Consider the following 56,203-nt stretch of genomic DNA (forward strand, 5'->3'; position numbering starts at 1 on the left):
CGGAATTTAAGGGTCGAAATTTTGCTGCACTTATAGTAGCGGTTAGCAGGCTGCATAACAGTAAGTTACGCCCATTCTCTTGACTTCTGCTTCCTAAGCCCCTTAATTTATTAAGGCATTGAAACAGAGGTGCCGAACTTGCCTCTGCTCCGTCCGGTCTGCTGTCAACCACGGATGTGGTAAGGGGACAACCAGCGTAACCAGGGCTGCTGACTTGGTAAAACACTAAAGCTGAGCCAGGGCTGCCAGGGCACAAAAAAAGCGGCCAGCTATGGAGCTGGCCGCTTTCTGTAGTGTTGACCCGAAGGTCGGTGCGTTACTTTCTGCGCACCGGAGCTTTTCTGGCCGGAGCCTTTTTCATCGGGGCTTTCTTTACCGGAGCAGCTTTCACTGGGGCGGCAGGAACTTCCGGGGCTACACCGTATTTCGTCTCCGCAGGGTTCGGGTCACCGGGCAGGTACACATCGAACTCTACGCGGCGGTTGATGGCGCGGCCGGCGTCGGTGGCGTTGTCAGCAATCGGCTTGGTTTCGCCGTAGCCATGCGACACGATGCGGTCGGCCGGGATGCCTTTGCTGAGCATGTAGGTGCGGGCCGAGGCGGCGCGGGCATCCGACAGACGCAGGTTGTAAGCATCATCCCCTTTGTTATCGGCGTGGGCCGAGATGCCGAGGAAGTAGTCCGGATAAGCGTTGAGGATATCCACCAGACCGTTCAGCGTTGGGAACGAAATCGGCTTCAGGGTAGCCTTATCGAACTCGAACTGGATGAACTTGGTAGCTTCCTGGAGTTTTTTCTTCTCCTCTACCTTCATCTCTGGGCAGCCTTTGTTCGAAGCTGGACCCGGACGGGCAGGGCAACGGTCCTGGTAATCCGGAACACCATCACCATCACGGTCGAGTGGGCAGCCGCTGGCATCAACCGGAACACCGGCCGGGGTACCTGGGCACTTATCGCTCGAGTCGATTACACCGTCGCCATCAGCATCCGGGCAACCTTTGAGCTCTGCTTTGCCAGGCGTGTCGGGGCAGGCGTCGTCGCCGTCGCGCATACCATCACCGTCGCGGTCGGGGCAGCCTTCCAGCGCCGCCAGGCCTTTCTCGGTGGGGCACTTATCCTGGTAATCCGGAACGCCGTCGCCGTCGCCGTCGAGTGGGCAGCCGGTGGCATCAACTGCAACGCCGGTTGGCGTGCCGGGGCACTTGTCTTTTTTGTCGCCTACGCCGTCGCCGTCCGTGTCGAGGGTTTTACCCAGGTTGAAGGTCAGACCGGCAGAGTGCTGCAGGTAGCGGTCGTTGATGTTGCCTTTCAGAGCCACGCCGTCGATCTGGTCGGTAGTAGCGTAGTGCTGGCTGGTTTCAACGAATGCCGAAATACCGGGCGAAAACTGGAACGTGATACCGGCGGCCCCTTTCAGGTCCCAGGCATAAATGTCGCTCAGGGCGTTGACTTGGCCATTGAGCGCAAACCGGTCGGAGCTGGCGAAAAATACGCCGGGAGCCAGGCTCAGGTAGGGAGCAAAGAAGCCGTCCTCTTTCAGGGCCCAGCCGTTGTTCAGCTTAAGCTTGATCGGAACGCCGATGTTGACCACGTTGGCGCGGAAGCCGCTGAACGGAAAAGCAGTGTTCTTGGGCGGCGTGCCCGAGAAAGCCATTTCGCCATAGCTCATGTCCAGGCCCAGGTCGATGCCGGGCGTGACGTAGCGGCTGAGTTTGAGGCCAGCCCCGAACTCAATCTTGTTTTTGTTGAACCATTCGGAACCCAGGTCGCCGTGGTACTGCCAGGTCGTGCCGTACAGGCTGATGCCCGTCTTTCGTTCGGAGCTTTGGGCGTGCCCCGTGTGGGGCAGGGCAGCCACCAACGCCAGACCCAGCCCAAGGGCCTTTGCAGCGGATGTAAGAGGTAGTTTCATAGTAGAACGGGTTGAAAAGTCAGACTCATTTAGTATTGAGTCGAGCCTATATACCGGCGGCCGGACGATAAGGTTGTTTCAAAATGGTTCCTGGCGGTAGCAGGCAAGGCCTCTGTTCGGGCTTTGGGCTACGGTAGCGCTTCAGAATGACAGGTAATCCGGGATATCGTGAAACCAGCCCTGAACGATACCGTAAGGGGGGGCTGGCTAGTATATTAAGACTCTGTTATTCAGGGACTAATAAGGATAGTCGGACGCCCAGAACTTCGCCGGCTGGAGCCGGTCCGGACGGCAGATAATGCTGAAAAATCAAAATAGTTATAGCCCAAAAAAATATTCATCCCGATCATCCAGAAACCACTAAAACCGTGAAATAGTAGCTGTAGGTAGGCAGCCGAACCCACTGGCCAGGCTGGCGGCCCGCAAAAAAAACCTCTTCCGGGGAAGAGGCTTTCGGTTCGTTAGCAGGCAAACAGCAGCTTAGTGGTTGATGGGAACTTCAACGAGGAGGAAGTGGCTTTCCGCGGTGCATTTCACCGTCACCGCGTCGGTGTTCCACAGACCGATACTGTCGCGGGGCTCCAGCGGCTGCCCATTTACCACGATGCTGCCCGACATCAGGAACACAAAGATGCACTTGTTGGGCGGCGGCAGCGCGTAGCTGGCGGTCTGGCCTGCCTCGAAGTAGCCGAGCGAGAGGCGGGCATTCTGGTTGATCCAGCAGTGGGCCGTGCCCTCCTCGTTGCTGACGATGGTGGTCAGCTGGTTTCGGCGCTTCTCGGCCGGAAAGCTGCGCTTCTGGTAGCGTGGCGTCACGTTCTGCAGCTTGGGCTCAATCCAGATCTGCAGGAAGTTCACCGCGTCGTCGCCGATGTTGTGCTCCTCGTGGCGCAGGCCGCTGCCGGCACTCATGATCTGCACCGAGTCGGTGCTGACTTCCTCAGCGTAGCCCAGGCTGTCCTTGTGGTTCATGCGGCCAGCCAGCAGCACCGAAATGATTTCCATGTTGGCGTGGGCGTGCAGGCCAAAGCCGCCGCCGGGCTGCACGAAGTCGTCGTTGAACACGCGCAGCAGGCCGAAGCCGGTGCGTTCGGGGTTCTGGTAGCTGCTGAAGCTGAGCGAGAAGTTGCTTTGCAGCCAGCCGATGTCCTTCAGGCCCCGGTCGGCGGCCCGGATGATACGGTGATGCATGGCGTTAGCTGGGCAGTTGGGCGTGGAAAGCAATTTCGGCGACCGGCTTGCGCTGGCGGGCGGCATTTTCCCGACCCAGGAAAGGCTCTTCCAAGTGCTCGGCCGCGCCCTGGTAGCCCAGGGCAATCATGACGGCGGGCTGCAGGCCGGCGGGCAGCTGGAAGGCTTCCTGCGCTTTGGCCCGGTCGAAGCCGCCCATAAAGTGCCCGTGCAGCCCAAGGGCCGTGGCTTCCAGAATCAGGTTGCCGTTGGCCAGGCCCAGATCGTGGAGGGCGCCGCCGTTGGGCGTGCCGTTGTCGTAGTGCGTCTTGGTGAGGGCCAGCACCAGCACGGCGGCGTTTTTGGCCCAGGGTTGGTTGCCCGCCATCAGGCAGTCGACCATTTTCCGGAAGGCCTCGGTATCGGCGCGGTGGGCGTAGATGTAGCGCCAGGGCTGCTCATTCATCGCGCTGGCGGCCCAGGAGGCGGCTTCAAACACCTGACCCAGCGTTTCGGGCGCAATGCACTGATCGGTAAAAGAACGGGGGCTCCAGCGGTTGCGGATCAGCTCAAGCACGGGGTAGGCAGTGGGGGCAGTTTTCATGGGCGAAAAATAAGCTAGTTGGCAGAAGAGGTAACACGAGTGGCGGGCGGCGGCCCCACGCCCCTCGTTACAAGGTATTTACAGCGTCATCGGCACGTCCATCAGCAGCACCTGGGCGTTGCTGTCGGCCTGCAGGCTGAACGAAGCGGTGTCCCAGACGCCAAACCCGTCGCGGCGGTGCAGCGGCTGGCCGTTGATGGTCACGTCGCCTTCGAGCACGAAGACATACACGCCGTTGCCGGGCTTTTTGATGGCGTACTCCGCCGCGGCGCCCGGCTCGAAGTCGCCGAGGCTGAACCAGGCATCCTGGTGAATCCAGACGCCGGCATCGTCGGGCGAGGGCGAAATCACCTGCTGGAACCGGTTGTGCCGGTCTTCGGCCCGGAAAGTCTGCTGGTCGTAGCGGGGCGGGACGCCGCGCTTGTTGGGGAACACCCAGATCTGCAAAAACTTCACTTCCTGGTCGCGGCGGTGGTTTTTCTCACTGTGCGCGATGCCCGTGCCGGCGCTCATCACCTGCACGTCGCCGCGGCGGATAATGGCCTGGGTGCCGGTGTTATCCTTGTGCTCCAGGTCGCCCGAGAGCGGGATGCTGATGATTTCCATGTTGTCGTGCGGGTGAGTACCGAAGCCCATGCCGGCGGCCACGGTATCATCGTTGAGCACGCGCAGCACGCCGAAATTCATCCGCTCCCGGCTGCTGTAGCCGGCAAAGCTGAACGTGTGGTAGGAGTTGAGCCAGCCGTGGCTGGCGTGGCCGCGCGAATCGGCGGTGTGAAGAACGGTTTGCATGGCAAAAGCGGAAAAGCAAGCGGCAGAGTACCGGCTGCGGGCCTTATATATGTACATACATAGATTAGGCCGAAAGGTTCAAGCTATATTTTCCGGGGCTTCGCACGGGCCAGTTTGGCCGGATCAAGCAACGTTGACCGACAACGGCCGTCAGTTGTCGGCTGCCGGTTCGGTCAGGCGGCGTTTTTGGCGCCGGCCGGCGGCCGGCCGAACTAGGCAGCATTGTGTAATTTGCCCGCCCATTCTCACTCTCTATTCCTCAAGCAGCACTTTATGCTCAGAAATTTCACCCGGAAGGTGGCCGCCGCGGCCGCGCTGCTCCAGCTGATTCTGTGGGTTCCGGCCCACGCCCAGTTCGGACCCGGTACTCAGTGGACCAAAGACGGTTACGGCTACATGCAGGCCGACAAGGACGAAATCGTGCAGCTCGACGCCCGCGACGGGTCCAAGCGTACGGTACTCGTCAGCAAGGCCCAGCTCACGCCCCAGGGCCAGAGCGCGCCGCTGGCCGTGCGCCGCTTCGCGCTGTCGGACGACGGGCAGAAGGTGCTGATCCACACCAACACCAGGAAAGTATGGCGCTACGACACCCGCGGCGACTACTGGGTGTATGACTCGGGCACCAAAACCCTCCAGCAGCTCGGCAAGGGCCGCCCGGAGGCGTCGCTGATGTTTGCCAAGTTCTCGCCCGACGGCAAGCACGTGGCCTACGTGAGTGAGCACAACCTGTACGTGGAAGACCTGGCCGGCAGCACCGTCAGGCCCCTGACCACCGACGGCACCAAGACGCTCATCAACGGTACCTTCGACTGGGTGTACGAGGAAGAGCTGGACGCCCGCGACGGTTTCCGCTGGGCGCCCAACAGCCAGAGCCTGGCTTACTGGCAGCTCGACGCGGGCAAGACCAAAAACTACCTGATGCTCAACACCACCGACCAGCTCTACCCGTTTACGGTGCCGGTAGAGTACCCGGTGGTGGGCGAAGACCCCAGCATGGCCCGCATCGGCGTAGTAAGCGTGCAGGGCGGCGCCACCACCTGGATGAAGATTCCCGGCGACGCCGTACAGCACTACCTGCCGCGCATGGAGTGGGCCAACAACTCCACCGAGCTCATCATTCAGCAGCTTAACCGCCGCCAGAACGAGAGTAAGATTATGCTGGCGACGGCCGCTTCTGGTGAAGTGAAGCCGCTGTACAGCGAAACTGACAAGGCCTGGGTGGACGCCAAGAACGGCGCCATCGGCTGGGACTGGATTGAGGGCGGCAAGCGCTTCGTGTGGCTGAGCGAGAAGGACGGCTGGCGCCACATCTACGCCATCGACCGCAAGGGCCAGGAAAAGCTGCTCACCAAGGGCGACTACGACGTCATTGAGCTGAGCCTTATCGACGAGAAGAACGGTACCATCTACTTCATGGCTTCGCCGACCAATGCCACCCAGACCTACCTGTACAAAGTAGCGCTGAAGGGCGGCAAGGCCGAGCGGGTGTCGCCGCAGGCGCTGGCCGGCTCGCACAGCTACGACATCTCGCCCAACGGCAAGCTGGCCCTGCACAACTTCTCCAACAGCGCCACTTTCCCGGTGGCCGACGTGGTGTCGTTGCCCGAGCACAAGCGGCTGAGCGGGGGCGAGGTTTCGGAGCGCGCCAAGAGCGTCAAAGCGCCCAAGACCGAGTTCTTCCAGGTGAAAACCGAGGACGGCGTGACCATGGACGGCTGGATGGTGAAGCCCGCCGACTTTGACCCCAGCAAGAAGTACCCCATCGTATTCTACGTGTACGGGGAGCCCGCCAGCCAGACCGTGACGGACCGCTTCGGCACCGGCTTCAACCGCCTCTACGCCGGCAACATGGCCGACGACGGCTACATCTACGCCTCAGTAGAAGGCCGCGGGGCCCCGGCGCCCAAGGGCCGGGAGTGGCGCAAGTCGATTTACCACAACATCGGCAAAATCAACATCCGCGACCAGGCCATGGCTGCCAAGGAGCTGATGAAGCGCTCCGCCTTCATCGACACCAGCCGCGTGGCGGTGTGGGGCTGGAGCGGCGGGGGCTCGTCCACGCTCAACCTGCTGTTTCAGTATCCGCAGATCTATAAGACCGGCATCTCCATTGCCGCCGTCGATAACCAGCTCAACTACGACAACATCTACCAGGAGCGCTACATGGGCCTGCTGCCCGACGACCGGAAGTACTTCGTGGAAAACTCCCCGCTGAACTACGCCAAGAACCTGCGCGGCAACCTGCTGCTCATCCACGGCACCGGCGACGACAACGTGCACTACAACAACGCCGAGCAGATGATCAACGAGCTGATCAAAAACAACAAGCCGTTTCAGATGATGGCCTACCCGAACCGCACCCACAGCATCTCGGAAGGCGAAGGCACCAGCCGCCACCTGGCCACCACCTTCACCCAGTACCTGAAGGAGCACTGCCCGCCCGGCGCCCGCTAAGCGGAACGTGAGTCAAGTAAGAAGCCCTCCGAAGCAATTCGGAGGGCTTTTTTGCGTCAGAACGATTGTAGGGACGCGTATTCGCGTCTCAGCGCGTGCTGATGTTGCGATAAACACCTGGTTCCGGTCGTTCAATGTAGAGACGGGAAGTGTCGCGTCTCTACATCATCTGTGCTGGTGTAACAAAGTCGTTCAACGCCGAGACGCGACTATGCGTCTCTACATCACCTTTCCCAGCCGCCGCACGGCCAGCACCCGGCCTTCCGCCGTCAGCCACTGCGTCAGGTACAGCCCAGCGGGCAGCCCGGCCACGGAAACCGAAGTTTCGCCGGCCCCGGCAGCTACCTCCCGCACCACCCGGCCGGTGGCATCCAGCAGCCGCAGCCGCGCGGCCCCGGGCACGGCCGTGGCCGTAACGGTAGTCAGGGCCGGGTTCGGATAAAGCTTAGCCGCGGCCTGATTTGCGGCGCTTGGCACCGCCAGCGGCCGGCACTGCATGGCGGCCATCAGGTAGCGCCACAGCTCGGTATCGAACGACGACACGGCCAGCCTAGGGCCGTCGGCCGAGTTGCCCTGGCGCACCACGACCAGCCCCAGGCTGGGCACCACGTAGATTTTCTGGTCGTTTTTGCCCAGGGCCGCAATCAGGTCCGGCGGGGCCGTGGGCATCAGCGGGCCGGGGAAGCTGACCTGGGAGCCCGGCAGCCGGTAGGAGCTTTGCCCATTGAGCCACCACAGGTAGCCGTAGCTGCGGTTCAACGTCTGCGAGGATGTGGTCATGCGGCGGAAGTAGGCCGTGTCGCCCAGCACGGCGGTGCCGTTCCAGGTGCCGCGGGCCAGCGTCAGCAGGCCGAAGCGGGCCATGTCGCGGGCCCGGCTGTAGTACACATCATTCACCCACAGGCCCGCCATGCCGATACGGGAGGCCAGGCGCTGGTTGGTGTACTGGTTTATCGTCAGGCCGCTGGCTGAGGTCAGGACATCCTGGAGCAGGCGGTAGGGGCCGGTGTGGTAAGCCCAGCGGGTGCCGGCATCGGCCCGGTAGAGCAGGCAGCCGGCGGTAGTGCTTTCGTTGTCGCAGGGCGGCGGCGGCACGTCGTCGAGGCCCGTGGTCATGGTGAGCTGGTGGCGCAGGGTGATGAGGCCTTCCTGGCGGGGCGGGGCCGAGGTCCAGCCCCGGCCCAGGGTGTGGGAGGTGCTGTTGGTGAGGCGCAGCAGGCCTTCGCGCTGGGCAATGCCGACCACCGTCGCCGTGAGCGACTTGCCCGCCGAGGCCCAGTACCAGCTGGAGTCCTGGGTGAAGGTGCCGTAGTAGCGCTCCAGGACTATCCGGCCGTCCTTGAGCACGATAAACGACTTGGTATGCTTGCGGCCCAGAAAATTGTAGAGTGAGTCGAGCTGGGGCTGGCACCAGCCCAGGCTCTGGGGCGAAGTGGCGGCCCAGGTACCGGAGGCCGCCAGCGGCGGGAAATACAGCGTGGACTGGGCCCGGGCAGCCGGGAAAGAAAGCAGCAGACCAGCCAGCAACAGTACGAGTAAGGCGTGTTTCATACGACAGCAAAGTAAGGGGGAGCTGTCGGCTTGGATAATGTCCGGGCCCAGAAGTTTAACGGGCATCCGGCAGGATTACCGGGCTATTTACTCAGCACCGTGACCCCCGGCACACCATCGGCGCTGGTGTATTGCCCGTTGAGGCGGAAGCGGCGGCGGGCGTTGCGGTAGCAGGCGCAGCAGCCCTTGCCCGTTTCGCCGGTCAGCTCAATTTCCCGCACGTCGTAGCGGTGGCTGGTAGTGGGCAACACGACGCGGTAGGAGGCTTTTTCCGGCCGGAAAACGGTGGCTCCCACGGCGTTCAGGGCCGGTGCGGGTAAGCGTAATAGCTCTATTCCGGCGGGGTAGAAACGATACGAGCCCGACCCTGAGCGGATGGGTTGACGGACGGTATCCGCTGGCCCGGTAAAATCGGGAGTAGCGTAGCGCACTATATAGGCGGCATCAATTTCGGCTTTGCGGAAGCCAGTGGTGCGGGCTGAATCCAGGTCGAAAACCAGCCGCAGCTGATATTCTTCCACGGCGCACGCGTCGCAGTTTTTCGCGCCGCAGCCGCAGCTGAGCAGCATCAGGAGGCCCGAGCAGGTTATCAGCCAGCGCAGCAGGAGAGCAGGTTTAACAGGAGACACGGGAATCGGGATAAAACGTGGAGAAAGATAGCCAAATGGCGACAACGCGGGGAAAGAGAGCGAAGCGGCGGGCGCGTCGTACTTTTCCGTTCTCAAACGTATGGCCCCTGCTCCTTATTTCCCCGTCGTTTCGCGCCTCGCGCCCACGCCCAGCGGCTTTCTGCACCTGGGCAACGCCGTCAACTTCGTGCTGACCTGGCTGCTGGTGCGCCGCGCCGAGGGCACCCTGCACCTGCGCATCGACGATCTGGACCGCGCCCGGCTGCGCCCCGCCTACCTGGCCAACATCTTCCGCACCATCGACTGGCTGGGTATCGACTACGACCACGGCCCCACCGGCCCCGACGATTTCGAGCGCCACTATTCCCAGCGGCAGCATCTGGCCGAATATGAAGCCGTGCTGCGCCGGCTGGCGCAGGTGCCGGGGCTGGTGCAGGCCAGCACCCGCTCCCGCACCGGCGCCGCCGATGCCGTGGTGCCGCTCGACACGCCCGGCGCGGCCTGGCGCGCGCGGGTGCCGGATGAAACCGAAATCTGCTTTCCCGATGCCTGGCAGGGTGAAACCGTCGTGCCGCTGGCTCAGCTCATGCCCGACTTCGTGGTGCGCAAGAAGGATGGCGGGGCAGCTTACCAGGTAGCTTCGGTCGTGGACGATTTGCGGCTGGGTATTGACCTCATCGTGCGCGGCCTCGATTTGCAGACCAGCACCGCGGCCCAGCTCTGGCTGGCCCGGCAGCTGCCCGAAACTGCGGCGTTCAATGCCTCCCGCATCCGGTTCTACCACCACGGTCTGCTCACCGATGCCGCCGGCCGGAAGCTGTCGAAGTCGCAGCAGCAGCCTCTGGCTACCGGTATCGTAGGCGAAATGGCGACGCCCCGGCCGGTATATGCGGCCGTGGCCCGGCTGCTGGGGCTGCCTGTCGAAGCCGGGGAGTCGTTGGCAGCGCTGCGGGCGGCGTATGCCGGGCTTGCCTTACCGTAGCTCCTTCTTGAATTCCTCGGCCCAGTGGTCGGCCAGGCGGGTGGGCTCGGGCAGCTTGTAGCCGCGCAGGCAGGCCAGCGTCAGGCGCGTGGCCGTGGCCTGGTCGCAGCGGTGGCCGGGGCTCACAAACAGCGGCAGCACCTTGTCCTTGGAGCGGATAACTTCGCCCAGCAGCTCCCCGCTTTTCTCGGTCAGCGGGCTGATGCTGCCTTTGGTAATAGCCGGCTCCTGGTACACGCCGGTCAGCTTCTGCTTGGCTACCCCGAAGGTGGGCACATCGAGCAGTAGCCCCAGGTGGGCGGCAATACCCATGCGGCGCGGGTGGGCAATGCCGTGCCCGTCGACCATAATAACATCGGGCTTCTGCCGAAGCTTTTCGTAGGCTTTCAGCACGTTCGGCGCTTCCCGAAACGACAGCAGCCCGGGAATGTAGGGCACCTCCACCGGTCCCACGTGGTACACTTTCTCCACTACTTCCAGCGAGGGAAACCGCAGTAGCACGAACACCGATAGAATCGTTTCGGGCGTCGGAAACGACGAGTCGCAGCCGGCAATGAGGGTAGGTTCGTGGCCCAGCGGGAGCAGCCGGACGTGGGCGCGCATCTCCTGCTGCATCTGGGTCAGCTCCCGTACGATGCGCGGGTCGGCGGGCGGGTGGTAGGGGCGGTACATCGGGGAGTGGTGAGTGGGACGTCGTTACGCAGCAAAAAGCCCCGCCACCTGCTATACGGGCAGGGGCGGGGCGGGTGGGGGCGGACTAGCGGTTTAGGCCAGCACTGCCTGCTCCGGTTCGGCAGCGGACGCCTCAGCTGCGGCCCGCAGTCGGGCGCGCCAGCGCGGGTACAGCAGCAGCTGGCTCTGAATAAATACCCAGGCCAGAATCATGGGCACGGCTTTGAGCTTGTACACGTCGAAGTAGGCGTGGCGGACGGCCGGCGGGTTCAGGTCGGTAGCCGACAGGGTAGTAAAGATGAAGGCCAGGGCAAACAGCGCCCAGCCCAGGGGCGTGCTGCGGCGGTAGAGGATAAACCAGAACATAAAGCCCGCCACGGCAATAATGAAGGTCGGCGACTCGGCCATCTGGTTGAAGATAACCACAAAAATCAGGATGGAGGCCACGTAGAGGCGGCGGTAGTCGGCCTCGCGCCAGGCGCGGAAGTAGGCCAGCGGCGCCAGCAGCAGCAGCATCCCGATTCCCTGGACGATGCCCTTAGCCGTGGGCGCCACGCCAAACCAGGTTTCCAGCACGCCCATCAACGAAAGCTGAATGCCCGTCGCCGACTCGCGCACGATGTCGAACCAGCCCTGGTAGATCATCCGAAAGTCAACCCACGACACCACCAGCAGGGGCGAAAAGGCCAGCAGCGCCATCCAGGCAAAAGCAATAATGCCGTTGCGGATGGGCAGCGGGTAGAACAGAAAAATCAGGCCGATACCGATGCCGTACACTTTGATCAGGGCGGCCAGCGCCACGCACAGCGCAGCCCAGCCGTACTTTTGGTTTTCCAGGTTGATAAACGTCCACAGCATCAGCCCCACCAGCAGGCAGTTGGCCTGGCTGTTGTGCAGGGCCGTCATCATGTCAATCAGGCAGAGCAGCAGAAACAGCAGCTGCCGGCGCACATCCGGGAACAGGCGGCGGCCGGCGGTGTAGAACACGGCGTTGTTCAGCGCGTTCCAGGCCAGCAGCCCCAGCCAGTTGGGCATAAGGGCGAACGGGGCCATGAACAGCGCGAAAACCGGGCTGTACTTGTAGGTGTCGTCGTAGTACTCGGGGTAGGGCAGGTAGAGGTTTTTGCCTTCGAGCAGGTTGAAATAGGGCTTGACGAAAATCAGGTAGTTGTTGTACGAGGTCGGTCCTTTGAAATAGTGCTGGAACGTCACGATTATCGTGAGCAGCACGTACAGGCCCAGCACCAGGCGCGGGTTGAGCAGAATTCGTTCGATTCGGGTAGAAAGCATAAGCAGGGCACGGGTAGAAATCGGAGCCGAAAGTACGCGGAAAATCGACCGCCCCGCATTTTTCAGCCCGACGGTGCTAACCCGGCATCCGGCGGCTGCGTTAGGATCAGCACGCCGGCCCGCTGCTTCTGGCTGGGCTATTCCCCCTCATGAAAAAACCTGAACAACCCGCCACTACCGGCTCGGGCCCGCTCTTCGAGCGGATCTACTGCATCGATATTGCCGACTCCCGCCTGAGTGCCCACCAGCTGATGAAAAACATTCAATGCAACGTGGAGCACTACTCGCCCGATCTGCTGGCTGACTTCGAGAAGACCAAGGGCCAGCCTCACGGCTTGGCGCCGGACGACGAGTTCCGTATCAAAATCCTGGGGCCCTGGAACGGCACGGTGCGCGTCACGGCAGTAAGCGACGACCATTTTGAGCTCATCACGCTCGAAAACCACCCCGAGGCCGGCCGCATCCGGTTTTCCGTGCGGGCGCAGCCGGCCGGCGAAAAAGGCCGGCTGCGGTTTGAGATTCACTCCCGGGCCCGTTCCCGCGACGGCCTCGTTTCCTTCACCTACGATACGCTGGGCATTGGCAAAAACGTGCAGCAGCAAACCTGGGAGCTGTTCTGCACCACCGTGGCCGAGGAAAGCGGCGGCCGGGCGCTGGGGCCGGTGAGCGTGGAAACCATCCGGCACGACGAAGAAAATCCTAACCCCGAGCAGCATGGCTAACTCCCCCGCGCCCCCGCTCTGGGAGGTGCAGAAAGCCCGGCTCGAAGCCTACCGGGATGCTCAGGTCAACTTCGACCTGGACCGCGTGAGCGAGTACACCGCCGAAACCGGCTGGCGCATCGACGACTACGAAACCGAGCTGCCCGCCGAGCCCGCCGGCCCGCCCACGGCCAACGGGGCCTGGCAGGCGGCGCAGCAGATTCTGCGGGCCTACACCTTCCCGCCCTCCGACCTGATTACCGGCATCTTCGTGCCCGATACCCCGCTCGAAGAGCGGATCATGGTGCTGCGGGCGCAATTTCTGTTCTTCACCTTCTGGTTCGGCGTGCGCATCGGCGGCGTGACGGACGAAACCCGCACCCTGCCCGACGGTGGGCAGGAGCAGGTGTGGGGCTACAACTACCGCACCCTGGAAGGCCACTTTGAGCGGGGCCAGATTGAGTTCACGGTGCACAAGCACCTGGGCACCGGGCAGGTCATGTTCCGGATTCACGCCTTTTCGCAGGTGGGCCGCATCAGCAACCCCATCTACTGGCTGGGCTTCAAGCTGTTTGGCCGCACACTACAGCGCCGCTTCGCCCACCAGTCGCTGGAGCGGATGCGGGAGCAGGTGGAAACGGCCCTGCACAACGGGCCGCAAAGCTGATTTCCGCCCCAAACCTTCGCTCGGCTGCGGGGTTATAGACCTTCGCACTCTTCCTTGCTACAAGACCAAAACCATAAGACCAAAACCATGATTTCAGCAAAAGGCTACGCGGCTCCGGTCGTGAATGCACCCCTCGAACCGTTTTCCTTCGAGCGCCGCGACGTCGGTGCCCACGATGTGCAGATCGAGATTCTGTTCTGCGGCGTCTGCCACTCCGACCTGCATCAGGTGCGCGACGAGTGGGGCGGCTCGATGTTCCCGATGGTGCCCGGTCACGAAATCGTGGGCCGCGTGGTGAAAGTGGGCGACCACGTGAAGAACTTCAAGGCCGGTGATCTGGCCGGCGTGGGCTGCATGGTCGACTCCTGCCGCACCTGCCCCAGCTGCGAGGAAGACCTGGAGCAGTACTGCGAAGCCGGGTTCACGGGTACCTACAACGGCACTGAGAAGGAAACCGGCAAGCCTACCCAGGGCGGCTACGCCAACCAGATTGTGGTGAACGAGCATTTCGTGCTTACCATCTCCGACAAGCTGGCTCTCGACCGGGTAGCGCCGCTGCTCTGCGCCGGCATTACCACCTACTCGCCGCTGCGGCAGTGGAAGGTGGGCGCCGGCCACCGCGTGGGCGTGATGGGCCTGGGCGGCCTGGGCCACATGGCCGTGAAGCTGGCCGCGGCCATGGGCGCCGAAGTAACCGTGCTCAGCACTTCACCCAGCAAGGAAGCGGATGCCAAAGAGCTGGGCGCCCACAAGTTTGTGGTGACCAAGGACGAAGAGCAGCTCAAGGGCGTCACCAACTACTTCGACTTTATTATAAACACCGTATCGGCTCCGCTTGATATGAGCCTGTACGTGAACCTGTTGCGCCGCGACGGGACCATGATTCTGCTGGGCGTGCCGCCGGAAGCCCCGCAGCTGCATGCTTTCAACCTCATTGCCAAGCGCCGCCGCATTGCCGGCTCCCTGATCGGCGGCATTGCCGAAACCCAGGAAATGCTGGACTTCTGCGCCGAGCACAACATCATGTCCGACGTGGAAGTGATTCCGATGAGCCAAATCAACGAGGCCTACGAGCGGATGCTGAAAGGCGACGTGCACTACCGCTTCGTGATTGACATGGCAACGCTGTAAACGGAGTTTTAGCCCGCTTGCCTTCCTGAAAAGGCCCTTCCGAATCAGCTTCGGAAGGGCCTTTTTTTGCGTACGCACGCGGCGTGAAGTCCGCTATTCTTCCTCGTAGGGAAAGCTGAACGCACCCGTCATGGTGAAGCGCCGGGCCCCGCGCCCCGATTCGCAGACCTGGCAATGGTAGGAGCCGGTCAGCACGTGGTGGATGGTGTCGACGGCGGTGATTTTGACCACCCCGGGGTTGTCGGGACAGGACTTGGAGTAGGCCGCCACTTCGCCGTAGCGGTAGGAGGCGTCGCGGTTGTGGCCGCTCAAAATTTCCTGAAAAGCGTAGGTGCCGGGCGCCAGCGGAAACCGGTCAATCAGAATGGTGAGGCCCTCGCCGTCGGGGTCGTTGGCGCGTACCACGTTGAGGCGCAGCGTGCGGTCGGCCCCGACGAAGAGGCGGGAGCCGAGCGTGTCGGTGGCAATGGGCAGACCGTTGATGCGCAGCGTGAGGGTAGCGGGCGGCGTGAAGGGCGCCGCCGGGCTGAAGCTCAGCAACGCCAGCAGCAGCAGGCCGGGGAGAAGAAAACGGGCAATCATGGCGCAGGTACGTTGGGGAGCAGAAAGACAGTGCGGTAGCTAAAAACCAGGCCGGAAATTGCCGGATACGCTACTTTTTAATCGTCTGCCATCCTGAGCAGTACCCAGAAGCTGCCTGCTTGAAGCGACAAGCTCTTTTTCAATGCGCGCTAGCTTTTGTCATGGGAGGCAGAAAGCTCAGCTCAACAGAAAAGCTTTGGGGTAGGGGAAGCAGCAGGTTCTTCGCGCTGCTCAGCACGACAGACGATCTTTAGGCTCCAGCGCCCGGTGATTTCCAAACAGAAACCGCCCAGGCACTGGTCCGGGTGGTTTTTTAGCAGCCGAACAGTCGGGCTTACAGCTTACTGAATACGTACGGGTCCTGCTCCACGTAGTCGTTGGCCTGCAGCTGCACGGAGGTCACCTTGCCGCCTTCCACCTTGAAAATGGCCGGCTGCACGCCAAAGACGAGGTTGGAGTAGGTGCAGCGAAACTCGTTGCCGTCCATGTAGTCGAGCGTGGCGGTGAGGCCGGGGTGGGTGGGGAAGCGCACCAGCAGCTGCTGCTTGTTTTTGGGCGCGATGATAACCGAGCCGAACAGCTTGTTCTCGAAGCTGCCGGTGTAGCTGGCCAGGGGCAGGTTCAGCTTGGCCTTCTTGCTTACCCGCGCGTCCAGCTTCTTGGTTGGGTTATCGGCGAGGCGGTCGGCCAGGGCTACTTTCAGGCTCTGGGCACTGCGGTCCACGTAAGGCACGCCGAGGTAGCTGTCCAGAATCTGGTAGCGCAGGGCCTCGAAGAAGCTCTGGTTGTCGTTGTTGGTCAGGATGGCAATGCCCAGGCCCTCTTCCGGCACGAAGCACACGTTGCTGACTTGGCCGGAAGCCCCGCCGGTGTGCCAGAACACCTGCTTGCCGTTGTAGTCGGTGCTGAGCACGCCCAGGCCGTAGGTGGTGAAGTGGGTGGGCCGCACCGTCGAGCGGCGGGTGCTGAGCAGGGTGTTGGCGTCGCGGGTTTTGCGCAGCACGCTCCAGGGCAGCACGCGCCGGCCCTGGTAGCGGCCCGAGTCGAGCTGCAGCTGCAGCCACTTGCCCAGGTCCGTCACGTTGGAGGTCATGCTGGCGCAGGGCCCCATGTTGTCCCAGTTGTCGAAGGGCACCTGGGCCAGGGGGCCGAAGGTGTTGGAGTAGGCCAGGGCGTGGTTGGGCTGCTGCTCGAAGCCGGCCGAGTTCATCGAGGTGCTGGTCATGCCCAGGGGCTTGAGGATGTTCTGGCGCACGTATTCCTCCCAGCTGGTGCCGCCGGTAGCGGCCGGAATCACCTGGCCCGCGGCTACGAAGCCGGCGTTGCAGTAGCCGTACTCGCGGCGGAACTGGCCGCCGGGCTTCATCAGGCGCATGCGGTAGATGATGTCCTCGCGGCTCAGGTTGGAGTTAAAGAAGCTGAAGTCGCCCTGGAAGGTCTTGAAGCCGAAGTGGTGGCCCATCAGGTCGCGCACGGTTACGAGGCGGGAGGCGGCCGAGTCGTAGAGCTGGTAGTTGGGCAGGTATTTATTGACCCGCTCGTCGAGCGAAATCTGCTTTTCCTCATCCAGCTTGGCCAGCGCGGTGCCGGTAAACAGCTTGGTGTTGGAGGCAATCATGAACAGCGTGCTGGCATCCACCGGCTCGGGCTTGCCCACGGCGCGCACGCCGTAGCCCTTGCTGACGATGACCTTCCCGTTTTTCACCACCACAATGGCCAGGCCGGGCAGCTCCCACTGCCGGAGGCCGCGGGCCACGTACCGGTCGAGGCTGTCGGTGAGGAAGCGGTTGGCGGGCGCCGTCTGCGCCGCCGCGGGTTGGGCCGCCGCCAGCAGCAAGCCGCCGAGGCCAAAACCCGTTTTCAGTAAAAAAGCACGCATGTACCAAGCAGTGGAAATGTGGGAGATAGAAGAGTAAAGATACCGGCAAGCTGCGGGAAGCGGAAAGCATTCGGGAAGTTGCATCCGGGAACTGTAAGGCGCCGGACGCCGACTTACTCGCCGCCGTTGATCATATCCGAAACGATGCCCTTATTCTTGGTCGATTCGGCCCACACCACGCCCAGCACGTGCAGCCCGGTAAAGGCCATGATCAGGTACATCGTCACGTTGTGAACCTCCTTCACGGTGTGCTCCAGCTGGTGCAGAAACTCAACGTCGTCGGCATAGATCAGTACCAGCCCGGTCAGCACCATCACCACCAGCATCAGGTAAAAGGCGAGGTAGGAGTACTTGACCACCAGGGAGTGGCGGGCATCCTGCAGGTCGACGCCCTGCTGGCGGAAGTACTGCCGCGCCGTGCCCAGCTTGACGGCAAACCGCTGCTGGCCGCGCTGAAAGAACTCCAGCCCGATGCGGCCCAGCAGCAGCACCGACAGCGCCACGCCCAGGTAGATGTGCCAGTCCCAGATGCGGTGGCTGATGATGCGCGTCAGCCCGCGCACCTGCTCCTTGCTCATCGTGACGCCCTGCTTCTGCAGCACGGCCTGAAACTCGGGCCCCACGGTCTTCATCTTCAGAATCACGAACAGAAACAGAATGGTAATCAGCAGGCCCGAAATGACGGCGGCACTGCTCCAGTGCCACAGCCGCAAAGCCAGGGAGTTCTTGTTGCCCACGGCGGGGTCGACGATGGCGGAGGAAGATACTTGCATCGGAGGAAAGGGTGGTAGAATGGCAGGTTGGCAAAGAAGCAGGAAGATAAGAACGGCAATTTACTCCTTTAGCGCGGCCTCAATGTCGGGCAGGTACACCTGGTCCAGGACCTCCACGCAGGGGTCGTGCCGGCCGTAGCCCTGCTGGTAGAGGGTGCGGGCCTGGCGGAAGCTGATGCGGGCGGAGGTGGCGTCGTGCAGCTGGCGGTAGGTGAGCCCCGGGTAGTACTCAAAAATCCGCTGCTCCTGGCACAGGTTAAAATCGGCGCGGTCGGGGCCGGGGTCGAAGACGATGGCCCCGACGTTCTGACCCGGCCCGGCCCGCCGCCGCGGCCGGGTTTGCCAGTAGGTGAGGCCGGCCAGGGCGGGTGCCAGCAGGCCCAGGGCCAGGCGGCTTGGGGGCATCGGCATACGGAATGAGGCAGGTAGAGAAGCGGCTTGGAGTTGCTAGGCCGTACGCCCGGGATAGATGGTCAGCGCCAGGGCCAGGCAGTCCATGGCCTGGTCCAGCACCTCGACATTGCGCACGTAGGCCAGGCGGGCTTCCTGCCGGCCCAGCCCGGGCGTGGCGTAAAAGCCCGCTGCCGGGGAAATCATCAGCGTCTGGCCTTCGTGCTCGAACTCCTCCAGCAGCCACTGGGCAAAGCGGCTGGTATCGTCGACGGGCAGGTGGGCCATAACGTAAAAAGCCCCGCTGGGTACCGGACATACCACGCCCGGCATGGCCTGCAGGCGCTTTACGAGCAGGTTGCGGCGGCTCAGGTACTCGGCTTTGGCGTCATCGAAGTAGGTAGCGGGCAGGTCGGTGGCGGCTTCGCCCAGCAGCTGGGCCAGGCCGGGCGGGCTCACCCGCATCTGGGCAAACTTCAGCGCCACTTCCTGCACGGCCCTGTTCTTGGTCACCAGCGCCCCGATGCGGGCCCCGCAGGCACTGTAGCGCTTCGAAATGGTGTCGATAAGCACCACGTGCTGCTCCAGCCCGGCCAGGTGCAGGGCGCTGACGTAGGGCGCATCGTAGCAGAACTCCCGGTAGGCCTCGTCGGACAGCAGAAACAGGTGGTGGCGCAAGCACAGGTCGCGCAGCTGCTCCAGCTCGGTGCGGCTGTACACGTAGCCGGTGGGGTTGCTGGGGTTGCAGACCAGAATGGCTTTGGTGCGCGGCGTAATCACCCGCTCCAGCTCGGCAATGGGCGGCAGGGCGTAGTCGTGCTCGATGTGGGAGGTGACGGGCACGATATGCACGCCCGCCGCCACCGCAAACGACGGATACGCGCCGTAGAACGGCTCCGGAATAATCACCTCGTCGCCGGGGTTCAGGCAGGAAAGCAGCGCAAACAGGATGGCCTCACTGCCGCCCGCCGTCACCAGAATATCCGGGGCAGCTACGTCGATGCCCACGCCCTGGTAGTAGTGGGCCAGCTTGCGGCGGTAGGAATCGTGGCCGGCGCTGGGGCTGTACTCCAGCACCCGGATATCGGCCTGCTGCACGGCGGCCAGCACCGACGGTGGGGTTTCGATGTCGGGCTGGCCGATGTTGAGGTGGTGAACGGTGAGGCCGCGCTGCTTGGCGGCGTCGGCGTAGGGCGTGAGCTTGCGAAAAGGGGACCAAGGCATTGCCTGCCCGCGCTGCGATACTTCCAACATAGCGGCAAGATAGGCGGCTGGGGTAGGAAAGCCCGCGGCAAACGCACTATTTATGCGGCCGGCCGGCTGGTGAGAGCGGGCCGGGCCAACAACTCCCGCCCCCGGCCGTTTTACCGGGCATGACCCAACCTCCAAGTCTGCCCGAAGTGTGGCTGCGCGGCCCGCTGCCCGGGTTTGCTCCCCTGCTCCAGCCCGTAGCGCACGCGCTGCTGCAGGCCCGCGAAGAGCTAACCAGCCTGATGGCGGGCTTTGCCGACGCCCTGCTCTGGCAGACGCCCGCCGGGCTGGCTTCCCCCGGCTTCCATCTGCAGCACCTGGCCGGCGTGCTGGACCGCCTGACCACCTACGCCCGGGCCGAGGTGCTGAGTCCGGCGCAGCTGGCGTATTTGCAGGCCGAAGGAGCAGGGCCGACTACCCCGGGCACCACGGCCGCGCTGGTGCAGGCCTTCAGCGCCCAGGTCGACCAGGCGCTGGCGCAGCTACGGGCCACGCCGGCGGCCAGCCTGCCGGAGAGCCGGGGCGTGGGCCGGGCCCAGGTGCCGGCTACCGTGCTGGGGCTGCTGGTACACGCCGCCGAGCACACCATGCGCCACCTGGGCCAGCTGCTGGTCACGGTGCGGGTGCTGCAGGCCGGTTTCACGGGTTAAAACGGATGTTTTTTCAGTTATTTGCTCAACTCATGGCACGCTCCAAAGACCGAAATACGCCGTCCGCGCCCATGGTGGGGGCTACTGTCGAGGAGTGCCGGCAGCAGCTGCTCCAACTCCTCAAAAGCGGGGAGTACGCGCTGTCCTGCGCCGATAAGGAAGGCTACCGAACGCTGTGCTGCTACCGCCAGGCCTACCTGTTCGTGGCCGTCGGCGACGAGGGCACCAGCGTGCTGCGCCTGCCCCACGACGAGGCGCTGCTGACTCATCTCGAGCAGCAGATCGGGGGGAAGTACGTGCCGGAAAACGGCAGCCTGCGCTGGACCTACGAGCTGACGGCCGCCGAAAAGCTGGAGCGGTGGCAGGCGCTGCAGGCCCGGCTGACGCCATTTGCCGAGTCCGGCCGCGGGTTTGTAGCCCGGGCGCTGCGGGAGCTGGCCGAAATTTTGGGTGTGCCGTAAGCCCGCTACCGTGCCCAGCACTAAGGGCAGCGGGGGCCAGGATGCCTGCAGCCGTACGGGGAAAGACAAAGTGCAGCTGCAGAAGAAGCCAAGGGGCGTTTTGGCATAAATTCTCCTAGAGGAAATATGCAGTGCCTGGCCGCGCGCCGGCCAACAATTAAGATCACCTGAGCGGGCCGAAGGCGGACAATGCTGCTGCTAAGCTCCGCCTGCACGGCTGAGAGGGGAAAGCTTAACCTAACACATTGATCCTGGTTGCCGTACACTGCCACAGTATTCACCTAAGCTTACCCACCATGGATAACCCGCAAAACTCCGGCCGCACCGGCCAGAATGACTATGGCCAGAACGACTACGGCCAGTCGTACTCCTCCACTTCTACTTCCACTTCTACCGATACGCTGGCGGATAAGGCCGCGCAATGGCTCAACAAGGGCAGCATGGGCGAAATGCTCGGCAAGCTCAGCACCACCCAGAAAGTACTCGGCGGTGCTTTGCTCGTGCTCGGCGCCGGCGCCCTGCTGCGCGGCAGCAAAGGGGGCTCAGCGGCTAAATCCGCGGCCAAAGGCGGCCAGGCCGGCACGCTCAACGAGCTGCTGTACTTCGTCAACGACCGGATCGAGGGCTACCAGCGGGCCGCCGACGAAAGCCAGGACGCCCAGCTCAGCGGCTACTACAAGCAGCTGGTCAGCCAGAGCCAGCAGTTTTCCAATGAGCTGAACGGCTACCTGCGTCAGCAGGGCGGCGAGCGGCAGACCAGCACCACCGCCAAGGGCAAGCTCTACCGCGTCTGGATGGATGCCAAAGCCGCTGTAACGGGCCACGACGAAAAAGCCATCCTCGGCTCCAATGTCTACGGCGAGGAGTGGGCCCTGAAAGCCTACCAGGAAGCCCTTGATGATCATACGCTGACCGGTACGCTGCGCCAGGCCGTGGAGCGCCAGTACGGCCAGTCGCAGAAAACCTACAAGGAGCTGCAGAAGCTGGAAAGCCAGCAGGCCTAAGCCGGCCGACGGGCTAAACTGAAAGCAGGGCATCCGATACCGGGTGCCCTGCTTTTTGGTGGACGGGCCAGGGCCAGCGGCCGGAGTGCTAGGCTTTGAACAGCCTCCGCTCGGCCCAGAACGTGCCGAAGGGAACCACGGACACCACCAGGGCCAGCAGCGCCTTGCGCCACGACCAGCCCAGGGCCACGCTCACCTGCACCACCAGCAGCACGTAGAGCACAAACAGCACGCCGTGGACCATTCCCACCACGCGCACCGCGTCGGGCTGCCCGGCCAGGTATTTTAGCGGCATAGCAATACCCAGCAGCACCAGAAAGGATACGCCTTCCAGAAAACCCACCACCCGCAGGCGGCCCAGCGAAGTCAGCAACAGAGAAGCAAGCATGATACGGGAGTTCAGATGAGGCCGCAAGGTACTACTGAACGATGCTTACCGGTGGCTGCCACCGGCCGGCCGGCGGTATCACCGCCCGCTGACCCTGCACGATGATTTGCCCGGTGTCGGCAGCAGTGTAGGCGTGGGGAAAAGCGGGCAGCGGGTGGCGCTGCACCAGACCGGCCAGCAGAGGGCGCACCTGGTACACGGCCATGCTGTCCACGCCCAGGGAGCCTTGGTAGGGGGTGTTGTAGATGGGGAAGCGGGAGTGGTCGGGGAGGGCCTGTTCGAATACGGGGTAACAGCCCACGGCGGAGCTCAGATTGAGTAGGATCAGGAAAAAGCCGAGCAGGTAAAACGGGCTGCCCGCCACCAGCAAGCCCAGGTACAGCAGCACCGCTGCCCGCCGCCACCACTGCTGCCGGCTGAGCAGCAGCAGCGTGCCGGGCCCCAGCACAACCAAGCCCAGCAGCATGAGCAGCTCGCCCAGGTTGTTGAGCAGGACGGACTCAAACCGAACCTCGGCGCAGTAAAGCCCGAAAGCCAGGGCCGCCAGGAGGGTGAGAGTCCCAAAAAACCGGATCAGGATGGGGTAAATGGAAATAGAGGCAGGGGGCATAAAATAAAACAGGAAAAGAATTAACAACGCTTTGAGTCGGCCGGGGAAGTAGACTCCGTGGCTACCAGGCTACCAGGCTACTACATCTGCGGAAAGATGGCGCCGCCGGATCGACGCCCGGGGCAAGTACCAGTTCCTGCGAATATACAGGCAACGCTATGCGCGGGCGGCGCATCTGTCGGGGAGTACGCCAGCCAGAAGCAATCCGCTTCTCCCGCGCGGCCGAACATCTATCCTCGTTGCTCTATGAAAATTTCCCAAACAACCCGCCAAAGCAGCCTTAAGTGGCTGCTGCTCGTGCTGCTGACCTTCTTCTCTTATCAGGCTTCGGCCCAGGTCCCCGCCGACAGCGTCGATCAGCTCGTGCAGCGCGCTATGCAGCAGCTGCGGATTCCGGGCCTGCAGCTGGCGGTGGTCCGCCACGGCAAAATCGTGAAGCTGGGCAGCTACGGCGTGGCCAACGTGCAGGACTCGGTGCCGGTGACTACGCAAACCCGCTTTTTCCTTAACTCCATCACCAAGGCCTTCGTGGGCGTGGCCGTGATGCAGCTCGTGGAAGCCGGCAAGCTGGATGTGGCCGCGCCGGTGGGCCGCTACCTGCCCGAGCTGCCCGCCGCCTGGCACCCGGTCACCGTCCGGCAGCTGCTCACCCACACCTCCGGCCTGCCCGACATTATGCCGGAGGACGCGCTGGTAACTGAAAACAACGAGAAAACCGCCTGGGCCCAGGTGCAAACCCAGCCGCTGGACTTTCCGGCCGGCGAAAAGTTTGCCTACAACCAAACCAACTACCTGCTGCTGGGCCGCCTTATCGACAAGCTCAGCGGGCAGCCCTTCGCCGAGTTTGTCCGGCAGCGCCAGCTCGACGTGGTCGGCATGCCCCGCACCAGCGCCGGCGATGCCCACGACGTGCTGCCCCACGGCGCCCGCGGCTACACCTTTACTCACTACAGCAACGGGCAGGTGCGCCGCGGCAAGGAGCTGCGCAACCTGTTCGAGGTGTTTCCGCCGTCCCTGCGCTCGGCCGCCGGTAGGAGCTCCACGGCCGAGGAAATGGCCCGCTGGCTGATTGCCCTGCAACAGGGCCAGCTGCTGCAGCCCGCCAGCCTCCCCACGCTCTGGACGGCCGGCCGCCTCAACGACGGCTCCGAGCGGGGCTTCGGCGGCAAGCTCACCGGCTACGCCCTGGGCTGGCCTACGGTTACGCGGGCCGAACACCCGGCCGTGGCGCCGGTGGGCGGCGGCCGCTCCGCCGTGTTCGTCTACCCCCAGGACGAGCTGGCCATCGTGGTGCTGACCAACCTGCAAGGAGCCAGCCCCGAGCGGTTCGTCGATGCGCTGGCGGCCCATTACCTGCCCGATATGCGCGTGGCCGACGGCTTCGGCCTGCCGCCCACCCTGCGCGCCCTGCACCGCACCCTGCGCCGGCGCGGCTTCAGCCACCTGGAAGAAGAAGTGAAGAAAGCCCGCCGCCAAAACCCGGCCTACGCCCTGCCCGAGGATGCCGTCAACGCCTGGGGCTACTCACTGGTGGAGCAGGGCCAGCTGACCGACGCGCTGGCCGTGTTTCAGCTCAACGTCCGCCTCTACCCCGGCAGCGCCAACGCCTACGACAGCCTGGGCGAAACCTACGCCGAGGTGGGCAACAAACCCCTGGCCACCAAGAACTACCAGCGCGCCCTGGCCCTGAACCCCAAAAACACCACGGCCGCGCAGTATCTGCAAAACCAGTAAATCCCGGTAGCTGAGGCTTAGCCCAGGAAAGTCAATCCGGCCGGTTTAAAAGCGCTTTATGCTCATCGGGCGGCCACTTGGCCGAAGCATCTGCCGCTACATTGGACTAGTAATTTAAATTCGTCTGTCATCCTGAACGGAGCAGAGCGAAGTGAAGGACCTTCCTCCAAGTCTCTGCGAAAATTGATTCAGTGCAAAAAGCCCTTTCCTTCGCTATGGAAAGGGCTTTTTGCATTGAAGTTAGCCTGTAAGCTAAAGGACGAAGGTCCTTCGCGGGCGGCCGCCAGATAAGGGATGATGGATGATATCGGGGTGGTTATTGAACGTTCGCCCGCCAATTGCCCGGGTTCCGGACTTGCTGCGCCCCTGCCCGGAATGACGCGGATACCGTCGGGCCTTACGGTCGAGTGGGCTGGGCCAGGCGCTCCAGCAGCACGGCGGGCTCGTCGTGGTAGGTGGTGCGGGCGTACTCGCGGTAGCCGAACTTCTCGGCAATGCGGCGGGAGGCCCCGTTGTCGGGGTGCATGAGGCAGACGGTGCGGGCGCCCCGGAAGTGGGCGTCGCCCCAGGCCTGCACGGCCCGCACGGCTTCGGTGGCGTAGCCGCGGCCGTGGGTGGCGGCATCGAGCACCCAGCCGATTTCCGGGGCCTCACCGATGGCCGGCTCGATGGTGCGCTTGCGGTCCACGAAGCCGACGGAGCCGATAAAGCGGCCGGTGGCCTTTTCCTCCACGGCCCAGAAGCCGTAGCCCCGCAGCGTCCAGTGGCCGGCGCTGCGCATCAGGGTGCTCCAGCAGTCTTCCTCGCTCATGGGCTTGCCGGTGAGGTAGCGGTAGAAGTCGGGCTGCTGAAACATGGCCAGGAAGGCCGGCAGGTCGGCGGGGGAGTAGCCGCGCAGCCACAGGCGGGCCGTTTCCAGGACCGGGACGGGGTGGTGGGGAGCAGGGGTGGGCATGGGGATTGGTAGTGTAGGAGGGTAGGAAGGCGAAAGATAGGGGAGGGGAAATATAGCGGGCACGGTCGCCACAGGCTTGGGCATACTCGGAAACTGCCTGGGCACAGTCTGGAAAGGCTTGGGCACGGCTTGGAAGCCGTTGGGCACCATCCGGCAGTCGTTGGGCAGCTTCCGGGAGGCTTGGGCACCATCCGGCAGTCGTTGGGCCGGGTCCGGAAGTCGTTGGGCAGCCTCTGAAAGTTGTTGGGCCGGGTCGGGAATTTAATGGGCGGGAGCCGGTAGTAGCAGCGCGGTATTTCTATATATTACACTTATTGTTCAACCTGTTACTGTTCTAGCTATGGATGCTGTAAAACGCGGATTTCATTGTCGGATTGATGAGCTGGTGCCGCTGGCCCGCCAGCTGCGGGCGAGCTACGTGCGCGACCAGGCCGGCTTTAAAGAGCTGTTGCCCGACGACTACACGGCGGCCTTCCTGACGGACTTCGACCAGCGCTACGCCGCGGCCGACGCGCTGGAGGAAACCTCGGTGCAGGTGGCCCGGAAAATGGCGTTCACCCAGCGCATCCACGAGCTGTATGCGCAGCTGCCGCAGCAGCTGGATTTCCTGGAGGCCCGGGTGAGCCGCGCCGAGGCGCTGACGGTGCCGGCCAGGCGCTTCGGCATCGTGCCGGCCCGGCAGGCCCGCAACGAAGACGACCACCCGGCCCTGGAAGCGGCCCTGAAAACGCTGCTGCAAAACATTGCGGCCAACGAAACGACCCTCGGCAAGAAGGGCCACAAGGCCGCCGACACCACCCGGCTCCAGGACCTGCACGACGCGCTGGTGGCCGAAACCACGGGCCGCGGCACCCAGATGAGCAGCCAGAAAAGCAACACCTAGGGCAACATGGGCACCCTCAACGGCCTCTTCCAGGTGCTCAACCAGCTGGCCAAAGACGGCAAGGCCCTCTACGCCCGCTCCGACAAAGCCCGGCGCGACGACTACACCCTGAGCAAGGTGCTCAAGCGGGTGCGCCGGGAAATGAGCGGCACGGATAAGGAAGCGCCGCCAGTGAAGTAAAGCGCGTGGCTGGTACTGCAAACAGGGTTCCCGGGAACGGGAACCCTGTTTTGGTTTTACCCGGGACTGGGTCTGTTATAAGCTGGCGCGCGTCTGCGACGCGTGCCGGGTGGTTTCGCGTCTCTGACGCGGCCGTTGCACGACTCCAGTCATCGGTCCGGCCGATTCGCGTCAGAGACGCGGTGCCGGGAGACGCGCGTCTCCCGGCGGTGCCCTGTTTGGGTTTTACGCTGGTTTCTCTGGTGCGAGTTTAGCGCAACGTAACTTATGACTAGCCCTGCCGGGAGGCTGTGCCTCCCGTTAGAACGATATGGTTGCGCCGTTTGGTAAGCAGCGCGAGGCCGGCTTGCCGCTGGGCGGCAGTGGAGGTACAACCTCCACCTTATGGCTAGTCACGAGTTACGCTGCGCTAAACTCGCGCCAGTGGGGGGCGAGTTTAGCGCTTCGGCATCGAGCAGGCCCGCCGGGCCCGCAATAACAACGACCACCCGGCCCTGGCCGCGGCTCTCAAGACCCTGCTTCAGAACGTCGAGGCCAATACCGCCGCCCTCACCCAGAAAGGCCAGAAGCCCGCCGACACCCAGCGTTTGCAGGACCTCTACGCCGCCCTGCGCCAGGAAACCACCGGTCAGGGCATGAAGATGAGCACCCAGAAGGGTGCCGAGTGACGACTACGCCGGAGCGGCTATGCCGCGAGCGTCCCGCGCCGCGTGGTTTTGTGCTGGCGGCACGGACGGATTCGCAGCCCAGCTGCTCAGCGCGTAGTGGTCACTCGGCACAGCCGAGCGACGGCGGGGTTTTAACTTTAGGCAAAACCCCGCGCCGGCCTTACAGCCAACGCGGGGTTTCTTATTTGGCTTCTGCCAAGCTACTACATCCGGGCAATAACCTCGTCCCCGAACTCACTCGTCTTGAGCAGGGTGGCGCCTTCCATCTGGCGCTCGAAGTCGTAGGTGACGCGCTTGGCGGCAATGGCGGCTTCGATGCCTTTGTAGATCAGGGCGGCGGCTTCCTGCCAGCCCAGGTGCTCGAGCAGCATGGCGCCCGACAGAATCACCGAGCCGGGGTTTACCTTGTCCTGGTTGGCGTACTTGGGGGCCGTGCCGTGGGTGGCCTCGAAGATGGCGTGGCCGGTGAGGTAGTTGATGTTGGCGCCCGGCGCGATGCCGATACCGCCCACGATGGCAGCCAGCGCGTCGGAGATGTAGTCGCCGTTCAGGTTCAGGGTGGCCACTACCGAGTACTCGGATGGGCGGAGCAGAATCTGCTGCAAAAAGGCATCGGCGATGCTGTCCTTGATGAGCAGCTTGCCGTTGTCGAGGGCCGCTTTCTGCTGGGCGTCGGCCATTTCCTGGCCCTGCTTGGCCAGGGTGCGGTCGTACTGGGCCCAGGTGTAGACCCGGTCGCCGTATTCCTTCTCGGCCAGCTCATAGCCCCAGGTTTTGAAGGCGCCCTCGGTGAACTTCATGATGTTGCCCTTGTGGACGATGGTCACCGACGGCCGCTTGTGCAGCAGGGCGTACTCGATGGCGGCGCGCACCAGGCGCTCGGTGCCTTCCTTGCTCACGGGCTTGATGCCGAAGGAGGACGTTTCGGGGAAGCGGATTTTCTTCACGCCCATCTCATCCTGCAAAAATTCGAGCATCTTCTGGGCCTGCGGGGTGCCGTTCATGTACTCGATGCCGGCGTAGATATCCTCGGTGTTTTCGCGGAAGATCACCATGTCGGTCAGGTCGGGGCGCTTCACGGGGGAGGGTACGCCCTCAAACCAGCGCACCGGGCGCAGGCAGGCGTAGAGGTCCAGCTCCTGGCGCAGGGCCACGTTCAGGCTGCGGATGCCGCCGCCGACGGGGGTGGTCAGGGGGCCCTTGATGCCGACCAGGTATTCGCGGAAGGCGTCGAGGGTTTCGTTGGGCAGCCAGTTGCCGGATTGCTTGAAGGACTTCTCGCCGGCCATCACCTCTTTCCACATCAGCTTCCGCTCCCCGTTGTAGGCCTTGGCCACGGCGGCATCGATAACGCGCACGGAAGCCGCCCAGATGTCCGGACCCGTACCGTCGCCTTCAATGAACGGAATGACGGGCGTATTCGGCACATTCAGCTTGCCGTTTTTGATGGTGATTTTCTGTTCTGCCATTGTTAAAAAGTTGCCAGTGGTTAGGTGGCAGTTATTAGTGTTTGGGTTGTTTTGAAGGAGAAGCCGCCGTTTGGACTGCTATCATTATTCATTTGTCATCCTGAGCCTGCGAAGGACCTTCCTCGGATATCCTGCCAGCCTTGCTCAATGAGAAAGCCAGGGCTTAGCTCAGGGAAAAGGGCTTGGCAGTGAAAGGAGGAAGGTCCTTCGCTTTGCTTCGCGCCGCTCAGGATGACAGACGGATTAACATGGCGGGTACTGGTTAATAGCCGAAAATCTCTTTCAGCGTGAGTTGCTGGACCTGGCCGTACTTGGCCAGCTCCTTGAAGTTGAGGCGGTCTTTGGAGCCGATAACCAGGATGGTCTGGTTCTGGCCCTTGATTTTGGCTTGCTGAAACTGGCTGAGCTGGGCGAAGGTCAGGTTGGGAGCCTGCTCGTAGACGTCGCGGCGCAGGTCGTAGTCGAGGCCCAGGCGCTTGGCGCGCTCGTAGCTGAAGAGGATGTCGGACTTGGTGATGCGCTCGGTGGCGATGCTGTTGCGGATGGCGTCCTTGGCAATCTGCAGGTTGGCTTCGGCCACGGGCATGTCGGTGAGCAGGGCTTCCATGCCGGCCATGGCCTCGGGCACCTTGTCGCTCTGCGCCCCGATGTAGGACAGGATGTAGTTGGAGCGGCCCAGCTTGCTGGCGTTGGCGTAGCTCGACGACACGGCGTAGGCCAGGGCCTTGGACTCGCGCAATTCCTGAAACACGATGCTGCCCATGCTGCCGCCGAAGTACTCGTTGTAGAGGCTGGTGGTGGGCACCAGCTTCTTGTCGTACAGGTCGCCCTTGGTCAGAAACAGGATTTCGGCCTGCACCATGTTGTAGTCCACCCAATAGACCTTGCGGGAGTTGATGGGTTGCTCGGCGAAGTCGTTGTCGGCGGGTACGGGCAGCAGCTTGGTGGGCGTCTTGTGCAGCTTTTGTAGAGTCTCTACTATACCTGGTAGTAGTATTAAGAGTATATCTGGGTATTTCTTACTTTCCTCTACCGATTCCTTACTGTATCGGGTACTAGTAAAACGCGGCCCATAGTACAGCACGCGGTGCTGATAGCTGGTGAGCTTTTTGGTCAGGGCCGTGAGGTCCGTTGGTTTCAGGGCCAGCAGCTGCTTTTCGCTCAGCTGGCTGGTGAAGGAGTTTTTGGGGCCGTACTTGGCGTAGTTGACCAGGGCCTGGTTCAGAATCACCTGCTTGTTGAGCTTGGCATCCTTGCGGGCCTTGAGCGTGCCGGCTACCATCGCTTTCAGCGCCGCGGCGTCGGGCTTGGGGTTGGCCAGCAGGCTTTCGAACAGCTGCAGGGCCGGCTCGAAGTTCTGATCCAGCCCGCTCAGGCTGACGAACACCCGGTCGGGGCCGCTGGATACGCTGAACGAGCAGCCAAGCTTGTAGAACTCCTGCTGGAGCTGGGCGGCGGTGTACTTGTCGGTGCCCAGGTACTGGAGGTAGTCGGCGGCCAGGCCCAGACGCGGGTCGTTGTTGGTGCCCAGGTCGAGCACGTAGTAGAGGCTGAAGAGCTGGTTCTCGGTGTTCCGGGTGTAGTACACCGGCACGCCGGAAGCCAGCTTCAGCTCCTGAATGTCCTTTTTATAGTCCAGGAACACTGGCTGCAGCTCGGGCGCCTTCTGGGCCGTCACTTCCTTATAGAAAGCCGACGCGGCATCCCGATTCACGGGTACGGGCGTAATGGCGGGCTTCACCACTTTGGCAGCCGTGAGGTCCTTGCCCGTGCGCTTGTAGATCAGGGCGTAGTTCGGGCCGTAGCTTTTCTGGGCGAAGGCCACGACTTCGGCCTTGGTGATCTTGCCGAACTCGTCGTACTGGGCCAGAAAGTCCTGCCAGCTTTCCCGGGCCACGAAGGCCGCCACAAAGGCGCCGGCGCGGGCCTCGTTGCTTTCGTAGCTCTTGGTGCGCTGCAGCTGCTCGTTGTTGATGATGGCCGGAATCAGCCAGTCGGGGAAGTTGCCCTTTTTGATTTCCTCGAGCTGAGCCAGCAGCAGGTCGCGCACGGCGGCCAGGCTCTGGCCCTGCCGGGGCGTGCCGTAGAGGATGTGGGAGGAGTAGTCGTTGTTGACGTCGGCGAAGGAGGTGGCCTGCAGCACCTTCTGCTGCTGGTTCAGGTTCAGGTCAATCAGCCCGGCCTGCCCGTTGGTCAGGATCTTATCGACCATGCGCACCAGCAGCGCCTCGTGGGTGGTGGTGCCGGGAAAGCGGAAGCCGACCATTACGTTCTCCGCATCCGGCCCCAGCACCTGCTGCACCACGGGCGCGGTGAGGGGCGCTTCCTGAGCGGGCGTAAACGCGGGCACCGGCTTGCTGGGCAGCTTACCGAAGTACTGGTCGATAACGCGGATGGTCTGGTCGTAGTCCAGGTCGCCGCTCAGGCACAGGGCCACGTTGTTGGGCCTGTAGTACTGCCCGAAGTACTTCTTAATCTCGGTTATCGACGGATTCTGCAGGTGCTCAATCGTGCCGATGGTGGTCTGGGTGCCGTAGGGGTGAGTCGGGTACAGGGTGCGGTTCAGCGCCTCGTACTCCTTGCTGAAGTCGTTGTCGAGGCCGCGGTTCTTCTCCTCGTACACCGCTTCCAGCTCGGTATGAAACAGGCGCGGCACCAGCTCGCCCAGCCGCTCACTCTGAATGGCGGCCCACTTCTCCAGCTGGTTCGCGGGAATGTCCTCCTGGTACACCGTCTGCTCCACCGAGGTGTAGGCGTTGGAGCCCTTGGCCCCGATGGCGCCCATCACCTTGTCGTACTCGTTGGCCACGGCGTACTTGGCGGCCACACCCGACACGGAGTCAATCTGGTGGTAGAGCTTCCGGCGCTCCGCGGCGTTGGTTTTGGCGCGGTACGCTTCGTAGAGCGCCTCAATCTTGTCCAGCTCGGGCTTTTCGGCGGCCCAGTTCTGGGTGCCGAGGCGGGAAGTGCCCTTGAAAACCATGTGCTCGAGGTAGTGGGCCAGGCCGGTGGCGGTGGCCGGATCGTTCTTGGAGCCGGCCCGCACGGCCAGGTAGGTCTGGATGCGCGGGGCGTCCTTGTAGTCCGATAGGTACACCGTCAGGCCGTTGTCGAGGGTGTAGATGCGGGCCTTGAGCGGGTCGCCGGCCACGGTTTCGTACTTGTACTCCCGGGGCTGAGCCGGGGTAGCCGCGGCGGAGTCAGTCACGGCGGCAGCCGAAGCGGCGGGCTTGCTGGTCTGACACTGGGTAAGGCTCACTACTGCCAACGCCGGGAATAAAAGCAGAAATGATTTTTTCACAGGATGTTCCGGGCGGTATTCAGGGCAGGGCAATAAGGAACCAAAGATAGGCGGCTGGTATGGCAATTAAAAACGCCGCTTGCCCCGTTCGGCCCCCGCTCCGGCGCGAAGTGGATTTTTTTCTTTATAGGAACGCAAAAAGCCCCCTTTTCAGGGGGCTTTTACGGGCTCGGCTACTCTGGCTGCCGCCGCGGGAGCTGGACTATCCGGCGCCGGCCACCCGAAATATTCGGGCGGCGGCGGGGGCTAGAAATCGGCGTCGAGGCCCAGGCGCTGCTTCATTTCGCCCAGCATCGGAAACTTCTCCATCAGGTACTCCAGCTTGTCGGACGACGTGTAGAGCTTGCGGCCGGTGTCGACCCGCTCGGCTACCTCGGCCTGCACGTTGATGCGGGGGTAGCCGGTGCGGCGGCGCAGCTCGCCCAGGAAGCCCGCCCGGAACTCGTTGAACTGGTCTTCCTGAATCGGGTTGTCGACGTGCAGCACAATCAGGTGCTGCTCATTGGCCTGAAAGGGGCGGTTCAGGATGGTGTACTCGCTCAGGCTGTGGTCTTTGCGCTCATTGGTCAGCTCGCCCCACACCCGCTGCAGCAGGGCCTCGTCGATGGTGGGCAGACCGGTGGCGGGGCCGCTGTACTCGGCTTCCACCGGCACTTTATTGGCCGCGGCCTGCTGCTCGCGCTGGGCCTGCATTTCTTTCAGGCTGCCCAGGCCCGGCAGCTTGGTGCCCAGACTGATGGGCTTGGGCGCGGCCATGCCCGGGCGCGGGGGCAGGGGCGCCGCCGTGACGGCCGGCTGGCCCGGCTCGTGCCCGGCAATGCTGGGCCGCCCGATTTCGACGTGAGGCACCGTGTCGCGCATTTGCCGGGTGGCGGGCACCTCGGTGCTGGCCTCGTCCTCGATGCTGGGCGTATCGTGCAACTCTTCGACCCCGCTTTCCACCGGCACAATCGGCTCGGGGTCGGCGGGGGCGTGGGCCAGGGGTTGGCTAGTGGTGGTTGGTGGTTGGTTGACTGGTGCCGGTACGGTTGCGCCGTAGGCGGGCGCGGTTTCGGCGGTGCCGTTGGTGGCGAGCAGGCCGCTGGCCGGGGCTGCTGCGCCGTTTGGGCCAGCGGCCGGGGCTACACTAGTTTTTTTTTTCGCCTCGCCGGGGCTGGCGGAGGCGGAAGGTCCGGCGCTCAGGTCGCGGGCAAACTGCACGGCCCCGTTTATATAAGCCAGCTTCATGAGCATGAGCTCGACGTGCAGGCGCTGGTTTTTGGCCTGCTTGAATTCCCGGTCGCACTGGCTGACCAGGTTCAGGGCCGAGAGCAGAAAGGCCAGCGGGGCGGCCTGGGCCTGCTGTACGTAGCGCGCCCGGATGCCGTCCGACACTTCCAGCAGCTGCACCGTAATCGGGTCCTTGCACACCAGCAGCCCGCGCAGGTGCTCGGCGGCGCCCACCACGAAGTTGTGCAGATCGAAGCCGTTCTGCATCACCTCGTCGAGCAGCAGCAGCGTCTGTGAGAGGTTTTCGGCCAGCAGCGCGTCAATCAGCCGGAAGTAGTACTCGTAGTCCAGAATGTGCAGGTTCTGGACTACGTCCTTGTAGGTCAGGTTGTGGCCGGCGAAGGTCACCATCTGGTCGAACATGCTCAGCGCGTCGCGCAGGCCGCCGTCGGCTTTCTGGGCCAGCAGGTGCAGCGCGTCGTCCTCGGCCCCGATCTGCTCCTGGGTGGCCACAAAGCGCAGGTGCCCGCGGATGTCGTCGACCCGGATCCGGTTGAAGTCGAAGATCTGGCAGCGCGAGAGAATGGTCGGGATAATCTTGTGCCGCTCGGTGGTGGCCAGAATAAAGATGGCGTAGCTCGGCGGCTCCTCCAGGGTCTTCAGAAAGGCATTGAAGGCCGCATTCGACAGCATGTGCACCTCGTCGATGATGTACACTTTGAAGCGGCCCTGCTGGGGGGCGTAGCGCACCTGCTCCACTAGGCTGCGGATGTCCTCCACCGAGTTGTTGGACGCCGCGTCCAGCTCGTGCACGTTGAAGGAAGCGTTTTCCTGGAACGCCCGGCAGGAAGCGCACTTGCCGCAGGCTTCCAGCTCGAAGGGCGTGTTGTCGGGGTCCGGGGCCTGCCGCAGGGCGTCGGGCACGATGTCGGGCTGGGTGCGGAGCAGCTCCGACACCGGGCGGCCCTGGCGCACGTGCTCCTCCACAAACTCGCAGTTGATGGTCTTGGCCAGAATCCGGGCGCAGGTGGTTTTGCCCACACCCCGGGGGCCGCAAAACAGGAACGCCTGGGCCAGGTGCTTGCTGACGATGGCGTTCTGCAGCGTGGTGGTCACGTGCTGCTGCCCCACCACGCTCCGAAACGTGGCAGGACGGTATTTGCGGGCCGAAACGACGAAATTTTCCATACGAGCTAGCCGCAAAGATATGCAAAGCTGGGCCCGATTCCACCCGTCCGGCCGCGGCCATCCACCAGTTTCCAACGATTTTGCCCGACCTCCGGGGGTAACATGATGATGTGACTATTGGGGTATTTTATATAATTTGTTTTCTATTTTTAGGATGATCTTGGTCAGCAGCAGCATGAGTAGGCCGCGCGGCGGCGGCGCCGTCTGACAATCTGCCAGCCTGATCGGTAGTCATCTGACGCTGCGCTTTGCTTGTTTCACTCCAACCCGGTTTTTTATGAAACATACTTTCCTGCTGTTAGCGGCCGGCCTGCTGACTGCTCCGGCCGCCCGGGCCCAGTCATTGCCACCCGCCGCGCCTTCGGTGCCGGCTACCGATACCTACTTCGGGGTGACGGTGACTGACCCTTACCGCAACCTCGAAAACCTGCAGGACCCGGCCGTCCTGGCCTGGATGAAGGCCCAGGCGGACTATGCCCGGCAGACGCTCAACGCCATTCCGGGCCGGCAGGGGCTGATAGACCAGATGCAGGATTTTGACGCCCGCAAAGCCGCCCGCGTCACTACGCCCCGCATAGCCGACAACGACCGGTACTTCTACCTTAAAACCCGCCCCCAGGACCAGCAGCCCAAGCTCTACTGCCGCGACGGCTATCAGGGGACGGAAGTACTGCTCTTCGACCCCGAAACGGCGGAAGCGGGCAAAGTCTACACCATCAGCGGCTTTTCGCCTTCCTACGACGGCTCGAAGGTGGCCTTTGCCATCAGCGAAAAAGGGGCGGAAATCGGGGAAATGCGGATCATGGAGGTGAAGACCAAAAAGCTGTACCCCGAAAAGCTGACGCTGGCCTGGGGCAGCGGCGACTGGCTGCCCGACAACACCACGCTGGTCTACTCGCCGCTCAACAGCGCCGACGTGAAAAGCATGACGGCCCGCCAGAATACCCAGGCGCTGCTGCACCGCGTGGGCACCCCCCAGAGCCAGGATCAGCCCGTGTTTTCGGCCCGGCTCTATCCCAAGCTGGGCATCAAGCCCGCCGAATACCCTTATGCTGCCATCGACCGGGACACCAAGCTCGCCTATGGAATGATCAGCACCGTCGATCGGTACCTGTATGGCTACTACGCCCCGGCCGCCGCGCTGACCAAGCCCAACATCAGCTGGCAGCCCCTGTTCCGGCCCGAGCAGGAGGTCACCAACTTCGTTTCGGACGAGCAGTACATCTATTTCACCACGTCGAAAGACACGCCGCGCGAGAAGATCATGCGCATGCCCGCGGCCCGGCCCGATGTGGCCCGCGCTGAAGTGCTGGTACCTGAAAGTCCTACCGAGGCCATCAACGATGGTCAGCTGAAGACCACCAGGGACGGCCTGTATTTTGTGCGTACCAGGAATGGGGTGGAGGCTAAGTTGTATTTCGTGGCCAAAGGCAGCAAGACGGTGGAGGAAATCAGGCTGCCCCAGCCGGCCGGCACACTGACGCTGGAAGCCAAGAACGTGCAGTCGGCGGACCTGTGGGTGCTGCCCGTGGGCTGGACGGCCGACCGGCAGCGGTTCCGCTACTCGGCCGCCACCCGGCAGTTTACGCCCGAGCCGCTGTCGTCCCAGGTGCAGTACCCCGAATTTGCTGACCTCACGGTGGAAGAGCTGATGGTACCCTCGCACGATGGCGTGCTGGTGCCCCTGTCGCTGGTGTATAAGAAAGGCACGCCCCGCACCGGCACCGCTCCGGTACTGATGGTGGGGTATGGCGCCTACTCCGTTTCGACCAGCCCGTTTTTCTATCCGCCTTACCTGCTCTGGACCCAGCAGGGCGGCGTATTGGCGGTGCCCCACGTGCGCGGCGGGGGGGGCTGGGCGAGGCCTGGCACAAAGCCGGGCAGAAGACGACCAAGCCCAACACCTGGAAAGACCTCATTGCCTGCGCCGAGTACCTGGTGAAAAACCAGTATACCGGGCCGGGCAAAATTGCCATCAACGGCGGCAGCGCCGGGGGTATCCTCATTGGCCGGGCCATGACCGAACGGCCTGACCTGTTTGCCGTAGCTATGCCGGAGGTTGGCTGCCTGAATGCCGTGCGCATGGAAAACTCGCCCAACGGCCCCGTCAACGTGCCCGAGTTCGGGACCGTGCAGCAGGAAGAGGAGTGCAAAGGCCTGCTCGAAATGGATGCGTACCTGCACCTGACGCCTGACACGAAGTATCCGGCCACGCTGGTCACGGCCGGCATGAACGACCCGCGGGTTATTGCCTGGCAGCCGGCCAAGTTTTCCGCCCGCCTGCAGGCCAGCACCACTTCCGGCAAGCCCGTGCTGCTGTTTACCGACTACGAAGCCGGCCACGGCATCGGCGACTCCAAGCAGAAGCAGTTCGAGACCATGGCCGACCTGCTGTCGTTTGGCCTCTGGCAAACGGGGGTTCCGGCCTTTCAACCCAAAATAGCGTCGCTCCGGTAAGCGGGCCGGCGCCGGACCCTGAGGCTGCGGCGCTGCCCAGTGGCCGGGTCTGGCGCCGGCTTAGCTACCACCTTTAGAAGGGGCCGGCGGAACATTTTTGCCCGCCGCCAACGTTTTGCTGCCGATGTGCGTACATTTGCACCCCGCCACTCGTGGCGGGAATCGTTCTTTACCATTTGGGGCTGACCGGAATTGACAGCTTGCGCAGGTCGCGAGTAAGCGTGCCGAGTGTTGGGCGAACCACTCGTTAACAATTCGTCCGAACAATAACTGGCGAGTATAGCTACGCCATGGCTGCTTAGTCTAGGTACTAAGTAATGTCATCGTCCCGCATCCGTTTTCTTTTACACGGGTGAGCACGGGGCGTCGTAAGTAGAAGATAGTTTCGAAGGAGGTGTGACTTCGGGGCGAAACCCAACTGCATCTAAGGGGACTCTACGGGCCTGATGCGCGCCCGGAGTACCACGAAAATTCAAGCGTAGATACGCACGTAGAAAGCTCGACGGTTTCCTTGTCTGGACCAGGGTTCGAATCCCTGCAGCTCCACCCCTCAAACCGCCTTTCCGTCTTCGGGAAGGCGGTTTTTTTGTGCCCGCGGGCCAGCGCCGGTCTTCCCGATAACGAGAAAAGCTCCGTAGCCGGAGGAGTTGCAACCGGCGCCGGTAAGACTGCCCCGGGGCTGAACAATTACGACCTGCGGCGGTCATAGCTCCACTGCTTTTGCCTTAACCCAGCCCCATGCGCCACATTACCGCCGCCGACATCCGGAATTTTGAGAAGATTTACCGCCTCAACCTGGTCAACGGCCTGCCCGGCTTCAAGCCGGCCAACCTCGTGGGAACCGTCGCGCCCGATAGCACCACGAACCTGGCCGTGTTCAGCTCCGCCCTGCACCTGGGCTCCGACCCGGCCCTGATTGGTATCGTGACGCGGCCCGCCACCGTGCCGCGGCATACCTATCAGAACCTGAAAAGCACCGGCTGCTACACGCTCAACCACGTGCCGCTAGCCCTGGCCGCCCAGGCCCACTACACCTCCGCCGACTTCGCCCCCGAAGTGTCGGAGTTCGACGAGTGCGGCTTTACGGCCGTTTACCGCGACGATTTCCCGGCACCCTACGTAGCCGAAAGTCCGCTGAGCATGGGCCTGCGCCTGCGCGAGGAGCTGGCAATTTCCAATGGCACGGTGCTGCTGGTGGGCACCGTAGAGCACGTGTACCTGCGTGAGGAAGGCTTACGGACCGACGGCACCCTGGACCTGGCGGCCCTGGATACGGCCTGTATTTCCGGCCTCGACGGCTACCACGCCGTGCTGCCGCCCGTACGCTTCGGCTACGCCCGGCCCGGGCAGCCGCCGGTAGCGCAATAACCGCGCACAACGTGTCGGCGGCCTCACCGCCCCGATTTTCGCCTGGCGGCCACGACCCAGATGCCCGCCAGAACTGCCAGCGCGGCCCCGACTACTGCCGCTTTGGGCAAGCCAGGAGAAGCCGCCTTCTTTGACGGGTGCTGGGCAATATCGGCATCCGTGAAGGGGTGGCCGCCGGTGGCCGCCAGGATCAGGCGGGTAGCTTCCTCGGGCTGGTCCCACTGGGGGAAGTGGCCGCAGCTGTCGAACCAGTACAGGCGGGCATCGGGGAATTTCTGCAGCGCCAGCTTCGACTGGCTGGGCAGGCACACGCGGTCCTGCCGGCCCCAGCCGATAACCAGCGGACCCGGGATGCTGCCCCGGGGCGCGCCTTTCTGCACTTCGCCGTGGGCCAGCTGGTCGAGAAGCTCAGCAAAAACGGGCGTGTGGGCGAAGGTGCGCATTTCCTCCATGGCCTGCGGCGCATCGACGGCCCAGGGGTGGGCCGAAAACTGGGGCAGCAGCACTGTGCGGCCCACGGCCGAGCCGGCCAGCGCGGGCATCACCGGCTGCAGGGCCGTCACCAGCTTCTGCGACACCGCCACGGAGTGGTAGAACACCGGAATTTCCCAGCCCTGCCAGAATCCCCCGGGATTCAGGGAAACCACGGCGCCGAGCACCCCGCCGCGCCGCGCCAGCTCCAGCACCAGCCGCGCGCCCAGGGAGGACCCCACGGCGTCGGTACCGAGGAGCTTGTGCCGGGTAAGAAAGCTGGTCAGCGCATCGGCGAAGGTGCCGATGGAGTTTTCGCCGGGCAGCTTGGGCGTGTCGCCGTGGCCGGGCAAGTCAACGGCAATGACCTCCCGCTCGGCCGCCAGCGCGTCGATAAGGGTATCCCAGGAGCGCCAGCTGCCGCCGATGCCGTGAACGAGAAGCAGGGGGCGGCCGGTGCCGCGGCGGATGTGGTGCAGGTCCATCGGTGAGGAAGGGGAAGGGTGAGAAAGCACTACGCGAATAAGGATCGGCCTGGCTGACCTTACCACGGCAATCTTTCCCGGCGGGGTACCCAGGCCAGTTGGAAACCGGCTCAGCAGCGGAGAGGAGCAGGGGCCGCTACCGGCGCTAAGGGGCGTTTTGCGCAAACGTTTGTCCGGCTGGGTACCATTATGGCCGACAAGGATTCCCGCCGGAAGCTGTATTTTCGGGCTCTTCAGCTTCCGCCGCCGGCTGTTGGCGGCCGGCGGCTTTCCCCTCTGCTTCCATGAAACTCAACCCCTGCTATCGGAGCCTGCTGCTGGCCGGCTCGCTGCTCAGTGCCTGCCAAACCCAGAAAATGCCCGCTACCACCGCTTCCTCCGCCCCGGTTTCCGCATTGTCGCCGCTGGTCTGGCAGTCGGCGGCCTACCGCGTGTACCGCGACAGTATCGTGCAGGGCACCTACGTGGCCCGGGCCCGGTCGCGCACGGCGCTGACATCGAACTACCAGAGCCCGGCCAACGAGTTTCAGAGTCCGCAGGTGAATTTCAAGTTCAGCCTCAACGGCAAGGACAACGAGATGCAGCCCGGCCAGGACCACGTCTTTGTGGCGGTGCCCAAAGGCGGGCAGCCGCTCGAAACGCCGGTTATCGTCTTCGGCCAGCAGTACGTGGACAAGACGCCGGTAGCCGTCAACACCTATCTGGCCCCGAACACGCCGCTCAAAATCCGACTGGATCTGCGCCCGGTGCTGGCCGCCTTCCAGAAACAGGGCTACTACCCGCTCTACAACGGTCAGAAGCTTTACCAGGCCGACTTCAAGCACGTGTTCGTGGCCGGCAACACCACGCCCCTGAGCTGGGATTTCGACAACCTGATCAACAAGCCCCAGCTGGAGCTGCTGGATCCGGACGGCAACGGCATCTACGAAGCCACCGTGGTGCTCAACGCCCACTCCGACGCAAAAACCACCGCCGCGGCGTGGAACGCCAGCCTCGACGTGTCGTCCCTGCCCCAGCTGACTTCCGACTATCCGCTGCTCGACGCGCTGTATAACCTGGCCCTGGAAGAAGCCCGGCGCGCCGTGGAACCCGACGGCACGTTCCGCACCGGCCAGGAGTGGGCCGGCGTCTGGACCCGCGACATCAGCTACAGCATCATTCTCTCGCAGGCAATCCTGCAGCCCGAAGCGGCCAAAACCAGCCTGCTGCGCAAAGTCACGCCCCAGGGTCGCATCGTGCAGGACACCGGCACCGGCGGCGCCTACCCGTGCTCCACCGACCGCATCATCTGGGCCACCGCGGCCTGGGAAATCTACAAGGCCACCGGCGACGAGGCCTGGCTGCGGCAGGTGTACCCGATTATCAAAGCCTCCATTGACGACGACGAGCTCAACGCCTACGACGCCGCCACGGGCCTCATGCGCGGGGAGTCGTCGTTTCTGGACTGGCGCGAGCAGACCTACCCCAAGTGGATGCAGCCGGTGGACATCTACCAGAGCGAAAACCTGGGCACCAATGCGGCGCACTACCAGGGCAACCACGTGCTGGCCCTGATGGCCGAGCAGCTGGGCGAGGCCGCCGTGGCCCGCCAGGCCCAGGCCCGCGCCAACCGGATCAGGGCCGGCATCAACGAGCACCTGTGGCTCGAGGACAAGGGCTACTACGGCCAGTACCGCTACGGTCGCCTGTTTCCGGTGCTTTCGCCCAAAAGTGAGGCCCTGGGCGAGGCGTTGGCCGTGCTGTTTGGGGTAGCCGACGAAGCCCGGGCCAAAACGGTGGTGGCCCGCACCCCGGTGATGGACTACGGCATTTCCTGCATCTATCCGCAGATTGCCGGCATTGCGCCCTACCACAACAACGCCGTCTGGCCCTTCGTGCAGAGCTTCTGGGGCCTGGCCGCCGCCAAGGCCGGCAATGAGGCGTCGTTTATGGAAAGCCTGATGGCCGTGGCCCGCCCGGCGGCCATGTTCCTCACCGACAAGGAAAACTTCGTGGCCTCCAACGGCGACTTCGCCGGCACCCAGGTCAACAGCAGCAACATGCTCTGGAGCCTCTCGGGCACGCTGGGGCTGGTCTACAAGGGCCTGTTCGGCCTGGATTTCCAGGCCGACCGCCTCACGTTCCGTCCTTTCGTACCCCGGGCGCTGCAGGGCCGCCGTCAGCTCACCAACTTCCGCTACCGCGGCGCCGTGCTCAGCATCGAAATGAGCGGCTACGGCACCATCCGCAGCCTGACCCTGGACGGCCAGGCCCTGCCCACGGCTACCGTGCCCGCCACGCTCACCGGAGCCCACACTATCCGCATCGAGCTGACCAACGAAGCGCCGGCCGCCGCTGCGCAGAACAAGGTAGCTCACCACGTGGCGCCCATGACGCCGGCCGTGCGCTACGCGGCGGGCCGCCTGAGCTGGCCCGCCGTGGAAGGCGCCAAAGCCTACCAGGTGCTGCGCAACGGCCAGTTTGCGGCCCGCACCACCGAAACCAGCTACGCCGTGCCCGCGCCCACCGCCTACAGCGAATACCAGGTGCTGGCCGTGGATACGCAGGGGTGCGAAGGCTTCGCCAGTGAGCCGCTGCCCGTCGGGGCCGACAAGTTCCGCCGCACCTACGAGCTGGAAACGGCCGCCGCCAAATCGGGGAAGCCGTACCAGGGCTACACCGGCCAGGGGTTCGTGGAAATCAGCAAAACCGGGAACCGCAGCGTCAGCATCAAAATCCAGGTGCCCGCCGCCGGCCTCTACGCCCTGGACTTCCGCTACGCCAACGGCAACGGCCCCATCAACACCAGCAACAAGTGCGCAATCCGCACGCTGCGCCGCGGGCCCGAGGTGCTGGGCACCGTGGTGCTGCCCCAGCGCGGGGTAGACGAGTGGTCGGACTGGGGCTTCACCAACCCGGTGCTGGCCCGGCTCGAAAAAGGTCCGCAGACCCTGCAGCTGACCTTCGAGGCCGCCAACGAAAACATGAACGGCGAGGTAAACCAGGCCATGCTCGATCACCTGCGCGTAACCAGGATGGAGTAGGGCCCGGCTTTCCAGGCCGGCAGAAACGAGCCGCGCTTCCTGCGGCGGCCGCGCCCCGACGCATGGCGTTCTGCCCGCCACCCGTATCTTTAGGCCCGCCTAGCCAATGCTACCGCCGGCGCCCCGGCGCTGGCAGCAGGTCTGATACCTACCACTTTCGCTTCCTGATTTCCACCTTCATTCCCTCATATGTCAGCACCAACTCTTACCGGACTGCGGGCCGGCGTCCTGCACAGCGACGAAGTACAATCCCTGTTTCAGGTTGCCAAGGCCAACGCCTTTGCCCTGCCCGCCGTCAACGTGACGGGCAGCAACACGGTAAATGCCGTGCTGGAAACGGCCAGCGCCGTGAATTCGCCGGTCATTATCCAGTTCTCCAACGGCGGCGCGCAGTTCTTCGCCGGTAAGTCGGTGTCCAACGCGGACCAGCGCGCCAGCATTGCCGGCGCTATTTCCGGGGCCCACCACGTGCACCTGATGGCCGAGCTCTACAACGTGCCCGTGATTCTGCACACCGACCACGCCGCCAAGAAGCTGCTGCCCTGGATTGATGGCCTGCTGACCGCCGGCGAAAAGCATTTTGCCCAGTACGGCCAGCCGCTGTACAGCTCCCACATGCTCGATTTGTCGGAAGAGCCGATTGAGGAGAACATCGAAGTCTGCAAGCGCTACCTGGAGCGCATGGCCAAAATCGGCATGACGCTGGAAATTGAGCTGGGCGTCACCGGCGGCGAAGAAGACGGCGTCGACAACACCGACGTGGACTCGAGCAAGCTCTACACCCAGCCCGAGGAAGTGGCCTACGCCTACGAGCAGCTCAGCGCGGTCAGCAACCGCTTCACCATTGCCGCCGCCTTCGGCAACGTGCACGGTGTGTACAAGCCCGGCAACGTGAAGCTGCAGCCCAAGATTCTGCACAACTCCCAGGAGTTCTTGCGCCAGAAGCACAACATCACCGAGGCGCTGCCCATCGACTTCGTCTTCCACGGCGGCTCGGGCTCCAGCCAGGAGGAAATCCGCGAGGCCATCAGCTACGGCGCCATCAAGATGAACCTCGACACCGACCTGCAGTGGGCGCTGTGGCAGGGCGTCAAAGACTATTACGTGCAGAACGAAGGCTTCCTGCAGGGCCAGATCGGCAACCCCACCGGGGTGGATTCGCCCAACAAGAAGCACTACGACCCGCGCGTGTGGCTGCGCAAGGGCGAAGAAACCTTCGTAACCCGCCTCAAGCAGGCTTTCGAAGACCTGAACGCCATCAACCGCCGCCCCTAGGCTCCCAACCCGCTACAGCAGCCCGTCCGGCTGAGCGCAGTCGCAGCTAGACGTGCTTTTTAAGCCCTGAAAATCCCGTTTCCGACCCCGGAAACGGGATTTTTGCTTTATAGTCACTTGGCATTATTTGTCTGCCGATCAATGCTTTGCGTATAGCTGCGAAGCGAACCGGCCCTGCCCGGCCGGCATCCAACCTAGCTTCTTTCCCATGAAAACGACTATCCTTTCCCTGGCTGTCCTGCTCAGCGTCGCCGGCGCGGCCCAGGCCCAGACGACCCCAACCTCGCCCCAGCGGGCCGGCGTGGGCAACCAGACAACGCTGCCGTCCACCAACCCCACGATGCCCACCAACCCCGGTACCATCAGCCAGCAGAGCACGGATCAGCAGCCCAGCCTGCAGCGCAATACCAACCTCGACGTGAACGTGCCCCAGGGCCAGCCCCTGGACCGCACCACCGTCGACCAGGTGCCCGCCCGCCCCGGAACCACGACCACCGAACGCCCGGTGCGCCAGCGCAGCACCCGGCGCGGTACCATGCCCGCCCAGACCGTGCCACCGCCCCAGCGCTAGGCTCATCAGTACATCGAAAGCCCAAAAAGCCCGCTGCAAATTGCAGGCGGGCTTTTTGAGGGAAATTGAAGAAGAAGGCTACTTGCTTTTCGAGCTCTGCAGGTCGCTGGCAAGCCGCAGGAGCAGGTCGCCGAGGGAGCGAAGGGGCGCCTGCTGCTCGGCCGGGGCCTGAAACGCGTACTGGTTGGTTTGGGTGCCCAGCAGGCTGAGCGAGCTGCCGATGGCCGGGCCGTTGAGCTTGCCAGCAGTCAGCAGCGACTGCAGCGTGCCGATTTCGCGGGCAATGTCCTGCAGGCCGGGAATACCGCTTTGCAGGAATTCCTGCTGCCAGGCTTCGGTGTTATCCATCGCCGTGCTCAGGGGCAGGCCCGTCAGGCCGTTTTGCAGGGCCCGGACGGTTTCAGTGAGGCGGTCAACGCCGGAGGTATCAGTGGCCATAAGTAGAAAGAAAAGGGGTTGGGGTGAGTTAGGTTAACGGGCGGCGGTAGCTTCGGCCGCTACCAGCTGGAGTTCGTGCAGTACGCTGATGGCGCGGCAGGCGCTGGCTTCCTTGTCCTTTATTTCGAGCATGATGTCTACGTCGAGGCCGTGCAGGTGGCCCAGGAACCCGCGAAACAGCTCTTCCTCCAGCGTGGCGGCGTGCTTGCCTTTCCGCTCGCCAGGCTGCTGGGAGCTGTAGTCCATCATCATCACGCCGTCGCGTGCGGGGTGCCAGGTGGCGGCGGCCAGGCGCAGGGCTTCAGCCATCGGCTCGCCGTGGTGCAGGCACTCGTGGTGGAAGTTGTCGAACAGGATGGGAATGCCCACGGCCTCGTGCACCCGCAGGCAGTCCTGCAGGCTGAAAAGACGGTCGTCGTTTTCGATGACCAGCCGCCGGCGCACCGCTTCGGGCAGCGTGCGGTAGGTGGCAATAAAGCGGGCCAGGGCCGCGTCCCGGTCGCCGTACAGCCCCCCGATGTGAATCTGCAGCTTGGCGGTGGAGTCCAGCCCCATCAGGTCCAGCATGGCGCCCTGGTACTCCAGCTCGGCGATGCTGCGCTGCACGATGTCGGCGTTGGGCGAGTTCAGCACCACAAACTGGTCGGGGTGGAAGGACACGCGCATATTTTCGGCCCGGATATAGTCGCCGAGGGCCTGAAACCCGGCCGCGAAGCGCGTGCGCCAGGCAAAGGTATTGATGGGGTGGGAGCCGAAGGGCACGATGCTGGAGCCGATGCGGAAAAAGCGCAGCCCGTGGGCCACGTTGTACTCCAGAATGCGCTGCAGGCAGGCCAGGTTGCCGGCTACCGTCGTCTCCACCCGCTCGGCCGAGTAGGAGGCCAGCCGGAAGGTGGCGCCGGAGGAGCAGTCGAGCGACTCATTGACGCAGGGGTAGCCGATTTTCATACCCCGGCTTACGGAAAGCACGCCGGGCAGATTGAGTAACCAGGTAATTAGGTGAGCAAGCCGTTCTGCAGGTGGTAGTTAGAAAAGCTGCGCCTTGACCCGGTCTGCTCACCTTCCCATCACTCGTAGCCGCGGTTATCCTTGAAGTTGCGGTTGTACTTCCGGCGGGCCTTCTCGGCTTCCAGCGCCCGTTGCTCGGCCTGAATGGCTTCCATCTTGCGCCGCTCCTGGCCGGCCCGGGAAAACTGGTCGTAAATCAGGCTGATGGGGCTTGCCAGGGTTGGGACGGGTGCTTTCGGGGCAATGGTGTCAATCGGGAACAGCGGCTTCGGGGGCGCCGCGCGCCGCACCACGTTGGTGGAGGGCGCCGGGCGGCGCACATTGCGCAGGGCCCGGTTTATTTCCACCCGGTCGGGGCGGCCCGACTGAATCCGCACTTCCCCCAGCTGAATACTGTCGCGCACCATGTAGATCTGCACAATGATCTGGGAGAGGCCGGTGCGACCGAGCGGCAGGCGCTGGGGCTTGAAGCCCACGGCCCGGAACATCAGCGTATCGGTGTTGGCCACGTCGATGGCAAAGTCGCCCTCGTTGTTGGCTACCGTGCCCCGGCTGGTGCCCTGAATCAGGACGGCGGCGCCCGGAATGGGCTGGCGGCCCGCCAGCGTCGAAACAGTGCCCGTCACGCGGACCTGGGCCGAAGCTGCCGTCGACAGCAGCACCAGGGCCAGCAGCACCAGAAGAAAGGAAGAACAGCTACGCCGCACGAAAGGAACCAGACCAAGCATTGAGGATACGAACACGCCACCGCCCGCAAGGTAGCTAACTACGGAGCCAAAAAAAGCCCGCACCGTTGCAGGTGCAGGCTCTTTAAACTGGGAAGGCCCGGAAATGGTGCAGCCTAGAAGGACTTTACCGTCCGCTCGCCGTCGGCGTCAATTTTGACCTTGCTGCCATCGGCCCGCTTGATCTTGATGTCGCCGTCCTTGCTGACTTTGCGCTTCGAGCCGTCCACATATTTCACTTTGCGGTCATCATCGTCGTTTTCCAGCTTCTTGATGGCCTTGCGCGGCGCGGCGCGGCGAACCGTCGTGCCGCTGTTGGCGGTGGTGGGGGCCGTTACGACCACGGGCTCCGGGTCGCCGCTCACGTACCGCTCATCCGCGTAGTTGACGCGGTTGGATTCGTACATGCGGTACTGGTCGGGGCTGTTCAGGGCCGTGCGCAGGCTGTTGTCGGCTTCCACGTTGGCGGCGCGGGCGGCGGCGTAGCGGCCGGCCGTGTCGGTGGCGTACTGCCGGTCGAGGTCGGCGAGGCGGCGGGCGCGGGTGTAGTACACGGTCCGCACCTTGGTCACGACCACCGAGTCGGTCAGGTCCAGGTCGCTGGCCATACGGTCGGTAATCCGGTTGGCGCGGTCCTGGTATTCGTCGTTGCTCACCACCACGGCCGTGTCGCCGGTGGTAGGAGTGGTGGCGGCCGTGGTGTCGGCGGTTTTGTCGGCGTTGCAGGAAGCCAAGGAAAGAACTCCGGCAACGGCGCTCAGCAGCATCAAATGCGTGTTTTTCATCAGATCAGAGAAAAAAGGGAAATGGGTGCGGCCGGATATAGCATTCCGGCAATGCCCGCTATACGGTGGAGGTTGGCTGCCGGTTACCCGGCCCCTTGGGGGTGCAAAAAAGCCTGCCTCCGGGCGGAGGCAGGCTTTTTATCGGGTCGGCGGCGACTATCAGGCAGACTACTCGGTCTTGGTCTTATTTCCTTCGGCGTCTTTTACTTTCACTTTGCCGTTGTCTTTTATCTTGATTTTGCTGCCGTCATCGGCTTTGGCTTTCATCTTGGTCACGTCGGTGCCGCTGGCCATGGCCGAGTTGTCCGAATTGCTCATCTGGTCGGAAGAGCCCATGCTCGACGACGAGCTCATACCGCTCGAATCCGACGACATGGCGCTGGCGTCCATGTAGTTGTCCTCGTAGTAGTCGGCGCGGCTCGACTCGTAGGCCGAGTACTGCGTCGGGTCCGTGAACACCGACTTCATTTCGTTGTCGGTGTCCATGTACACGGTGCGCATTTCGGCGGCCATGCCGGTCGTGTCGGTGGTATACTTTCTTTGCAGGTCGCCAAAGCGCTTCTCGCGGTTGTAGTACACGGTCCGCACTTTGGTGCGCATCGCGTCGTCGAGCTTCATGTTGGTGGCCATATCGGCCGAAATCCGGTCGGCGCGGCTGTTGTAAGCCTCGTCGGTATACATGGCCGGCGAGGTCGTGGTCGTCGTGGTTGTCGTGGTCATACCGCCGTCCATCGTGGTGGTGTCGGTGGTTTTTTCCTGCGAGCAGGAAGCCATGGTCAGCGTGGCGGCGCAGGAGAGAAACAGGAGGGAGGTTTTCATGGGTTGGTGCAGGGGTAAGAGAGGAATTATCCAAAAATCAATGATGCCGCATATACGGGGCAGTTTTAGCTGCGGTTACCTATTGATCTTGGCTAAGCACAAAAAAGCCTTCCATTGTACAATGAAAGGCTTTTTTAAGCGTGATAAAGTCATGCCTCCCACGCCCTACCGGCTGGTCCTGACCGGGTTAATTACGCCCGGCGCAGCTCAAACACGGTGATTTCCGGCAGGAACCCCACCCGGCCCGGGTAGCCGATAAAGCCCAGCCCGGTGTTGACGTACAGATGCTGCTGGCCCTGCGAATACAGGCCCGCCCACTGCTTGTACACGTACTGCACGGGGCTCCACTTGAAGCCCGGCAGGTTCACGCCAAACTGCATGCCGTGGGTGTGGCCCGACAGGGTAAGGTCGATATCCGGGTATTCGAGCACCTGGGCCTCCCAGTGCGAGGGGTCGTGGGAAAGCAGGATTTTGAAGGCCGCGTCGCCGCTGCCGGCGTGGGCCTGGGCCAGGTTGCCGTACTTGGGAAAGCGCATCTGGGCGCCCCAGTTCTGCACGCCCAGTACTGCTATCTTCTCGCCGTTGCGCTCAATGGTGTGGCTTTCGTCGAGCAGCAGCTGCCAGCCGATTTTGGCGTGGTTCTGCTTGAGGCGGTCCAGGTTGGCCGCCTTGGCCGATGCGCCGCCCTGCTCGCTCCAGTCCACGTAGTCGGCGTAGTCGTGGTTGCCGAGGATAGAGTAGATCGGGTGCCGGGACTCAATCTTGGCCAGCGTGGCAATGTGGGGCTCCACCTCGGTGGCAATGTTGTTGACCAGGTCGCCGGTCATGAACACGAGGTCGGCGTTTTGTTTGTTGATCAGGGCCACGGCCCGCTCCAGCGGCTCGGGGTTGGCGTTGAAGCTGCCCGTGTGCAGATCCGAAATCTGCAGCAGCTTGAAGCCCTCGAACGAAGCGGGCAGGTTCGGGAACCGGAGCACCACGCGCTTCACCTGGTAGTCGGTAGCGCCCTTGGCCATGCCCCAGAGCAGGGAAGTGAAAGGCAGCGCCGCTGCCAGCAGCCCCAGCCGGCTGATAAACTGGCTGCGCGAGATGCCCGAGCTGCCGTCGGCCCCGGCCACTGCGGGCTGGTTGCTGAATTTAGCAAAGACATAGCGCACGAGGCGGCTGGCATCGTCGACGAGCAGAAACAGCACCACCACCAGCTTCGAGACGAACAGCACCAGAATGGCGCTGGTGAGGTAAGTGCGCAGGGCGGTAGGCGGCGTGCCGCGCGACACGGCCATCCAGGCAATGCCGAGCAGGGAAACCAGGGTGATAAACCAGTAGCCGCCCGTAATCAGGCGCTGGGTGGCGGCGCTGGCGCCCTGACTGACGGTGCGCACGGCCTGAAATACGTACCAGTCGACGCCTAGCAAAAGCACGACGAACAGCGCGCTGGTGATGATTCTTTGCATAATACAGGGAAAAACTACCCCGGCGGAGGCAAGTTTTAACCGCCGGTGGCTACTTTACCAGACGGATACCGCCCGGCTTTACTTTATACGCTACGCCCTACAACACCAATACCAGATGGAAACGTTTGACAATCTGTCCGAAGAATCCACTAAGCCCGCGCCCTACCAAACGCCGGCCAGCTTCAGCATCAAAAGCTGGGCCGAGGAAGACCGGCCCCGCGAAAAGCTGATGCAAAAGGGCCGCACCGCCCTATCCGACGCCGAGCTGCTGGCCATTCTGCTGGGCTCGGGCACTGCCCGGCTCTCGGCCGTGGACGTGGCCAAGCTGATTCTGGCCGCCGTCGGCAATGACTTAAACGAGCTGGCCCGTCTGTCGCTCAAGGACCTGATGCGCCATAAAGGCATTGGCGAGGCCAAGGCCATCGCCATTGTGGCGGCGCTGGAGCTGGGCCGCCGCCGCAAGGAAACCGCCGCGGCCGCCCGCGTCACCATCACCTGCTCCCGGGATATTTACGAGCTGGTGCGGCCCCACCTGCAGGATCTGCCCCACGAGGAGTTCTGGGTGATTCTGCTCAATCGCGCCAACGTGGTGATGCGCAAAGCCAGCATCAGCAGCGGGGGCGTGGCCGGGACCGTGGCCGACCCCAAGCTGATTTTCAAGGAAGCCCTGGAGCAGCTGGCCAGCAGCGTGATTCTGGTGCACAACCACCCCAGCGGCAACCGCAGCCCTTCGGCCGCCGACATTGCCCTCACCCGCAAGCTCAAGGATGGCGGCCAGTTTCTGGATCTGCCCATTCTCGACCACCTGATTTACACCGACCTGGGCTACTACAGCTTCGCCGACGAGGGAATCCTGTGAGTTGCCGGTTATCGGTTGCGTGTTGCCGGTTGAAGTCGGCCAGAAGAACGAACTGGCAACTGGTAACACGCAACTGGTAACTGAAGTACCTTTGTGCTTATGCGCATCAACCCCAAGCTGCTCCTGGCCGTTGGCCTGCTGGCTATTTTCGGCTACTTCCTGCAAGACCTCGTGCTGGGCAACGACCAGTTCGCCGCCGGCATCAACAAAATCCGGAAGGAGAAAAACGACTCCTTCCGCCGGGCCAAAAACTCGCCCCTCACCGCCGAGCAGCGCGACCAGTTCGACAGCCTGCGCTACTTCCTGCCCGAAAAGGATTACGCCGTGGATGCCCGGCTGGAGCGCTCCACCAAGGGCGAAACGGTGGAGATTCCGCTTACCGACGGCAAAACCGAGTCGTACCTGCGCTGGGGCCGGGTTACGTTTGAGCTGGGCAACGCCCCGCAGCAGCTCACCGTGCTGCTCAAGCTCGACGACAAGGACGGCAAGCTCTTCATTCCCTTCACCGACAAAACCAACGGCTTTGCCACCTACGGCGGGGGGCGCTACCTCGACGTGACTCCGCCCCAGGAAGGCCAGGGAGAAATAACGCTCGACTTCAACCAGGCTTACAGCCCCTACTGCGCCTACGGCGCCGGCTTTGCCTGCCCCGTGCCGCCCACGGAAAACCGGCTGGCCGTCGAAGTCAGAGCCGGAGAAAAGAGCTTCCCCGAAATCGACCACACCGGCCACAACCATTAGATTAGGGTGACATCAGCCGAAAAAGGCCGTCATGCAGAGGCGCAGCCGAAGCATCTCGCGGGCGGACGTTGAATTTAGCAATACAACGAAGCCCGCGAGATTCCTCGCAGGTCCGGAACAACGGCCTGATGAGCTGGGTACCACGCCGCCGTTTTTGCCGCCCGCCCGAATCCCTACCTTTGCCCTGATTCTGTTGCCCGTTGCGAGTTACCCGTTGCCAGTTCGCGCAGCTGATGTAACCGTCAACCGGCAACCCGCAACTGGAAACTGATACAACTGATGAAAATATCCTTCGACTGGCTCCGCACGCTTATTCCCACCGACCAACCCGCCGTGGAAATCGGCAAGCTGCTCACCGGCTCGGGGCTGGAGGTGGAAGGCATTGAGGAGCTCGAAAGCATCCCCGGCGGCCTGCGCGGCCTGGTGCTGGGCACGGTGCTGACCTGCGAAAAGCACCCCGACGCCGACAAGCTCAGCCTGACCACCGTGGATGTGGGCGACGATACCCCCCGCCAGATTGTGTGCGGCGCGGCCAACGTGCGCGCCGGCCTCAAAGTGGTGGTAGCCCTGGAAGGCGCCCAGCTCTACCCGGCCCAGGGAGAGCCGTTCAAAATCAAGAAGTCTAAGATCCGGGGTGCGGCCTCCGAGGGCATGATCTGCGCCGAGGACGAAATCGGCCTGGGTACCTCCCACGCGGGCATCATGGAGCTGGATACCGACTTGCCCAACGGCACGCCCGCCGCCGACTACTTCGGCCTGGGCTCCGACTCAGTGTTTGAAATCGGGCTGACGCCTAACCGCGCCGATGCCGCCTCGCATTACGGCGTGGCCCGGGAGCTGCGCGCCCTGCTGCGCCAGCCCTGCCAGCTGCCCGACGTCAGCCAGTTCCACGCCCCGGCTACGGCAGAGCGGAATATTGCCGTCGAGATTCAGGACCGCGAAGCCAGCCCGCGCTACGCCGGCCTGCTGCTCGAAAACGTGCTGGTGGGCCCGTCGCCGGAGTGGCTGCAGCGCCGTCTGCGCAGCATTGGCCTGTCACCCATCAACAACGTGGTGGACGTAACCAACTTCGTGCTCCACGAACTGGGCCAGCCCCTGCACGCCTTCGACGCCGACCAGATTACCGGGAGCAAAATCATTGTGAAGCGGGCCGCGGAAGGCGAGAAGTTCGTCACCCTCGACGGTACGGAGCGCACCCTGAAAGCTGCCGACCTCGTTATTGCCGACGCCCACGGCGCGCCCATGGCGCTGGCCGGCGTATTCGGCGGCCAAACGTCCGGCGTATCGGCGGCTACCAGCCGCGTGTTTCTGGAAAGCGCCTACTTCCAGCCCGCCGCCGTGCGCAAGACGTCCCAGACCCACCAGCTCAAAACCGACGCCTCCTTCCGCTTCGAGCGGGGCACCGACCCCAATATGGTTCTGGTAGCCCTGAAGCGCGCCGCCCTGCTGCTCCAGGAAGTAGCCGGCGCTACCATTGCCGCGCCCATCGTCGACCAGTACCCGGCCCCTATCGGCCACACCGCCGTGCGGCTGCGCCTGCCCCGCGTCGAGCGGCTGGTGGGGCAGTTTATTGCCCCGGAGCGCATCCGCCAGATCCTCACCGACCTCGACATCCTCATTGCGGAGGAAACCCAGGATGCCGCCGGCCACGCCGAGTGGATCCTGAGCGTGCCTCCGCACAAGGTGGACGTGACCCGGGAGGCCGACGTGATTGAGGAAATTCTGCGCATCTACGGCTACAACCACGTGGCTTTGCGGCCCCACAACGCGGCTTCGTACCTGGCCAAGTTCCCGAACCCCGACCCCGAGGTGCTGCGCCAGAACACGGCCCGCCTGCTCAGCGGTCAGGGCTTCTCCGAAATCATCACCAACTCGCTGACCAACTCGCTCTACTTCGAAAAAGCCGGTGAGAAAAACGAAGCGCTGGTGCCGGTGCTCAACTACAACAGCGCCGATTTGAACGTGATGCGCCCCACCATGCTGCACTCGGGTCTGGAGGTGATTCGCTACAACGTGAACCGCCGCCAGCGCGACCTGAAGCTCTACGAGTTCGGCAAAACCTACCACCGCGAGGCCGACGGCAAGTACTCGGAGAAGAACAAGCTCGTCATTTACCTGACCGGCAGCACGGCCCCCGAAACCTGGCAGCAGAAGTCCGACAAGGCTACCTACCACCAGCTGGCCGGCGCGGTGCAGCAGGTGCTGGCTTCGCTCGGCTTCGCCCAGCCCGCCTCGCAGCCGGTGGAGCATCCGTATCTGGCCGGTGGCCTGACGCTGCTGGCCCAGAATCAGCCCGTAGCCCAGCTCGGCGCCGTGGCGTCGGCCGTGCTCAAGCGGCTCGACGTGAGCCAGCCGGTGTGGTACGCCGAGCTGGACTGGGACTGGCTGACGAAGAAGTACAAGAACACGCTCACGGCCCGGGAGCTGTCCAAGTTCCCGGAAGTGCGCCGCGACCTGTCGTTGGTGGTGGACCGCACCGTAACCTTCGACCAGCTCCGCCAGATTGCCCAGCGCACCGAGAAAAAGCTGCTGCAGAGCCTGAACGTGTTCGACGTGTATGAGGGCGAAAACCTGGGCGCGGGCAAGAAGTCCTACTCCGTCAGCTTCAGCCTGCAGGACCCGACCCAGACCCTGACCGAGCAGGCCATCGACGCGGTGATGCAGCGCCTGATCCAGCAGTTCGAGAAGCAGGCCGGCGCGGTAATCCGGCGGTAGCGGCTGATGCCGGGAAAGTAGAACGTCATGCTGAGGCGCAGCCGAGGTATCTCGCGTGCAATAGTAACTGTCATACTGGGCGAAGTCGAAGCATCTCTACCGCTTCGTTGCAATGGCCATTGATTACCATTGCACGCGAGATGCTTCGACTTTGCTCAGCATGACGTTCTTTTTGCGGCAACGACGCCACGCGAGATTCCTCGGTCACTGGCTTGATGCGCCACATGCTCGGAATGACGTTCAATAGAATGGGGCCAACAGTTCGACGGCCACGAGGTTAAAGCCCAACTTTAAGGGCGAAGTACTAGAGCCCGTAACTTCGTCTTACATTAGCCTCCAAAATATTTCCTTTCCAATGGCTTCTTCCCAGCAACTTGCCCAACTAGACCGTCTCGAGCGACAAGTGACGTCGTTAGTGGCTGCCTATCAGGGCCTGCGCGAGGACCTGGCCGATGCCAACACCACCATCCAGCAGCTGCGGGCCGACGTGCGCGACCGGGAGCGGCAGCTCAAGGATTTCCAGAATCAGGAGAATATCGCTAAACTTGTCAATACCATAGCAGGGGAACCTGCCAACGCAAACGAGCTGAAACTTCGCCTCAACGAATATATCCGCGAAATAGATAAGTGCCTTGCCTATTTGAGGGAATAACCACCATCAAACCTTACGACGCCTGCTCTCCATGAGCGACCTTTCCATTAAAATCCGCATTGCCGACCGAGACTACCCGATGCGGGTAGCCCCGCAGGAGGAGGAACGCCTGCGCCTGGCGGGCCGCCTGCTGGGTGAGCGGATCAAGGAATTTCGCGAGCAGTACGGCATTCAGGACAAGCAGGATCTGCTGGCCATGATTGCCTTGTCCACCATGGCTGACGGCCTGAAGGTCAGCAAGGAAAAGGACGGCACCGATGCGGCCCTCACCGAACGCCTCGCGCGCCTCGATGAGCTGCTTTCGGGAGTAGTGCTCGGCTAAAAGGCCGGGCGCTGGCATACGTTTCAGACTCGAATCGGGTGGGGCAATCGGCTCCGCCATTCGTTCGTCGTCGGCAGTATTTTCCGTGCTATGGTTTCTTCCCACCTCCCAAAACCATAGCTCATGCCCGACATTTTGTATATCATCCTGGCCGCCGTGCTTGCCCTTGGGGTCGGCATTGTGGTCGGGCGCCAGCTGGCCGGCAAGGTCAAGCTCGACCACGAATCCGACGCCCAGGCCCGCGCCCAACTCCTCATCCAGGAGGCCGAAACCCAGGCCACCCGCACCCGCGACGAGCGGATCCAGCAGTCGAAAGACAAGTTTCGTCAGCTCAAAAACGAATTTGAGCAGGACAGCAAACGCCAGAAGCAGGAGCTCGACGCCGAGCTGACCCAGCGCCGCCAGGGCGTGGTAGAGCAGGAGCAGAGCATCAAGCAGCTCACCCTCACCACCCAGCGCCAGCTCGAAGGCATCCAGAAAAAAGAGCAGGACCTCGACGTGCTGCGCGAAAAGCTCCAGAACGACTCCACCCAGCAGCGGGAGCGGCTCGACGCCCAGGAAGAAAAGCGCCGCACCGTAGTAGAGGCCCAGCTGGCCAAGCTCCAGCAGCGCGAGCAGGAAGTGGAAGATGAGCTGGAAAGCACCCGCGAGTCGCTCAGCACCCAACTCACCGAGGTGCAGCACCAGCTCGAAACCATTTCGGGCCTGACCGCCGCCGAAGCCCGCGAGCAGCTGGTGGAGTCGCTCAAGAACGAAGCCCAGATTCAGGCTTCCAGCTACATTAAGGACGTAGTAGCTCAGGCCAAGCTCTCGGCCACCAAGGACGCCAAGAAAGTGGTGCTCGAAACTATTCAGCGCACCGCCGCCGAGCACGCCATCGAAAACTGCGTGTCCATCTTCAACATCGAATCGGACGACGTAAAAGGCAAAATCATCGGCCGCGAAGGCCGCAACATCCGCGCCCTGGAAGCGGCTACCGGCGTCGAAATCATCGTCGACGACACGCCTGAGGCCATCATCATCTCAGGCTTCGACCCGGTACGCCGCGAAGTAGCCCGTCTGAGCCTGCACCTGCTGGTGAAGGACGGCCGTATTCACCCGGCCCGCATCGAGGAAATCGTGGCCAAGACCCGCAAGAACATCGACGAGGAAATCGTCGAAATCGGCGAGCGGACCATCATCGACCTGGGTATTCACGGCCTGCACCCCGAGCTGATCAAGATGGTGGGGCGCATGCGCTTCCGTTCCAGCTACGGGCAGAACCTGCTCCAGCACAGCCGCGAAGTGGCCAACCTCTGCGCCACGATGGCCGCCGAAATGGGCCTCGACGTGAAGAAAGCCAAGCGCGCCGGCCTGCTCCACGACATCGGCAAGGTGAGCACCGAGGAGCCCGAGCTGCCCCACGCCATTCTGGGCATGGAGATGGCCAAGAAGTATAAGGAGCACCCCGACGTGGTCAACGCCATCGGCGCCCACCACGACGAAATCGAGATGACGGCCATGATTTCGCCGCTCGTGCAGGCCTGCGACGCCATTTCGGGCTCCCGCCCCGGCGCCCGCCGCGAGATGATGGAAAGCTACATCAAGCGCCTCAAGCAGCTCGAAGAAACCGCCGTGGGCTTCGACGGCGTGCTGCAGTGCTACGCCATCCAGGCCGGCCGCGAGCTGCGCGTGATGGTGAATGCCGACAACGTAACCGACGAGCGGGCCCAGGAGCTGAGCTACGAAATCTCGCAGAAAATCGAGAAGGAGATGCAGTACCCCGGCCAGATCAAAATTACCGTAATCCGCGAAATGCGGGCCGTGGCCTACGCGAAGTAGGAGGCTGGTTTACGAATGCAAACAGCCCCCGCGACGGAAGTTGCGGGGGCTGTTTCGTTTCTACAGCGCCTCAAAAGCGTCGCC

At 63.1% G+C, this 56,203-nt stretch carries 50 protein-coding genes and 1 other RNA gene (1 of these 51 cut by a window edge); 24 read left to right on the forward strand and 27 right to left on the reverse strand.

What is annotated here, in order from left to right:
* Window positions 1-316: 316 nt before the first annotated feature.
* The 4 genes from ABD842_RS12025 to ABD842_RS12040 all read right to left on the reverse strand — a co-directional run bounded on the left by ABD842_RS12025 (window position 317) and on the right by ABD842_RS12040 (window position 4,478).
* Entirely contained in the window at window positions 317-1,912 is a 1,596-nt protein-coding gene (locus ABD842_RS12025) for an OmpA family protein (protein ID WP_345114007.1), read from the reverse strand.
* Window positions 1,913-2,392: 480 nt separating this feature from the next.
* Window positions 2,393-3,103, reverse strand: coding sequence for a pirin family protein (locus tag ABD842_RS12030; RefSeq protein ID WP_345114010.1), 711 nt, complete (start codon window positions 3,101-3,103; stop codon window positions 2,393-2,395).
* 4 nt (window positions 3,104-3,107) lie between these two features.
* Window positions 3,108-3,686: a nitroreductase family protein gene (locus ABD842_RS12035; RefSeq protein ID WP_345114013.1), complete on the reverse strand. Its 579-nt coding sequence runs from the start codon at window positions 3,684-3,686 to the stop codon at window positions 3,108-3,110.
* 78 nt (window positions 3,687-3,764) lie between these two features.
* Window positions 3,765-4,478: a pirin family protein gene (locus ABD842_RS12040; RefSeq protein WP_345114015.1), complete on the reverse strand. Its 714-nt coding sequence runs from the start codon at window positions 4,476-4,478 to the stop codon at window positions 3,765-3,767.
* Window positions 4,479-4,751: 273 nt separating this feature from the next.
* Between ABD842_RS12040 and ABD842_RS12045 the strand changes: the two genes are divergently transcribed.
* A complete protein-coding gene (locus ABD842_RS12045; RefSeq protein WP_345114018.1) occupies window positions 4,752-6,932 on the forward strand; it encodes a S9 family peptidase in 2,181 nt (726 codons plus the stop codon).
* 219 nt (window positions 6,933-7,151) lie between these two features.
* Here the strand turns inward: ABD842_RS12045 and ABD842_RS12050 are convergent, their stop codons facing one another.
* The gene (locus ABD842_RS12050; protein ID WP_345114021.1) at window positions 7,152-8,483 is read right to left on the reverse strand and encodes a serine hydrolase domain-containing protein; all 1,332 of its coding nucleotides are present in this window, start codon (window positions 8,481-8,483) and stop codon (window positions 7,152-7,154) included.
* An 83-nt stretch (window positions 8,484-8,566) separates the two neighbouring features.
* On the reverse strand, window positions 8,567-9,112 hold the full coding sequence (locus ABD842_RS12055; protein WP_345114024.1) for a hypothetical protein: 546 nt from the start codon (window positions 9,110-9,112) through the stop codon (window positions 8,567-8,569).
* Between the two features lie 100 nt (window positions 9,113-9,212).
* Here ABD842_RS12055 and ABD842_RS12060 point away from each other — a divergent pair, with 100 nt between their 5' ends.
* Window positions 9,213-10,094 (forward strand): glutamate--tRNA ligase family protein, encoded by an 882-nt coding sequence (locus tag ABD842_RS12060; RefSeq protein ID WP_345114027.1) that lies wholly within the window; start codon window positions 9,213-9,215, stop codon window positions 10,092-10,094.
* Here the strand turns inward: ABD842_RS12060 and nfi are convergent.
* Together nfi and ABD842_RS12070 are read right to left on the reverse strand one after the other, a co-directional pair.
* Window positions 10,086-10,766 carry a deoxyribonuclease V gene (gene nfi, locus ABD842_RS12065; protein ID WP_345114030.1) on the reverse strand — a complete coding sequence of 227 codons (681 nt, stop codon included), beginning with the start codon at window positions 10,764-10,766 and terminating at the stop codon, window positions 10,086-10,088. The two genes, ABD842_RS12060 and nfi, sit on opposite strands and share 9 nt — an antisense overlap.
* Window positions 10,767-10,859: 93 nt before the next feature.
* Window positions 10,860-12,056 (reverse strand): glycosyltransferase family 87 protein, encoded by a 1,197-nt coding sequence (locus tag ABD842_RS12070; protein ID WP_345114033.1) that lies wholly within the window; start codon window positions 12,054-12,056, stop codon window positions 10,860-10,862.
* Window positions 12,057-12,205: 149 nt separating this feature from the next.
* Between ABD842_RS12070 and ABD842_RS12075 the strand changes: the two genes are divergently transcribed.
* The 3 genes from ABD842_RS12075 to ABD842_RS12085 all read left to right on the forward strand — a co-directional run bounded on the left by ABD842_RS12075 (window position 12,206) and on the right by ABD842_RS12085 (window position 14,555).
* On the forward strand, window positions 12,206-12,778 hold the full coding sequence (locus tag ABD842_RS12075; protein WP_345114036.1) for a DUF1990 family protein: 573 nt from the start codon (window positions 12,206-12,208) through the stop codon (window positions 12,776-12,778).
* A complete protein-coding gene (locus ABD842_RS12080) occupies window positions 12,771-13,424 on the forward strand; it encodes a DUF1990 domain-containing protein (RefSeq protein ID WP_345114039.1) in 654 nt (217 codons plus the stop codon). Before ABD842_RS12075 ends, ABD842_RS12080 begins: the two co-directional genes overlap by 8 nt.
* Window positions 13,425-13,511: 87 nt before the next feature.
* Complete coding sequence (locus tag ABD842_RS12085) at window positions 13,512-14,555, forward strand: NAD(P)-dependent alcohol dehydrogenase (RefSeq protein WP_345114042.1); 1,044 nt, start codon at window positions 13,512-13,514, stop codon at window positions 14,553-14,555.
* Between the two features lie 93 nt (window positions 14,556-14,648).
* On the opposite strand, the gene ABD842_RS12090 is transcribed toward ABD842_RS12085, so the two are convergent.
* From ABD842_RS12090 to ABD842_RS12110, 5 genes are all read right to left on the reverse strand, one after another.
* Window positions 14,649-15,137, reverse strand: a complete 489-nt coding sequence (locus tag ABD842_RS12090) for a hypothetical protein (RefSeq protein ID WP_345114045.1) — start codon at window positions 15,135-15,137, stop codon at window positions 14,649-14,651.
* A 334-nt stretch (window positions 15,138-15,471) separates the two neighbouring features.
* On the reverse strand, window positions 15,472-17,016 hold the full coding sequence (locus tag ABD842_RS12095; protein ID WP_345114048.1) for a serine hydrolase domain-containing protein: 1,545 nt from the start codon (window positions 17,014-17,016) through the stop codon (window positions 15,472-15,474).
* 113 nt (window positions 17,017-17,129) lie between these two features.
* Window positions 17,130-17,789, reverse strand: coding sequence for a cytochrome b/b6 domain-containing protein (locus tag ABD842_RS12100; protein WP_345114051.1), 660 nt, complete (start codon window positions 17,787-17,789; stop codon window positions 17,130-17,132).
* Window positions 17,790-17,849: 60 nt separating this feature from the next.
* Window positions 17,850-18,200 (reverse strand): hypothetical protein, encoded by a 351-nt coding sequence (locus tag ABD842_RS12105; RefSeq protein WP_345114053.1) that lies wholly within the window; start codon window positions 18,198-18,200, stop codon window positions 17,850-17,852.
* Between the two features lie 36 nt (window positions 18,201-18,236).
* On the reverse strand, window positions 18,237-19,433 hold the full coding sequence (locus ABD842_RS12110; protein WP_345114056.1) for a pyridoxal phosphate-dependent aminotransferase: 1,197 nt from the start codon (window positions 19,431-19,433) through the stop codon (window positions 18,237-18,239).
* Window positions 19,434-19,552: 119 nt separating this feature from the next.
* On the opposite strand from ABD842_RS12110, the gene ABD842_RS12115 reads away from it, so the two are divergent.
* The 3 genes from ABD842_RS12115 (at window position 19,553) to ABD842_RS12125 (ending at window position 21,545) form a co-directional block, all read left to right on the forward strand.
* Window positions 19,553-20,080: a DinB family protein gene (locus ABD842_RS12115; RefSeq protein WP_345114059.1), complete on the forward strand. Its 528-nt coding sequence runs from the start codon at window positions 19,553-19,555 to the stop codon at window positions 20,078-20,080.
* Between the two features lie 32 nt (window positions 20,081-20,112).
* Window positions 20,113-20,541: a hypothetical protein gene (locus tag ABD842_RS12120; RefSeq protein ID WP_345114062.1), complete on the forward strand. Its 429-nt coding sequence runs from the start codon at window positions 20,113-20,115 to the stop codon at window positions 20,539-20,541.
* 296 nt (window positions 20,542-20,837) lie between these two features.
* Window positions 20,838-21,545, forward strand: coding sequence for a ferritin-like domain-containing protein (locus tag ABD842_RS12125; protein WP_345114065.1), 708 nt, complete (start codon window positions 20,838-20,840; stop codon window positions 21,543-21,545).
* Window positions 21,546-21,633: 88 nt separating this feature from the next.
* Here ABD842_RS12125 and ABD842_RS12130 read toward each other — a convergent pair whose 3' ends face one another.
* Both ABD842_RS12130 and ABD842_RS12135 read right to left on the reverse strand, forming a co-directional pair.
* The gene (locus ABD842_RS12130; RefSeq protein ID WP_345114067.1) at window positions 21,634-21,933 is read right to left on the reverse strand and encodes a DUF3817 domain-containing protein; all 300 of its coding nucleotides are present in this window, start codon (window positions 21,931-21,933) and stop codon (window positions 21,634-21,636) included.
* Window positions 21,934-21,964: 31 nt separating this feature from the next.
* Window positions 21,965-22,543, reverse strand: a complete 579-nt coding sequence (locus ABD842_RS12135) for a hypothetical protein (RefSeq protein ID WP_345114070.1) — start codon at window positions 22,541-22,543, stop codon at window positions 21,965-21,967.
* Window positions 22,544-22,789: 246 nt separating this feature from the next.
* Here ABD842_RS12135 and ABD842_RS12140 point away from each other — a divergent pair, with 246 nt between their 5' ends.
* Window positions 22,790-24,277, forward strand: coding sequence for a serine hydrolase domain-containing protein (locus ABD842_RS12140; RefSeq protein ID WP_345114072.1), 1,488 nt, complete (start codon window positions 22,790-22,792; stop codon window positions 24,275-24,277).
* A 397-nt stretch (window positions 24,278-24,674) separates the two neighbouring features.
* Here the strand turns inward: ABD842_RS12140 and ABD842_RS12145 are convergent, their stop codons facing one another.
* A complete protein-coding gene (locus ABD842_RS12145) occupies window positions 24,675-25,232 on the reverse strand; it encodes a GNAT family N-acetyltransferase (RefSeq protein WP_345114075.1) in 558 nt (185 codons plus the stop codon).
* 340 nt (window positions 25,233-25,572) lie between these two features.
* Here ABD842_RS12145 and ABD842_RS12150 point away from each other — a divergent pair, with 340 nt between their 5' ends.
* A complete protein-coding gene (locus ABD842_RS12150) occupies window positions 25,573-26,115 on the forward strand; it encodes a hypothetical protein (protein WP_345114078.1) in 543 nt (180 codons plus the stop codon).
* 6 nt (window positions 26,116-26,121) lie between these two features.
* Window positions 26,122-26,295: a hypothetical protein gene (locus ABD842_RS12155; protein ID WP_345114081.1), complete on the forward strand. Its 174-nt coding sequence runs from the start codon at window positions 26,122-26,124 to the stop codon at window positions 26,293-26,295.
* A gap of 871 nt (window positions 26,296-27,166) precedes the next feature.
* On the opposite strand, the gene icd is transcribed toward ABD842_RS12155, so the two are convergent.
* The 3 genes from icd to dnaX form a co-directional block, all read right to left on the reverse strand.
* Window positions 27,167-28,432, reverse strand: coding sequence for an NADP-dependent isocitrate dehydrogenase (gene icd / locus ABD842_RS12160; protein WP_345114083.1), 1,266 nt, complete (start codon window positions 28,430-28,432; stop codon window positions 27,167-27,169).
* A 262-nt stretch (window positions 28,433-28,694) separates the two neighbouring features.
* Window positions 28,695-31,733 carry a M16 family metallopeptidase gene (locus ABD842_RS12165; RefSeq protein ID WP_345114085.1) on the reverse strand — a complete coding sequence of 1,013 codons (3,039 nt, stop codon included), beginning with the start codon at window positions 31,731-31,733 and terminating at the stop codon, window positions 28,695-28,697.
* A gap of 246 nt (window positions 31,734-31,979) precedes the next feature.
* Window positions 31,980-34,130, reverse strand: a complete 2,151-nt coding sequence (dnaX, locus tag ABD842_RS12170; protein WP_345114086.1) for a DNA polymerase III subunit gamma/tau — start codon at window positions 34,128-34,130, stop codon at window positions 31,980-31,982.
* Between the two features lie 277 nt (window positions 34,131-34,407).
* Here dnaX and ABD842_RS12175 point away from each other — a divergent pair, with 277 nt between their 5' ends.
* From ABD842_RS12175 to ABD842_RS12190, 4 genes are all read left to right on the forward strand, one after another.
* Window positions 34,408-36,072, forward strand: a complete 1,665-nt coding sequence (locus tag ABD842_RS12175; RefSeq protein WP_345114089.1) for a prolyl oligopeptidase family protein — start codon at window positions 34,408-34,410, stop codon at window positions 36,070-36,072.
* Window positions 35,985-36,587, forward strand: a complete 603-nt coding sequence (locus tag ABD842_RS12180) for a prolyl oligopeptidase family serine peptidase (RefSeq protein ID WP_345114223.1) — start codon at window positions 35,985-35,987, stop codon at window positions 36,585-36,587. Before ABD842_RS12175 ends, ABD842_RS12180 begins: the two co-directional genes overlap by 88 nt.
* A 178-nt stretch (window positions 36,588-36,765) precedes the next feature.
* Window positions 36,766-37,136: a transfer-messenger RNA gene (ssrA, locus tag ABD842_RS12185) on the forward strand.
* 189 nt (window positions 37,137-37,325) lie between these two features.
* Window positions 37,326-37,955, forward strand: a complete 630-nt coding sequence (locus ABD842_RS12190; protein ID WP_345114092.1) for a flavin reductase family protein — start codon at window positions 37,326-37,328, stop codon at window positions 37,953-37,955.
* A 23-nt stretch (window positions 37,956-37,978) separates the two neighbouring features.
* Here the strand turns inward: ABD842_RS12190 and ABD842_RS12195 are convergent, their stop codons facing one another.
* Window positions 37,979-38,911 (reverse strand): alpha/beta fold hydrolase, encoded by a 933-nt coding sequence (locus ABD842_RS12195; protein WP_345114095.1) that lies wholly within the window; start codon window positions 38,909-38,911, stop codon window positions 37,979-37,981.
* Window positions 38,912-39,195: 284 nt separating this feature from the next.
* Here ABD842_RS12195 and ABD842_RS12200 point away from each other — a divergent pair, with 284 nt between their 5' ends.
* The 3 genes from ABD842_RS12200 (at window position 39,196) to ABD842_RS12210 (ending at window position 43,780) form a co-directional block, all read left to right on the forward strand.
* Window positions 39,196-41,934: an alpha-L-rhamnosidase-related protein gene (locus ABD842_RS12200; RefSeq protein WP_345114098.1), complete on the forward strand. Its 2,739-nt coding sequence runs from the start codon at window positions 39,196-39,198 to the stop codon at window positions 41,932-41,934.
* Between the two features lie 189 nt (window positions 41,935-42,123).
* Window positions 42,124-43,209 (forward strand): class II fructose-bisphosphate aldolase, encoded by a 1,086-nt coding sequence (gene fbaA, locus ABD842_RS12205; protein ID WP_345114101.1) that lies wholly within the window; start codon window positions 42,124-42,126, stop codon window positions 43,207-43,209.
* A gap of 208 nt (window positions 43,210-43,417) precedes the next feature.
* Window positions 43,418-43,780: a hypothetical protein gene (locus ABD842_RS12210; RefSeq protein ID WP_345114104.1), complete on the forward strand. Its 363-nt coding sequence runs from the start codon at window positions 43,418-43,420 to the stop codon at window positions 43,778-43,780.
* Between the two features lie 78 nt (window positions 43,781-43,858).
* On the opposite strand, the gene ABD842_RS12215 is transcribed toward ABD842_RS12210, so the two are convergent.
* The 6 genes from ABD842_RS12215 to ABD842_RS12240 form a co-directional block, all read right to left on the reverse strand.
* Complete coding sequence (locus tag ABD842_RS12215) at window positions 43,859-44,218, reverse strand: hypothetical protein (protein WP_345114107.1); 360 nt, start codon at window positions 44,216-44,218, stop codon at window positions 43,859-43,861.
* Window positions 44,219-44,251: 33 nt separating this feature from the next.
* Window positions 44,252-45,166 (reverse strand): UV DNA damage repair endonuclease UvsE, encoded by a 915-nt coding sequence (gene uvsE, locus ABD842_RS12220; RefSeq protein ID WP_345114110.1) that lies wholly within the window; start codon window positions 45,164-45,166, stop codon window positions 44,252-44,254.
* Window positions 45,167-45,285: 119 nt separating this feature from the next.
* A complete protein-coding gene (locus ABD842_RS12225; protein ID WP_345114113.1) occupies window positions 45,286-45,954 on the reverse strand; it encodes a carboxypeptidase-like regulatory domain-containing protein in 669 nt (222 codons plus the stop codon).
* A gap of 113 nt (window positions 45,955-46,067) precedes the next feature.
* Window positions 46,068-46,736 carry a hypothetical protein gene (locus tag ABD842_RS12230; RefSeq protein WP_345114116.1) on the reverse strand — a complete coding sequence of 223 codons (669 nt, stop codon included), beginning with the start codon at window positions 46,734-46,736 and terminating at the stop codon, window positions 46,068-46,070.
* Window positions 46,737-46,904: 168 nt separating this feature from the next.
* Window positions 46,905-47,555, reverse strand: a complete 651-nt coding sequence (locus ABD842_RS12235; protein WP_345114119.1) for a hypothetical protein — start codon at window positions 47,553-47,555, stop codon at window positions 46,905-46,907.
* A 191-nt stretch (window positions 47,556-47,746) separates the two neighbouring features.
* Window positions 47,747-49,009, reverse strand: a complete 1,263-nt coding sequence (locus ABD842_RS12240; RefSeq protein WP_345114122.1) for a metallophosphoesterase — start codon at window positions 49,007-49,009, stop codon at window positions 47,747-47,749.
* A gap of 115 nt (window positions 49,010-49,124) precedes the next feature.
* Here ABD842_RS12240 and radC point away from each other — a divergent pair, with 115 nt between their 5' ends.
* From radC to rny, 6 genes are all read left to right on the forward strand, one after another.
* Window positions 49,125-49,868, forward strand: coding sequence for a RadC family protein (gene radC / locus ABD842_RS12245; protein WP_345114124.1), 744 nt, complete (start codon window positions 49,125-49,127; stop codon window positions 49,866-49,868).
* 99 nt (window positions 49,869-49,967) lie between these two features.
* Complete coding sequence (locus tag ABD842_RS12250; protein ID WP_345114127.1) at window positions 49,968-50,609, forward strand: DUF1684 domain-containing protein; 642 nt, start codon at window positions 49,968-49,970, stop codon at window positions 50,607-50,609.
* 279 nt (window positions 50,610-50,888) lie between these two features.
* On the forward strand, window positions 50,889-53,324 hold the full coding sequence (gene pheT, locus ABD842_RS12255; protein ID WP_345114129.1) for a phenylalanine--tRNA ligase subunit beta: 2,436 nt from the start codon (window positions 50,889-50,891) through the stop codon (window positions 53,322-53,324).
* Window positions 53,325-53,679: 355 nt separating this feature from the next.
* Window positions 53,680-53,976, forward strand: coding sequence for a hypothetical protein (locus ABD842_RS12260; RefSeq protein WP_073109464.1), 297 nt, complete (start codon window positions 53,680-53,682; stop codon window positions 53,974-53,976).
* 31 nt (window positions 53,977-54,007) lie between these two features.
* On the forward strand, window positions 54,008-54,298 hold the full coding sequence (locus ABD842_RS12265) for a cell division protein ZapA (RefSeq protein WP_345114136.1): 291 nt from the start codon (window positions 54,008-54,010) through the stop codon (window positions 54,296-54,298).
* Window positions 54,299-54,421: 123 nt separating this feature from the next.
* Window positions 54,422-56,119 carry a ribonuclease Y gene (gene rny / locus ABD842_RS12270; RefSeq protein ID WP_345114139.1) on the forward strand — a complete coding sequence of 566 codons (1,698 nt, stop codon included), beginning with the start codon at window positions 54,422-54,424 and terminating at the stop codon, window positions 56,117-56,119.
* Window positions 56,120-56,179: 60 nt separating this feature from the next.
* Here the strand turns inward: rny and ABD842_RS12275 are convergent, their stop codons facing one another.
* On the reverse strand, window positions 56,180-56,203 hold the 3' end of the coding sequence (locus ABD842_RS12275) for a hypothetical protein (RefSeq protein ID WP_345114142.1). The gene runs 759 nt beyond the window's last position; the window shows 24 of its 783 coding nt (coding positions 760-783); its start codon lies beyond the right edge, outside the window; the stop codon is at window positions 56,180-56,182.

The organism is Hymenobacter algoricola (genome assembly GCF_039539525.1).
In the GTDB taxonomy this organism is placed as follows: Bacteria; Bacteroidota; Bacteroidia; order Cytophagales; family Hymenobacteraceae; genus Hymenobacter; species Hymenobacter algoricola.

Coding starts and splice junctions, on each gene's coding strand:
- ABD842_RS12025 (WP_345114007.1), bottom strand. CDS start 1,912: ATGAAACTACCTCTTACATCCGCTGCAAAGGCCCTTGGGCTGGGTCTG.
- ABD842_RS12030 (WP_345114010.1), bottom strand. CDS start 3,103: ATGCATCACCGTATCATCCGGGCCGCCGACCGGGGCCTGAAGGACATC.
- ABD842_RS12035 (WP_345114013.1), bottom strand. CDS start 3,686: ATGAAAACTGCCCCCACTGCCTACCCCGTGCTTGAGCTGATCCGCAAC.
- ABD842_RS12040 (WP_345114015.1), bottom strand. CDS start 4,478: ATGCAAACCGTTCTTCACACCGCCGATTCGCGCGGCCACGCCAGCCAC.
- ABD842_RS12045 (WP_345114018.1), top strand. CDS start 4,752: ATGCTCAGAAATTTCACCCGGAAGGTGGCCGCCGCGGCCGCGCTGCTC.
- ABD842_RS12050 (WP_345114021.1), bottom strand. CDS start 8,483: ATGAAACACGCCTTACTCGTACTGTTGCTGGCTGGTCTGCTGCTTTCT.
- ABD842_RS12060 (WP_345114027.1), top strand. CDS start 9,213: ATGGCCCCTGCTCCTTATTTCCCCGTCGTTTCGCGCCTCGCGCCCACG.
- nfi (WP_345114030.1), bottom strand. CDS start 10,766: ATGTACCGCCCCTACCACCCGCCCGCCGACCCGCGCATCGTACGGGAG.
- ABD842_RS12070 (WP_345114033.1), bottom strand. CDS start 12,056: ATGCTTTCTACCCGAATCGAACGAATTCTGCTCAACCCGCGCCTGGTG.
- ABD842_RS12075 (WP_345114036.1), top strand. CDS start 12,206: ATGAAAAAACCTGAACAACCCGCCACTACCGGCTCGGGCCCGCTCTTC.
- ABD842_RS12080 (WP_345114039.1), top strand. CDS start 12,771: ATGGCTAACTCCCCCGCGCCCCCGCTCTGGGAGGTGCAGAAAGCCCGG.
- ABD842_RS12085 (WP_345114042.1), top strand. CDS start 13,512: ATGATTTCAGCAAAAGGCTACGCGGCTCCGGTCGTGAATGCACCCCTC.
- ABD842_RS12090 (WP_345114045.1), bottom strand. CDS start 15,137: ATGATTGCCCGTTTTCTTCTCCCCGGCCTGCTGCTGCTGGCGTTGCTG.
- ABD842_RS12095 (WP_345114048.1), bottom strand. CDS start 17,016: ATGCGTGCTTTTTTACTGAAAACGGGTTTTGGCCTCGGCGGCTTGCTG.
- ABD842_RS12100 (WP_345114051.1), bottom strand. CDS start 17,789: ATGCAAGTATCTTCCTCCGCCATCGTCGACCCCGCCGTGGGCAACAAG.
- ABD842_RS12105 (WP_345114053.1), bottom strand. CDS start 18,200: ATGCCGATGCCCCCAAGCCGCCTGGCCCTGGGCCTGCTGGCACCCGCC.
- ABD842_RS12110 (WP_345114056.1), bottom strand. CDS start 19,433: ATGTTGGAAGTATCGCAGCGCGGGCAGGCAATGCCTTGGTCCCCTTTT.
- ABD842_RS12115 (WP_345114059.1), top strand. CDS start 19,553: ATGACCCAACCTCCAAGTCTGCCCGAAGTGTGGCTGCGCGGCCCGCTG.
- ABD842_RS12120 (WP_345114062.1), top strand. CDS start 20,113: ATGGCACGCTCCAAAGACCGAAATACGCCGTCCGCGCCCATGGTGGGG.
- ABD842_RS12125 (WP_345114065.1), top strand. CDS start 20,838: ATGGATAACCCGCAAAACTCCGGCCGCACCGGCCAGAATGACTATGGC.
- ABD842_RS12130 (WP_345114067.1), bottom strand. CDS start 21,933: ATGCTTGCTTCTCTGTTGCTGACTTCGCTGGGCCGCCTGCGGGTGGTG.
- ABD842_RS12135 (WP_345114070.1), bottom strand. CDS start 22,543: ATGCCCCCTGCCTCTATTTCCATTTACCCCATCCTGATCCGGTTTTTT.
- ABD842_RS12140 (WP_345114072.1), top strand. CDS start 22,790: ATGAAAATTTCCCAAACAACCCGCCAAAGCAGCCTTAAGTGGCTGCTG.
- ABD842_RS12145 (WP_345114075.1), bottom strand. CDS start 25,232: ATGCCCACCCCTGCTCCCCACCACCCCGTCCCGGTCCTGGAAACGGCC.
- ABD842_RS12150 (WP_345114078.1), top strand. CDS start 25,573: ATGGATGCTGTAAAACGCGGATTTCATTGTCGGATTGATGAGCTGGTG.
- ABD842_RS12155 (WP_345114081.1), top strand. CDS start 26,122: ATGGGCACCCTCAACGGCCTCTTCCAGGTGCTCAACCAGCTGGCCAAA.
- icd (WP_345114083.1), bottom strand. CDS start 28,432: ATGGCAGAACAGAAAATCACCATCAAAAACGGCAAGCTGAATGTGCCG.
- dnaX (WP_345114086.1), bottom strand. CDS start 34,130: ATGGAAAATTTCGTCGTTTCGGCCCGCAAATACCGTCCTGCCACGTTT.
- ABD842_RS12175 (WP_345114089.1), top strand. CDS start 34,408: ATGAAACATACTTTCCTGCTGTTAGCGGCCGGCCTGCTGACTGCTCCG.
- ABD842_RS12190 (WP_345114092.1), top strand. CDS start 37,326: ATGCGCCACATTACCGCCGCCGACATCCGGAATTTTGAGAAGATTTAC.
- ABD842_RS12195 (WP_345114095.1), bottom strand. CDS start 38,911: ATGGACCTGCACCACATCCGCCGCGGCACCGGCCGCCCCCTGCTTCTC.
- ABD842_RS12200 (WP_345114098.1), top strand. CDS start 39,196: ATGAAACTCAACCCCTGCTATCGGAGCCTGCTGCTGGCCGGCTCGCTG.
- fbaA (WP_345114101.1), top strand. CDS start 42,124: ATGTCAGCACCAACTCTTACCGGACTGCGGGCCGGCGTCCTGCACAGC.
- ABD842_RS12210 (WP_345114104.1), top strand. CDS start 43,418: ATGAAAACGACTATCCTTTCCCTGGCTGTCCTGCTCAGCGTCGCCGGC.
- ABD842_RS12215 (WP_345114107.1), bottom strand. CDS start 44,218: ATGGCCACTGATACCTCCGGCGTTGACCGCCTCACTGAAACCGTCCGG.
- uvsE (WP_345114110.1), bottom strand. CDS start 45,166: ATGAAAATCGGCTACCCCTGCGTCAATGAGTCGCTCGACTGCTCCTCC.
- ABD842_RS12225 (WP_345114113.1), bottom strand. CDS start 45,954: ATGCTTGGTCTGGTTCCTTTCGTGCGGCGTAGCTGTTCTTCCTTTCTT.
- ABD842_RS12230 (WP_345114116.1), bottom strand. CDS start 46,736: ATGAAAAACACGCATTTGATGCTGCTGAGCGCCGTTGCCGGAGTTCTT.
- ABD842_RS12235 (WP_345114119.1), bottom strand. CDS start 47,555: ATGAAAACCTCCCTCCTGTTTCTCTCCTGCGCCGCCACGCTGACCATG.
- ABD842_RS12240 (WP_345114122.1), bottom strand. CDS start 49,009: ATGCAAAGAATCATCACCAGCGCGCTGTTCGTCGTGCTTTTGCTAGGC.
- radC (WP_345114124.1), top strand. CDS start 49,125: ATGGAAACGTTTGACAATCTGTCCGAAGAATCCACTAAGCCCGCGCCC.
- ABD842_RS12250 (WP_345114127.1), top strand. CDS start 49,968: ATGCGCATCAACCCCAAGCTGCTCCTGGCCGTTGGCCTGCTGGCTATT.
- pheT (WP_345114129.1), top strand. CDS start 50,889: ATGAAAATATCCTTCGACTGGCTCCGCACGCTTATTCCCACCGACCAA.
- ABD842_RS12260 (WP_073109464.1), top strand. CDS start 53,680: ATGGCTTCTTCCCAGCAACTTGCCCAACTAGACCGTCTCGAGCGACAA.
- ABD842_RS12265 (WP_345114136.1), top strand. CDS start 54,008: ATGAGCGACCTTTCCATTAAAATCCGCATTGCCGACCGAGACTACCCG.
- rny (WP_345114139.1), top strand. CDS start 54,422: ATGCCCGACATTTTGTATATCATCCTGGCCGCCGTGCTTGCCCTTGGG.